Origin of the sequence: Qipengyuania nanhaisediminis (assembly GCF_900115585.1) — a bacterium.
GTDB classification, from domain to species: Bacteria; Pseudomonadota; Alphaproteobacteria; order Sphingomonadales; family Sphingomonadaceae; genus Qipengyuania; species Qipengyuania nanhaisediminis.
In genome coordinates this window covers 55,948-111,438 of record NZ_FOWZ01000001.1, presented here as the reverse complement: position 1 = coordinate 111,438, position 55,491 = coordinate 55,948, and the positions used below count along the sequence as shown (strand labels likewise).

Here is a 55,491-nt window from a genome sequence, read left to right as displayed (position 1 = left end):
CTACGTTTAGTCCTTCGTGGCAGCCTTCAAGGCATGCAAAGCCCGGACACCGAATTCGAGAGAGACATCTCCCGTAAGGGGTACTTCGGGCTTGCGCGCTGTCGGCAATTTCTTTCCCAGGACCGTGTTCCACCCGTTCCACTCTGTAGGGCAGGCTGGGGGCAGTCCTACCTGCGTCCTACAGCGGGAATGGGGGTCTCAGGCTTCGGGCTTGAGGTACTTCTGGAAGCTCTTCCTCAGCTTCATCAGCTTGGGCGGGATGACCGCGAGGCAGTAGGGATTGCGCTGGCCTTCGCCGTCCCAATACTCCTGGTGGTAGTCTTCTGCCGGGTACCATTCGCCGGTCTCGATCGTGGTCACCGCGCTCTGGCCGGCGTGGTCCTCGTTCCAGCGCTGGATCGCCGCTTCGGCCTCTGCGCGCTGGTCGTCATCGAGGGGGAAGATGGCGCTGCGGTACTGGGTGCCGATGTCTCCGCCCTGGCGGTTGAGCTGGGTCGGGTCGTGCGTGCCGAGGAAAACGTCGTAGAGATCAGCGAGCGCAAGCTGTTCGTCGTCGAAGGTGACGCGCACGCCCTCGGCATGGCCGGTCGTGCCGGTGCAGACCTCCTTGTAGGTGGGGTTCGGCTTGTCGCCGCCGATGTATCCGCTTTCGACCTCGCTCACGCCGATCACGTCCTTCATCACCGCTTCGGTGCACCAGAAGCATCCGCCTGCGACAATCGCCTGTTGCTGCGCCATGTAGTCATTCTCCTTGTTGGACTGCGAGATAGGAAGCCTCTCCCCGCTTGTCATCCAGTGCGTGTGCAGGCAGGAGGCGCGGGACAGTTTCAAGGAGAGACATGATGCGTACACTGCTTGCCGCCGCTGCCGCCGCGACCACCCTGGCGATCGCAGCGCCTGCCATTGCCGACGGTCACGGCAAGGGAGAGCACAAGGGTCATCACGCCGGCCACGATATGGCCGAGCATGTGAAAGACACTGCTACCTTCATGAAGCACCACGGCGAGGCCCTGTCGGGTGCCATCCAGCATCCCACCCGCGCCGAAGACAGCCAGCGCGACGCGTATCGCCACCCGGCCGAAACGCTCGCCTTCTTCCACGTCGGCCCGCACATGAAGGTGGGCGAATACGCCCCCGGCGGCGGCTGGTATTCGCGCCTGCTCGGCCATTACCTCGGCGGCGAGGGCGAACTGGTCGGCCTCTATGCCAACCCGCTCAACGCCACCAGCGATGCGGAACGCCAGGACCGCATCCGCGCCGCAGCTGCCGCCTTCGGCGAGGAAGTGGCGGGCTATACCGGGCTTTCCGCAGACAACTTCTCCGGCATGACGCTGGAGACGATCCCGGATGACCAGAAGGGCACCTTCGACCGGATTCTCGTCATTCGCAGCCTCCACGGCATCACCCGCGCCGGCATTGCCGATACCGAGATCCGCGCCATGCGCGAACTGCTCAAGGACAACGGCTATCTCGGCGTGGTCCAGCACCGCGCGAAAGCCGATGCGCCATGGTCCTATGCCAATGGCACCAAGGGGTACTTGCGCCAGCAGGACGTCGTCGATTTCATGCGCCTCAACGGCTTCGACCTCGTCGCCTCGAGCGAGATCAACGCCAACCCCATGGATACTGCCGACCATGAAGGCGGCGTGTGGGAAATGCCCCCGGTCCAGAGCACCAAGCGCGCCGATCTTGCCGACAAGGGCGAAAGCGATCGCATGACGCTCCTGTTCAAGAAGCGTCCCTGAGGCCCGTTATGCGCCAGCTGACCGTCGCCGTCCTCCAGCTTGCCCTTGCCCGCAAGGACGAAAGCGAGAACGTGGCCGCCGTGGCCGCGCTCGTGGAGGAGGCGGCAGGCAAGGGCGCGCAGGTAATCCTGCCGCCCGAGCTGTTTGCCGGCGAGTACTTCTGCCGCGAAGAGGACGAAGCGCTGTTCGCCCGCGCGCGCCCCACGGCGGAGCATCCTTCGGTCCTCGCCATGCAGGAGATGGCGGCGAAGCTGAAGGTGGCGATCCCGACCAGCTATTTCGAGCGCGACGGGCATCACTATTACAACACGCTGGCGATGATCGGGCCCGATGGCGCGATCATGGGGACCTATCGCAAGAGCCACATCCCCGATGGCCCGGGGTATGAGGAAAAGTACTACTTCCGGCCCGGGAACGATGGGTTCAAGGTTTGGGACGTGCCCTGCATTGGCGGTTCTGCCCGGATCGGCGTCGGCATCTGCTGGGACCAGTGGTACCCGGAATGCGCACGCGTGATGGCACTCAAGGGTGCCGAGGTCCTGCTGTACCCAACCGCGATCGGATCGGAACCTTACGACGCCGATCTCGACACCAGCCGCATGTGGCGGCGGGCCATGATCGGCCATGCCGTGTCGAACTGCATGCCCGTCGCCGCAGCGAACCGGATCGGCCACGAAGGGCCCGACGACCGCCAGCAAAGCTTTTACGGACATAGCTTCATCAGCGACGAATGGGGCGACCTGCTTGAGCAGTACGGGCGCGACGAGGACGGTGTCCTTGTGGCCACTCTCGATCTCGATCGCGCTGCTACGCATCGTGCGGGAATGGGTTTCTTCCGCGATCGCAGGCCGCAGCTCTATTCGCGGATTTGCGAGGATATCTGACTTTGGGCGATGGGGGCATCGACCAGGGGCAGCTTGACCGCCTGTTCACCTCCGCGCTCGAAGCGGCGGTCGCCCGGATCGAGAAGGACGGCCATTTCTTCCCCTTGATATTCGAGCTGAGGGCCAGCGGCGTCATCCACAATCTGGCCGTGCTCGACCTCGCGCCCATCGACGGGAAGGAGGGGGTGCAGGATCGCCTCTCCGCCCTGCTGCGTCCGAGGGCGGAAAGCGGGCTGATCCACGCGGCGGCCATCATCACGCACCGCGCCTCCGACAAGTCCTTCTGCGTGCAGATGCGGGCGTCCAACTACAGCCAAGATATCGAGGTGCCGTTCAGCGTCGGTGTAGAAGGACTGATCAAGCGTCGGCGCAGGGTGACGCTTGGCGACTTCTCCGCAAAAGAAGCGGTCAATGCGATTTTCTGACATGGAGGGTCGGGTGCACCGCTATCTCGTTGCGCTCGGGTCGAACATGCGCGTGCCGGGGATAGGCGGACCGCGACGGGTCCTGGGAAATGTCCGCTCCGACTTCGAACGGCGCGGTCTCTTGGTGGAAGGCTTCTCACCCCTCCTGCGCAGCCGGCCGATTGGCCCATCTGATCGCGAATACGCAAATGGTGCGGCCATTGTCGCTGCACAAGAAGGGCCTCGAGAGATGCTCGCCCTGCTCCAGGAAATGGAGCGCGAATACGGCCGCCGGCGCTCAGGCGCGCCGTGGCGCCGGCGGCAGCTGGATATAGATATCATCCTGTGGAGCGGCGGCGAATGGTCGTCTCCGGACCTCGCCATTCCCCATCCACTGTTTCGCGGTCGCGGGTTCGTCCTCCAGCCAGCGGCGGCGATTGCGCCCGATTGGCGCGACCCGGTTACCGGTCTGACGTTGCGCCAGCTTGCGGCGCGCGCGTCTTGAGGGCGCTGGCGGGATTTCCGGAATAGACGGTCCACGCCTCTGCGTCGGCAAACAGAACCCCCCGGGCGGCGAGCACGGATCCCTCGGCCATGGAAACCCGGGGGCCCACGAAAGCCTCGGCTGCGACCCAGCAGGATGACCCGATGTCGATGGGGGCAAGGACCAGTTGGAAGTGCGGGTCCTCAATATCGTGTGTGCCGGCACAAAGGTGTGCCCGCTGCGAAATGATCGCGCCGTCGCCGATCGTGATCCTGCCCTGATTATAGATGATTGTCCCGGGGCCGATCAGGACCGACGACCCGCAGTGGAGGTTTCCCGGCCACCAGATCTGCGCGCTCGCATGGACGCGGCAATCCGGTCCCAGCCTCGCCCCGAAGCACTTCAGCAGGAATGCGCGCCAGCCATGCAGCGGTGGCGGTGTCCAGCGCGCGAGCAACAGCCAGCAGACCGACCATATTGCCCGCAGCACCCGCGAGCCGAGCGAGAAGGATGGCCCTCCGTCACGGCTTCGAGCGGTTCGGGCGTCGAGGGGTTCCAAGCTGCATTTGCTCCATTTGCTTGCCGTCTTGCGGCTAATTTCGCGCTTGGATTGATGACAGGTGAAACCATGCTTGACCACCCGCCATAGCATGCCTAGGTGGCCCTCGTGGTCGGGCCGTTAGCTCAGTCGGTAGAGCAACTGACTTTTAATCAGTAGGTCGCTGGTTCGAACCCAGCACGGCTCACCACCTTTTCCCTTACCTCCGGCAATACTCTCCGAGGGCGCGGACACGGGCCCAGAGGGAATGTCCTTGAGCCAGCCTGGCCGATGGGCTTTGCCTTCCGGCCGCACGCTCTTAAAAGACCCGCATGAAACGTTCGCGGATCTTGCAGGCTGGGGCAGAGGCGCTCGCGGTTGGCGGCATCGCCGATCTCGACCCCAACCAGATCGCCGCAACGGTCGACCTCAAGCCTTCGAGCCTGAGGTATTACTTCAAGAACCGCGAGGCGCTGGCCGAGGCGATATACCTGGAACGGCTGGAGGAAGTCGGCGAGGGTTTCGACAGGGTGCGCGACAGCCGTTCGCTCCAAGAGGCCGTCGAAACCCTGTGCCGGATAGAGATCGATCACTGGGCCCAGGAGAGCGAGGGGCAATCCAGCCGGAAACCGCAGTTCGGTGAGGTTCGGACGCTCAGCAAGGAGCGACGCTCGCGTGTTGGAGCGCGGTTCGAACAAGTGCTGCGCCAGGCTAACGAGCTATTCGCCAGCCACGATGTCGAAATCCCCGACGAGATGCCCTTTCTCCCGGCGCAGATACTGTTGGAAAACCTGTTCTGGATCCCTGCGTGGATCGATCACTTCAGCGAATGGGAATTTCCGAAGGCAGCGAGCGATCTGGCGCGGGTGCTGTGTGACGGCATCGCGCAGGAGGGTGCGTCGTTCGAATGGGAGAGGATAGAAGACGCGGGATCCAATCCCGGATCGGACATCGGGAGAGTCGACGGCTTCCTGCGGACAGCGACCCAACTCGTGTGCGAACGTGGCTACAGGGGTACTTCGATCGACGAGATCGCGGCCCGGCTAGGCCTGACCAAGGGCAGTTTCTATCACCACAATTCGGAAAAGATCGCGCTGGTTCAGCAGTGCTTCGAAGAAAGCTACGAGCGGTTAAGCCACCTGCAGCGCGAGGCCAGCGTGCGCTTTCGCGAACCGCTCGACAGGATAGCGACGGTCGTGGGTTCGATCATTTCCATCCAGATGCGCCAGGAGATGCCCATCATCCGGTCATCGGCCTTGCCGGGCCTTCCGCGCGATCTTCGAATGTCGATCATTGGCAAGGCCGCCCCTCTCGACAGGTGGTTTGTGGCCGAACTGGTTGCAGCGCACAGGCTGGGGCAGGCAACGGATGTCGATCCCTTTATCGCCGCCCAATATCTCGCGGTCGGCGCCAACTCGTCCTACGATCTTGCGCGCCTTTATCGCTGCGAGCCGAACGAGCGGAACATTGCCCTCGTCATGGAGCGCTTATTCGGGGGTTTCGCAATTTAGGTACGGTGGCGTTTTAGCAACGCTGTTTGTCCACCCTGCTTCTTGGCGGTAAATTCTGCTTGTTTTTGATTTTCCCACCCGCAGTATGCTGATGCCGGGGAGAGGCAAATAACAGAAATCGGTTCGGGAGGCGAGAGGACGCCTGTCGATCCCTCGCTCTCCCTTGCGTGGTCAATTTTGCCCGGGGAGAGAATATGAGAAATCGACTGAATGCGACGATCGGCCGGACCGCACTGTGCGTCGGGCTGCTTGCATGTCCTGGCGTCGCCTTCGCTCAGGCCGAAGCGGAGCAGGCGGGCGCTGAAGAGCCGGACACGAATACCATCGTCGTCACAGGCTCCCTTATCCGTGGCACACCCGAAGATGCCGCACTGCCGGTCGATGTTTTCACTGCCGACGATCTCCGCAAGCAGGGCGTCGACAGCCCGCTCGAGTTCATCAAGGATCTCCCGTCGGTCGGTGCCGTTCTCGGCGACTCCAACCAGTTCAGCACCGATGCGCAGGGCTTCCAGGGCGTCGGTTCGATCAACCTTCGCGGACTTGGTGCGACGCGCACGCTGGTCCTCATGAATGGCAAGCGTACCATCCTTACGCCGGGCGCAGGCTTCGTGGATACGCAGCTTATTCCGCTCTTTGCGCTCGAACGCGTGGAAATCCTGAAGGACGGTGCAGGTTCGACCTATGGTTCGGACGCCATCGCCGGGGTGGCCAACTTCATCACGCGCAGCAGGTTCACAGGGGTCGAGCTCCAGGGCGACTACAATTTCGTAGATGGCTCGGATGGCAATTACAGCATGAGCGCGCTCGCCGGCTTCGAGCTCGGCGATGCCAATCTCGTTGTTGGCGCCGGCTGGCAGCATCGCTCCGAACTTGCCACCACCGCACGCGATTACATCAACGTCGGCTACGCTACCAATCCGTCGGCCTATTCCGCAATTTCGACACCCGGCCTGGTTGCGGTTTCCTATTTCGATACCGCCACGGGTAACGTCGATACGCAAACACGGCCTGACCGGGGTTGTAACGACCTCGGCGGCTTCCAGGATGGTGCGCTTTGCCGCTTCACCTAAGTCCCGTTCGACAACATTGTCGAGGACGAAGACCGCTATCAGGTCTTTGCCCAGTTCACGGCACAACTGAGCGATACGGTAACTTTCCAGACCGATGCTCTGTGGGCGAAAAGCGACCTTGAATCGCTCAATTACTCGCCAGCCTTTCCTCCTACCCAGGGGCCCAACGGTTCGGGGTTCCAGTCGGCGTTTACCACTTCGCCGTCGAACCCCGGAGTTTCGGCCTTTCTCGATCAGGTCGGTCTCCCACAATCCTCTCCGACCAACCCGATCGTGAGGGTGACGAACGTGCTGTTCCGCCCGTTCGGCTACCTGGGTAACCCGCTCGATGCCGATCCCGAGCGCGGAGCAGGGACCGGCGGCGCCAAGAACGAAGCGTGGCGCATCACCGGCGGTTTCGATTTCGAGCTTGGCAACGACCTGGTCTTCGAAATCGACGGAACCTTCTGGGAATCCAAGCGCGAGGCATTCGCGCCCGGGATCATCGGTTCGCGTCTCCAGGCAGCCCTCAATGGGTTCGGTGGAGAGAACTGCACGGGTAAGACACCGGGCGCAAACGGTTGCGTATACTTCAACCCTTTCGTGAACGCCGGTCCCAGCAATCCTGCGCTCGGCATCAGTAACCCATTCTATGTGCCCGGCGCCGAAAACTCCGAAGATCTTGTCCGCTGGCTGCAGGTACGCAACGGCACGGTCGAAGAGGAAATCCAGGTCGTCTTCGACGCGGTCCTTTCGGGACCCACCGGTGTCGAACTCGGCGGCGGACCGCTGGCGTTCGCGGTAGGTGCGCAGTATCGTAAGAACGACTATCGCACCGATCCGATCAACGACGAATCCAATCTCGACATCAATCCCTGCTTCATCGAAGGCGACCAGAGCTGCGTCGGCACGACGACCGAAGGTGTTGGCCCGTTCATCTTCCTCGGCGGCTTCCGTCCGGCACGGCTTTCGCAGGACGTCTATGCGCTCTTCGCGGAGGTCAATGCACCGGTTACGGATCGTCTCGAACTGGCAGGGGCAATCCGCTTCGAGGACTATGGCAGCCCCATCGGGTCGACGATCAACCCGAAGGGCTCTATCCGCTTCGAAGCCACCGACTGGCTGACGCTGCGCGGATCGATCGGTACCACTTTCCGTGGGCCTCTGGCGATCAACGTTGCACCGAACTCGGTCACCCAGCTGCAGGGCTTCACTGCGGCGGGCGGCAACTACAAGTCGCTCGACGTGTTCGGCAACCCGACCGACCTGGGTCCGGAAACGGCACTGACCTATAACGCAGGCGTCATCTTTAACGTGCCGTTGGGTGCGGCGAACATGACGTTCAGTGCCGACTACTGGGCGATCAACCTCAAGGACCGGATCACCACCACTCCCGGTGATGCCATCGCAAGCCTTGTGGCCAACGGCCAGACCACCGGAAACGCCCCGGTGAACTGCTCCAGCCCGCTCGCCGGCCTGATCACATTCAGCAACAATGTCTGTGTACAGGGCACGACGACCGGTCTCGACATCAGCCGTGTTCGCACCGACTTCGTGAACGGTCCGGACGTCGATATCTCCGGTCTCGACTTCGCTCTGAATGTCGATGTGCCGTTCGGCGAGGCAATGTTCTCCTTCGGCGGCAATGCGGTCTACAATCTGGGCTACGAATTCGACGATTTCGAAGTCCAGGGCATCGTGGTGCAGGAATCCTACGATGCGGTCGGTTTCGGAAACTACTTCCGCGACCCGAACACCGTGCCGGAATGGCGTGCCAACGGATATGCGAACCTGAATTGGGACATGCTCAACGTTCGCTACTCCGTCACCCATATCGACGGGGTGGTCGACGACCGCTGCATCAACCGCGATCCGTGCTTCCAGACATCGCAGGGCCCGACCGATTTCGGTATCGAAAGCGGTTCGTACACGCAGCATGATATCGCCGTGACGCTGCAACTCGACCTGGCAGGTGCTGAAGTCGAGCTGCAGGGCGCGATCGAGAACTTCACCGATGCGGAGCCTGCCGAAGCGCAGCTGCCGCTGGGTTACAACCCGTTCATCGGTAACGCGATCGGTCGCAATTACCGGATCGGGCTTCGCACCCGCTTCTAAGCCGTGCTTCAAGGGCGGGGCGGGCCAAGGTCCGTCCCGCCCTGATTATTTTCAGGACATTTGATGACTACAGCACAAGCTCCCGCCCAAGGCGTGGACACCGTGAGCCCGCGTGCGCGGCGGGTCACGCTTATCCTCCTGACCGTCACCTATTTCTTCAGCTATATGGACCGGCAGATCCTCGCCATCCTGCTGGAGGATATCAAGGCGGACTTGCTGCTGAACGATACCCAGCTGGGCCTGCTGTCCGGCCTGGCTTTTGCCTTGTTCTATGCTACCCTCGGCATCCCGGTCGCAGCGCTTGCGGACCGGATGAACCGGGTCAACATCATCTCCATCGCGCTGGCCTTGTGGAGCGGTATGACCGCCGCCTGCGGCCTGGCGCAGAACTTTGTGCACCTGCTGCTTGCGCGCATCGGGGTGGGGATCGGCGAGGCGGGCTCTTCCCCGCCCAGCCATTCGATTATCGCAGACCTCTATCCGGCGGAAAAGCGCGCACTCGCTCTGTCGATCTATTCCTTGGGCGTGACCTTGGGGGCTGCTGCCGGCCAGATATTCGGCGGCAACCTGACGTACTTCTTCGACTGGCGTGTCGCCTTCATCGCCATCGGCTTGCCCGGCGTTATCCTTGCCGTCATCGTCAAGCTCTTCGCGACCGAGCCGATGCGCCGCGCCGAGCCGGGTGCTGTCGAGGAGACGCAAACCCCCTCAATCAGAGCGGGCTTCCGGTCAATCTTCGGCAATCCAGCAGCCGTCTGGCTGGTCGCAGGCGTCACGATAACCTCGATGATCGGCTATGCGCTGACCGGCTGGACCCCGGCCTACTTGATCCGGTCATTCGGTCTCAATACCCTTCAGGTCGGCAATATCGTTGCGCCCTTGCTCGCGATCGCAGGGGTTGCGAGCGGCCTTGGCAGCGGCTGGCTCGCCAATCGCCTGTCGGAGAAATACGGGCTGAAGGCACAGCCGCTGATGGTCGCCGCACTCAAAACCATCGCCCTGCCGTTCCTGATCTGGTTCTACGTCGCTGACAGCGCGCCGCTTGCGGTAGGCGTCTACTTCATCGCGGTCCTGTTTCAGTCCTGCTATCTCGGCCCGACTTTCGCGCTGATCCAGACGCTCGCGCCGCTGCGCATGCGCGCCGTCTGGGCTGCGATCACGCTTCTCGTCATCAACCTCATCGGGCTAGGCCTGGGACCGACCATGGTGGGCGTCCTCTCGGACTATTTCGCGCCCGAATACGGTCAGGAATCACTACGCCAGGCGCTGTTCGTCATCGCTTGCGCGACCCCAGTCGCCATCTTCTGCTACTGGCGCGCCGCCAAATGCCTGGAGAAGCAGTTAGCTCATCGGCCCGCGGCGGAAGCCGGGGCCACAAGCGCCTGATCGTCGTCAGCGCGCGTTTTCGGCATCCAGTTCGCTTCTGCGATCGATATCGACGAGCATATCGGGGGCCGCCGGCTCCACCATATTGACGTCGGGACCCGCCAGGATGCGCGCCCCGCGGTAGCCGTCGAGTTCGCGTAATTGTGCGAAAGACGCCCTGTCGAAGGCAGCGGGGCACCCAGCCTTGCCGTCGGACTGTCGGGTGAAGAGCGGTCCGCTTGCTTGAGCGAGCGTGCGCAGGTGCGACGCTGTAACCCTGGGCATATCCGCAAGGGCAATCACCACGCGTTCGTGTGCCTGTGCTGCCGCAACCCCGGCCGCGATCGAGGTTCCCATGCCTCGCACTGCCTCGGCATTTACCACCCGATTCCACCGGGTGCCCGGCTCGATCGAATTGCGCGGCGCCATCACGATATAGAGATGCTGAAAGCCTGCTTTTTCGGCAGCCGTTGCAGCCCACGTCCACAGCGGTTTGCCCTTATAGTCCGCTACAAGCTTGTCGCCGCCAAACCTCTCGCTGCGCCCGGCGGCGAGAAGGATCAGCGCGATGCCGGGATCAAGCGGTGTCATGCAATCTTTCGTACTCTGACACGACTTCGGCGAGCGCGGAAAGAGCGAGAGCCTGCGGCGTCTTGCAGGACGGGATGAGCCCCAGTGGGCTGCGAATGCGAGCGATCGCTTCTTCCGTTAGACCTCTTCGCGCCAAACCGAGAGTTCGTGCGATGCGGGCGTTTTCGCCCCCTTGCGCGCCGATATAGAAGGCCTCTGACGAAAGCACCTGTTCGAGGAGGGGCAATTCCCATTCGTGATCGTGGAACAGGAAAAGGCAGGCCGTCCAGCGATCGGGCCTGAAGTCCTTTGCCTCTTTCCCGAGACTGAGAACCGACTTGTCATATGCCATGACGTCCATCCCGAGTGCCATCGCCAAGGCCGAGAGATATTCCAGCTCGGGCCCTTCACCGAAGGCGGCAATGCGTAGGGAAGGCAGGTAGCGGCGCTCGGCAAGGAGCTCGTTATCAGGCAAAGTCATGCTCACCGGAATACGGCGATCGAGCTTCGTCATGGCCTCGCGGCAAGCAGCGCGCGCGGGGTTCGGATCAAGAAGGATGTCGAGGCCGCCGCCGCATGGCAGGCGGAAGTCGATGGTTTTGGACCCGGCTCCGTAGCGGATGAGCGCAGGTTTCGAGATTTCGCGGATGTCGGCGGCAAGCTGCGCTTCGAGGCATCCGTCCGACAGGCTACCGATGGTCGAACCGTCGGGCAGGACCGCCAGTTGCGCGCCTATCCTGCGGGAAAAACTCCCCTCGATCCCGACGATGGTGCAAAGGCCAACGCCCGCTTCGCACGCTGCGGCCAGCGCCGCATGATCGGCGCTGCAGGGGGCAATCGCGGCCAGCTGGTCGAGCATCAGTCCGGCATCGCCGCGAGAACCCGATCGGGCGTCATCGGGTAATCGAAGATGCGCGCGCCGCAGGCGTTGTAGATCGCATTCGCAATCGCGGCTGCACCGCCGCACATGCCGAGTTCGCCAATGCCTTTCGCCTGGATCGGGCTGGCCGCCGGATCGCGCTCTTCCACGAGTACGACTTCGAGATCGGGTACGTCGCGATGGACCGGCACGTGATATTCGGCGAGGTCGCAGTTCACAAGGTGCCCGTCGCGCGGATCAAATTCCAGCGCTTCGGTCAGGGCCACACCGATGCTCCAGGTAATTCCGCCAAGGCACTGCGAGCGGGCGGTCTTGTGGTTGAGCACACGGCCGAACCCGAAGGCACCCAGCATCCGGTCGACGCGGGTTTCGCCCGTGAAACGGTTCACCCTGACCTGCGCAAAGAACGCGCCGAAGCCCGAGGCGGTGAAATCGTCTTTGATGTCGCCCGGCTCGTAATGCCCTTCGCGGGACAAGTCGTTGCCATCGAGTAGCGAGACCAGGCTTTCTCCCGAGGCGGCTTTCCCGTCCTTCAATTCGAGTTCGGTTTCACCGACACCGAGGCGCTGGCCCAGTTCTTCGCGGACCGCCTTGCACGCGATGTAGACCGCCGATCCGATGGAAGCCGCACCCCAGCTGCCGCCAGATCCGGGCCCGCGCGGATTCTTCGTATCGCCCAATTCGACCAGCACTTGCGCAGGTTCGAGGCCCAGCATTTCACCGGCAAGCTGGGCGAGGATCGTGTAGGTCCCCGTACCGATATCGGTCATGTCAGTTTCGACGACGGCACTGCCGTCGGCTTTCAGCGTGACGCGTGACTTGGCCTCGGCGATATTGTGGACGCGCGCGGCGCTCGCCATGCCGGTGCCTACCCACCACTCGCCCTCGCACGTGTGGCGCGGACTGCGGGGGCCGCTGTCCCAACCGAACGCGTCGGCCCCCTGCCTGAGGCATTCGGCCAGCTTGTGCGACGAGAAGGGCAGGCCCTCTTCCGGGTCCTCTTCGGGAATGTTCTTCAGGCGCAGTTCGACCGGATCGATACCCGCTTTCTCGGCCAGTACATCCATGGCCCCTTCGAGCGCGGGCATGCCGACCGCCTCGCCCGGGGCTCGGACCGATCCCGCGGTCATGCGGTGAATCCGCGCGACTTCGAGCATCAGGTCACGGTTCTCGCCGCCGTAAAGGAAGTGCGAGGATTGCAGGACCGGCTCTGCAAAAGTTTCTCCGGGCAAGTTGGAGACGAGTGCGTGATGGCCGAAGCCGATCAGCTTGCCGTTCTCATCGGCCGCAAGCCGAAGATGCTGTGTCGTTTCCGAACGGCGCATCACGCACTGGAACACCTGTTGCCGGGACATGACGACCCGGACCGGCCGCCCGACCTCCTTGGACGCAATGGCAGCTGCGACCACGTCTTCGCTGACGCCAAGTTTCGACCCGAAACCGCCGCCGACGAAGCGGGAGACGAGACGGACGTTTTCTTCTTCCATCCCGAGCGCATCAGCCAGCTCGCTGATATTGTAATTCAGCATCTGTAGCGAAGCGTAGACGGTCAGTTTGTCGCCGTCCCATTGCGCGATGGAAGCGTGCGGTTCCATCGCCGCCGAGGCATGCCCCTTGGTCGTGTAGGTAACGTCCACCGAATGGGCGGCAGTCGCCATGGCGTGGTCGAGGTCGCCCTGCCTAACGGTTTCATCCTCCTGCTCTTCCGCTTCGACAGCTTGGGGATCGAGCGGGGCGCTGGGATCTTCGCGATAGTTGATAGGCAGATGTTTCGCCGCATCGCGAGCCTGTTCGAAGGTTTCCGCCACGACCAGGGCTATGGGCTGGCCCCAGTAACAGACTGTGCCCGGTTCCTGCTGCGGCGCCTCGTCGGCCGTGCCCTGCGCGGCGCGGGTGGTCATCGCGGGATCGTCGATCACGGCAAGCACACCCGGCATCGAAAGTACCGCGTCCTTGTCGATCGAAACGACCTTGCCACGCGTTATCGTGGAGGTGACGAGGACGCCTTCGGCGCAGTCGGCTATCGGGTATTCGGCGGAATAGGGGGCGGTGCCGGTCACCTTGGCCATGCCTTCGACGCGGCGGATAGACTTGCCGAGTACGCCTTGCTTCATTCCGTCGAGGCGGTTGCTGTCGTCCGGTGTGTCTTGCTTGAAATGTACGGTCATGCCGCGGCCTCCGTCGCATTCTGCAGGACGGCGTGCAGCGTTCGCCGCGCCAGCGGTATCTTGAAGTCGTTCTCGCCGAACCCGCGCGCATCTTCGAGAAGGATATCGGCGGCCTTGTCGAACAAGTCGTCGGAAGGGACCTTGCCCATCAGGGCCTCGCCGATGCGGGGATCTTGCCATGGCTTATGCGCCAGCCCGCCGAAAGCGAGATCGGCGCGGGTGAACTTGCCATCCTCGATCTCGACTACGGCAGCTACCGACACGAGCGCAAAGGCATAAGAGGACCGTTCGCGCACCTTGCGATAGATCTGGGTGCCGCCGACAGGTGCGGGCAGGGTCACTGCCGTGATGAGCTCTCCCTCTTCCAGCACGTTTTCGCGCCACGGCGTGTCACCGGGAAGGCAATGGAAATCGCGAACCGGCACCGTGCGTGTATCGCCGCCCGACTTGGCAATCTCGACCTGCGCATCGAGCGCGCTGAGGGCGACCGCCATGTCCCCGGGATAGGTTGCGATGCATTGATCGCTCGTCCCGAGCACCGCGTGCAACTTTGCAATACCGTCGATCGCGCCGCAGCCGCTTCCCGGTTCGCGCTTGTTGCAGGGCTGGTCGATGTTCGTGAAGTAGAAGCAGCGCGTGCGCTGGCACAAATTGCCGCCGGTGGTGGCCTTGTTGCGCAATTGCTGGGTTGCCCCGGCCAGGATCGCGCGTGCCAGAACCGGGTAGTCGGAGCGGACCCGCGGGTGAACGGCGGTTTCCGTATTGGACGCCAGGGCGCCAATCGAGAGGCCGCCGTCGTCAGTGTCCTCGATCCCGCCAAAGCCGATGCGACTGATGTCGGCGAGCGTTTCTGGCGTTTCGACCTGCAGTTTCATGAGGTCGAGCAGGTTGGTCCCGCCTGCTATGGCAAGGGCGGTGTCGTCATGCGTCAGCTGCGCGGCGTCGCCCAGCGTCCTCGCCCGGCTGTAGGAAAACGGTCTCATGCGCTCTCCTCCGCCACTTCGCTTATGGCCGCCACGATGTTGGCATAGGCGCCGCAGCGGCACAGATTGCCGCTCATCCGTTCGCGGATTTCCTCGCCGGTAGCTGCCATTTCGCCTTCGAGGCTTTCACTCGCATCGCTCGGCCAGTTGTTAGCGATTTCCTGAAGCATGGCCGTTGCCGAACAGATCTGCCCGGGCGTGCAATAACCGCACTGGAACCCGTCATGTTCGAGGAAAGCTTTCTGGAGCGCCGATGGATTGTCGGGCGTGCCCAGGCCTTCGATCGTCGTGACCTCGTCACCGTCATGCATGGCTGCCAGCGTCAGGCAGCTGTTGATCCGGATGCCGTTGACGATGACCGTGCAGGCGCCGCACTGGCCATGGTCGCATCCCTTCTTGGTGCCGGTAAGGCCGAGATCGTGGCGGAGGAAATCGAGCAGCGAGGTTCGCGGATCTGACGGCAGGGTGTGCTGCTGGCCGTTGACGGAAATAGTATCGGTCACAATTGCCTCCTTTGCCTTCCCAACTATCGGGAAGCCGAGGGTGTCCGATGACCGCGAAAAAAGTTTGCAGGAGCGGCCCGAAGGAGGACAGACGCCGCTAGGCGCCAGCGCCGCTCCGGTTCAGGCAGCGCTTGCGATCATGACCCTTGCGCTGTCATCGAACGCGACATCGGCAAGCGTGTCGGCAAGCGCGCTCTGGCCAGGTTCGATCCAGCTGTCGCCGATTGTGACCGACCCGGACAGGGGCATGACCTGAACGGTGCCGGTAAAGCGGGACGCAATCTCCTGTGAAGGCTGCCCGATGACCTGCGCGAGGGTGAATCGGGGACCATCGACGAGCATCAGCTCGCGATCCGCGGGGACCGTTCGTGCCAGATCCTCACGGTATGGGAGCCCCTTGGCGACTTTCAGGCCTTCGGAGAGATGCAGTTCGCGCGGGCGCCCGTAATCATAGAGACGATAGGTAATGTCGGTGTTCTCCTGCACCTCCAGCAAGGTCAGTCCCGCACCGATTGCGTGCACCGTGCCTGCCGGGATGTAAAAGAAATCGCCGCTGCTCACCTCACGCCAGTGAAGCAGGTCTTCGATCGTGCCATCGAGCGCCGCAGCACGCATCTCGTCTTCGGACACTTCGCGCACGAAGCCCATGGCCAGTTTCGCTCCGGGCTCGGCATCGAGGATGAGCCAGCATTCCTCCTTGCCCCGTCCGGTCGGGCTGGCTTCGGCGGGCGGATGAACCTGAACCGACAGCTTCTCGCTGGTGAAAAGGTATTTCACGAGGAGACCGTCCATCGATGTGGCGGGCTCGAACCAGATTTCGCCAATGCGCTTGGATTGGTCGTTCAAGGCAAAAGGCGCGGGGAGGCTGTCCATGCCCCACACTTTCTCGACGGTCTTGATCGGCAATTGGCCCGAACTCATTGGTTCGCAGCCCCATCCAGCTTGCCGACCTCCTGCGCGTGATCGCGATTGAGGACGAGTATCTCGTCACCGTCGACGACCACGATGGCATTGTCGAAACCGAGCAGCGAAATGCGCGGTCCGTCGGTATCGATCATCACGGACTTTGCCGATTTGACCTCGGCAGGACCGGAGAGGACATTCTCGCCGCCACCTTGGGCTGCGCGCGCCTCGAACAGCGCATTCCAGTCGCCGATGTCGGACCAGCCCATGTCGGCTGCAACGACCGCAGCCTGTGCCGTGTTCTCCATCACGGCGTAGTCGACGCTTTCGCCAGCGATGGCCCCGAATTGGCCTGCGTCGGGATCGAAGCGCTCGTCCGTCCAGCTGCCACCTTCCACAGAGGCTGCGACCGCCTCAGCCATCTCAGGCCGGTGCTTTGCCAGCTCGCCCAGGAATGCGCCTGCCTGAAACGCGAAGATGCCGCCGTTCCAGACGTAGTCGCCCGATGCGAGGAATTCGCGTGCGCGATCAAGGTCGGGTTTTTCCACGAACCGTTCGATCCGGTGACCGTCGCCCAATGCGTCACCGAGCTTGATGTAGCCGTAACCCGTTGCAGGTCGATCGGGCGCGATGCCGAAGCTGACGAGGTTGCCATCAGCAGCCAGCGATGCGGCTTTCTTGGCACCGGCAAGGAAGGCCGCTTCATTGGCGATGTGATGGTCGCTGGGGCATACGAGCATGATGGCCTCGCGCGGCAGGAGGCTGGCGGCGAGGGCGATGGCCGGAGCGGTATTCTTCGCCGCCGGTTCGACGATAAGCCCGTGCTGTCCCGCCTGCTCGGTGATGAAACGCGTATGCGCTTCGCCCGCTACGATCGTGGGCTGCGCGAAAAATGCAGTATCCGAGACACGATCCAGTGCCTGCTGGAACAGCGTGCGCTCGCCGAGCAGAGGGAGGAAGGGCTTCGGGTGGCTGCGGCGGCTGCGCGGCCACAAGCGCGTGCCGCTCCCGCCGCTGAGAATGATGGGATTGATCATCGACATGATTGCGCGGCGACTAGCAGCGCATCATCGGCAAGTCATCGTTTACTTGCCTTCGATTGCACGCATTCGTTACGGCAATGAAGATGTTTTCTCCCAAGCTTTCCATCTTCGCTCGCCTGCCTATGCCTGGAGAGGTGAAGACGCGCCTCATTCCCGGATTGGGGACTGAAGGGGCTGCGCGGGTCTATGCGCGCTTGCTTGCTCACACGGTGCAGGTTGCAAAGGACAGCGGCCTCGATTTCGAACTACGGGTCACCGGCGGCGAGATCGCGGCCTTCCACGATCTTTTCGGAGCCGACACCGCAGTGGTCGACCAGGGGGAAGGCGACCTGGGCGATAAAATGGCCGCTGTCGAAGGGCCTGCGCTGCTGATCGGCAGCGATTGCCCCGGCATCAGCGTGCCCTTGTTGCAGGCGGCGGCCGGAGCGCTCGAGGATCGCAGCGTGGTCCTGGGGCCGGCGAACGATGGTGGCTATTACCTCATCGGTTTTCGCGAACGGATGCCGTTCCTCTTCGACAATGTGGAATGGTCCACCCCCAAGGTCCTGCCCGAAACACTCGTACGGCTGGCGGCGCGCGGTATCGGACCGGCGATCCTTCCCGAACTGGCCGATATCGATACCGCCGAAGACCTGGCGGCGTGGCCGGAATACGAATGAGTACCACGCTTCTCGTGCCGGTGCTTGACGAGGCCAAGGCCCTCCCGGCGCTGGTCGCCCGTTTCGCCGAACTCGAGCCGCGTCCGGCCGAAATCCTGCTCGTCGATGGCGGTAGCGCCGACGAGACGGTGCAGATCGCGAAAGACGCGGGATGGCGTATCCTTTCCGCTGGACGGGGGCGCGCCAGGCAGATCAACGCCGGCGTCGAAGCGGCGAAATCCGAGAACGTATGTGTCGTCCACGCCGATACCTTGCCGCCGCGCGATATGGTCGAGGTTATCGAGAACACCTTGGCAGCTCGCCGCATTGCCCTTGCCAGTTTCACACCGGTCATTCGCGGACCGGAGAAAACCCGCTGGGGCACGACGGTGCATAATTGGGCCAAGACCTGGTACGCGCCCCTGCTCACGCGGCCGCATCGTTTCTTCCAGGGCGTACGCTTGCTGTTCGGCGATCACGCGATGTTTTTCCGGCGAGCCGACTTTTTGACCATCGGGGGCTGCACGCCCGGCGATGCGGTGATGGAAGAGGCCGATCTCTGCGTGAAGTTCGCGCGCCTCGGCAAGGTGCGCATGGTGCCGCGAAAACTCTATACCTCGGACCGGCGCATAGCCGAGTGGGGCGCGCTCAAGGCGAACTGGATCTACTTCAAGGTCGGGATGCTGTGGGCATTCGGCCTGCGTTCGCGCATGGCGAAACACTATCCCGACGTGCGTTAGTCCGAGGTCAGGAAGCCTACTTCGATACAGTGCTCGATGAGGCGGCGGATATAGGCGCGGCCGGTCTGCGGGCATTGCATGCCGAGGATCTCGCGCACATTCGCATCGTCGAAATGGGGGTCGCGCTTGAAGTAGCTGGCGTAGAGGCCGGCTACCCGCTTGAACAAGCGCCTCTCCAAAGCAGGCAGACTGGCCGGGTCGAATGCGCTGGGCTCGACCAGTTGGGGCTCGTGAAATTGCACGAAATCGCCAATCGCGCCGGTGAAATCCGTGACCGGCAGGGGCTGGGCGGAAACGAGATGGAAGGTCCTGCCTGCGGCCTGCTCCATCGCATGCGCCAGAGCCACTATGCCAGCAGCGACATGATCGATCGGCACGAAGTCGAGCGTTGCGCCAGCGCTCGCGGGCATGTGCTTCACCCGCCCTTCCGCGATCAGCTTGAATGCGGCGTAGGTGGTGTCGAAATGGCGGATCGCGCCGCTCTCGTGCGCGCCGACCACGATCGACGGACGGGCGATCGCCCAGCGCAGGTCGGAAGCGCGCACGAGCCGCTCTCCGGCAGCTTTGCTCGCTTCGTATCCGTTGGCGAAACCGGCCTCCGGCAAGGGGTCGCTTTCCAGAATTGCGCCGTCACGCCTGCCGCAAACATAGGCGGTCGAGACGTGGAGGAAGTCCATTGAGCCCTGCCGGGCAAGCGCCAGCGCGTGCTTCGTTCCATCCACATTGACGGCGGCATAGTGCGCCTCGTCGAGGTCGAAGCGCACCGTTGCCGCGCAATGCACCAAGAGGTCATGGCTGGCGGCCAATCGAGCAAACTCGCTCTCTTCCCATCCGAAGCGGGGCCGGGAGACGTCGCCAGCAATCGTCGCAATTTCGACCGGCGAGCCATCGTTTGCGCGAATGTCGCGATTGCGATGTACCAGCCCTATGACCTCGTGGCCCTCACGCGCCAATCGCGCGCAGATCTCGCCGCCGAGAAGGCCGGCCGCGCCTGTGACCAGCACTCTCATGTGCCGCGCTTTCGCAAGATGTAACCGATGGGAATTTTCCGCCGAATGGGAGGGTTATTGCGAGAAAGTTCGCATCTTGATCAAATTCGGTTACGGGACAAGCAATGAAATTTACACACGACGTTATCGTAATCGGAGGCGGCGCTGCCGGTTTGACGGCAGCCGGAGGATGTGCGCTGTTCGGTCTCGAGGTGGCGTTGATCGAAGGCCGCAAGATGGGCGGCGAATGTCTCAACGACGGCTGCGTGCCGTCCAAGGCCCTGATCACTGCCGCAAAGCGCGCTGCCGAGGCGCGCGAAAGCGAACGCTACGGCGTTACGCTCGCCGCGCCCAAGGTCGATTGGCGCGGGGTACAGCAGCATATCCGCGATGCCATCGCCGCGATCGAGCCGCATGACAGCGAAGAACGCTTCGAGGAAATGGGCTGCGAAGTCATCCGCGACTGGGCGCGCGTCACGGGGGCGCAAACCGTCGAGGTCGCCGGGCGCACGCTGAGTGCACCGCGGATCGTCATCGCTACCGGCTCCAAGCCTGCCGTGCCGCCCATCGATGGCGTCGACAGCGTCCCCTACCTCACCAATGAGAATATCTTCGAGATCGAGGAATTGCCCGAGCATCTCGTTATCGTTGGTGGCGGCGTCATCGGGATGGAGATGGCGCAGGCTTTCCGGCGCCTTGGCAGCGCGGTAACCGTAGTCGAGCCGGGCGAACTGATGGGCCGTGACGACCGCGACAGCGTCGCTATCGTGCGAGAAACCATGGAAGGCGAGGGCGTGCGCTTCGTCAAAGGGCTTGCTTCGGCCGTCACCGGTTCTGCCGGTGCGGTGGAACTGACGGTCGGTGACGAAACGATCGCCGGTTCGCACCTCCTGATCGCCACCGGACGCACCGCGAACTGCACGGGCTTTGGCCTGGAAGATATCGGTGTCGAGATGGGCAAGGGCGGGATCGTCACCGACGATCGCCGCCGCACTTCCGTGAAAGGCATCTATGCGATTGGCGATTGCCGCGACGGTCCCCGGCTGACGCACGTGTCGGGCTATGAAGGCTCCAACGTGGCGCTCGAAATCACACTCGGCGTGCCAACAAAGGTCGATTACACTGCGCTTCCCTGGTGCACCTATACCGAACCCGAAGTGGCCCAGATCGGTCTCACCGAAAGCGAAGCGCGCGCAAAGCATGGCGATGCGATCCGCGTTGTAACCGAGAGCTTCCACGACAACGAACGCGCCCTCACCGAAGGCAATGACACGGGCCAGGTGAAGGTCATGTTCAAGGGCAAGAAGGTGGTCGGCGCCAGCCTTGTGGGCAAGAATGTGGGCGAATTGCTGCTGCCGTTCAGCCAGACGATCACCGGCAAGAGCAGTACCTTTGCGCTCGGTTCCGCGATCATTGCCTATCCCACCCGGAGCGAGATTACAAAGGCCACCGCGTTCCAGGCGTGGGAGCCGACCGTGTTCGGCCCGGTCCCGAAGAAATGGGCCGGTTTCCTCGCCTCCATGCGGCGCCGACTGGGATGAGCAAGCAGGCAAGGATGCGCAATGCGCCGGCCGGGCCGTCGCCATTTGCGGTGGCGGGCGACCTCTTGCCGGCGGAAAAGTTTTCCGATCCGCAATGGACGGCAAAGGGCGAGCCGCGCGCCAGCGTCCCGCTCACGAAGCTGGACACGCTGTGGCTCAACACCGGGACGCTGTGCAATCTCGCCTGCGCAACCTGCTATATCGAGAGCAGCCCGACCAATGATGCGCTGATCTACCTCGCCGCGAGCGACGCTGCCCGCTTCCTCGACGAAGCGGAGGCGATGGGCACGCGCGAGATCGGGTTCACCGGCGGCGAGCCCTTCATGAACCCCGACTTCCCGACCATGCTGGAAGACAGCCTCGCCCGCGGTTTCGAGGTGCTGATCCTCACCAATGCGATGCGGCCGATGCGGCGTCATGAGGCGCTGTTGCTGAAGCTGCGACAGGCTTATGGCGAAAAGCTGACCTTGCGCGTCAGTCTCGACCACCACTCGCGGACCGTTCACGAGGGAGAGCGCGGGGCAAACAGCTGGGCGCCGGCGATGGCCGGGCTGGAATGGCTATCGGCACACGGATTCTCGATCGCTGTCGCGGGGCGCTTGCTGCCTCTTGAAGGCGAACAGGACGCGCGCACTGCCTACGCCCGATTGTTCGAGGCCGAAGGGATAGGCATCGACGCATATGATCCGGCACGGCTGGTCCTCTTTCCCGAGATGGATGCAGGCAAGGACATCGCTGAGATCACGACGGCGTGCTGGGACATTCTCGGGAAATCGCCGTCAGACATCATGTGCGCCACCAGCCGCATGGTCGTGCACCGGAAAGGCGAAGACGCGCCGCAGGTGGCGGCCTGTACGCTGATCCCGCACCATCCGGAGTTCCTGCTCGGCGGGACGCTGGCAGAAGCGTCCTGCGACGTGGCGCTCAACCATCCCCATTGCGCGCGCTTTTGCGTGCTCGGCGGAGCGAGTTGCTCTGCCTAGGAGCCAAATTGTCGCAGGGCCGTTGAGGGACCATGTTCTTCGATGACAAATGGCTCGATATCGCCGCGCGCGGTTCCATCCTCACTGCACTTGCCCTGGTCTGGATCGTCCTGCTGATCCGCATTGTCGGATTGCGGTCGCTGTCCAAGATGACCAATTTCGACTTCGTGATGACGGTTGCGCTTGGTTCGCTGCTGGCCAGCGCGAGCCAGGTCACCGAGTGGGGCGCCTATGTGCAGATCCTCGTCGGGGTGGCGATGCTGTTCATCGTGCAGGTCGCTGCGGCTCTCCTGCGACGGCAGTCTGAAAGCATCGAGGCTGCGATCCAGAATTGCCCCGTCTACCTGATGCGGGATGGAGTGATCGACGAGAAAGCTCTCGCCAAGACGCGCGTGGCGCATAGCGACCTGATCGCGAAATTGCGCGAGGCCAATGTCATGCATTTCGACGAGGTTCGCGCAGTCGTGCTGGAGGCGACCGGCGACGTGTCGGTCCTTCACGGCGAAGCGCTCGATGAGCGCCTCACCCAGGATGTAGAGGAAGCCTAGAGCGTCTTCTTGTCGAGGTATTTCGCCAGCGCCACGCCGCCTGTGATCAGGAACGGCACGAGGACAATGCTGAGCGCGACCTTGGCGAGCACCTGTCCGATCAGGAGCGGAGTGATGTCGAACTGGCCGTAGAAGGCTAGGGTCACGAAGATCACCGAATCGATGGCCTGGCTCAGCGCCGAAGCGATGGCGCCGCGCGCCATGAGACCAAGCGTGTTCGCTTCCCCGCTTCCACGCAGGCGCGAGAAGATCCACACGTTCAGCAATAGCGAGACGATATAGGCTGCAGGGCCCGCAGCCATGATGCGCGGCGTTTGCGCTAGCACAGTGTTGAACGCGTCGAGATCGGTGCTGCGATATTCGAGCATTTCAGGCGATGCCGGAAGCGACAGTACCAGGAAGATCAGCGCCGCCGACACAGCCAGCGGCAGGAATCCCCACCACACCAGCCTGCGCGCCAGTTTCTCTCCGTAAAGTTGGGCGATCGTGCTCGAAATCACGACCAGACCAAGGAATGCGAAGATACCCGATTCGACCGCCAGCTGCGTCGGCCACAGCTGCACCTGCTTGAAGGCGAGGACGCCCGCGATAACGGTCAGGCCGCCATACAGCACGAGGAATACGAACAGGCCCAGCGGCATGGCTGCTGCGGCAAGGCGGGTTTCATTAGCCGGGTGGTCGGTCATGTCTGGATTGGGGCCGATCTTTACAAACTGGTGACAGCCGAAGCTGGCGGAGCGCGCGAAAATTGACTAAGCGGAGCCGCCGCGCAAGGTAGCGGCTAATTTCATCCGCAACTAGTCGCATCGCGAAGGGGTCCGCAATGCCGCCTTTCCTTATCAATGCTATCGGTATCCTCGCGATACTTTTCATCGCCTTCCTGCTTTCGACCGGCAAGCGGCGCATCAAGCTGCGCGTCGTCGGGGCCGCCTTCGCGCTCCAGGCGCTGATGGCGCTACTGGTCCTGCGCACGCCCTGGGGTGTCGAAGCGATCCAGGCGATGTCCAACGGCGTCATTGCCCTGCTCGATTATTCGAAGGCCGGTATCACCGCGATCTTCGGTCCGATGGATGCGAACCCTTTCACCAATACCTTCGTGATTGCCGCTCTGCCGGTCATCATCTTCTTCGCAGCGCTCGTCTCGATCCTCTATCACTGGGGCATCATGCAGCGCCTGGTCCGCTGGGTCGGCGGCGCGATCGGCTGGATCACCGGCATCAGCAAGGTCGAAGCACTCGGCAGCGCGGCCAACATCTTCGTCGGCCAGTCCGAAAGCCCGCTGGTCGTGCGTCCCTATCTCGCGTCGCTGACGCCCAGCCGCCTGTTCACGCTGATGAGCGTCGGCATGGCCGGTGTCGCAGGCACGATCCTGGCGGCCTATGCCAGCTTCATCGGTGCCGAGGCCGTACCGTTCCTTCTCGCGGCTGCCTTCATGTCCGCGCCGGGCGGCATCCTGATGGCCAAGATCATCATGCCCGACGACGAAAGCGATCTTGCAAAAGACGCGGCTGAACTGGCCGAAGTGAAACTGCCCGATGCACGCATCAGCGCCGAAGGCCCTGCCGCGCTCACCGAAAGCGGCCGCCCGCACGAGGTCGAGGTGGCAGAGACCTTCGAGGAAGGTCACAAGCCGGCCAACGTCATCGAAGCTGCCGCGCAGGGCACCCAGACCGGTGTGAAGCTGGCGGTGGCCGTCGGTGCGATGGTCATGGTCTTCGTGGCGCTGGTTGCGCTGGCCAATGGCATCCTCGGCGGTATCGGCGGCTGGTTCGGTTATCCCGACATCAGCTTCCAGCAATTGCTCGGCTTCGTTTTTGCGCCGGTCATGTACCTCATCGGTATTCCATGGGAGCAGGCCGGTGCTGCAGGCGGACTGTTCGGTACCAAGATCGTGCTCAACGAATTCGTCGCCTTCATCGAGCTTGGCGCAATGGATGCCGCAACCCTGACCGACCGCAGCCGCGCCATCGTGACTTTCGCGCTGTGCGGTTTCGCCAATTTCAGCTCCATCGCGATCCAGATGGCGGTGACGGGCGGCCTTGCGCCAAATCAAAGACCCGTCATTGCAAAGCTCGGTATCCGCGCGCTTGCCGCTGGTAGCCTTGCCAATCTGATGAGCGCAGCACTGGCGGGACTCTTCCTGCCGTATTAAGGGCCGCATTCATTATGACCGACTCGAACACCGACATTGCGGTTGTGTCCCTGGCACAGCCGCTCGCATCCATTGCCGACGAACTTGGCCGCAGCTTCCAGGAATACGGCTTCGCCGTCGTCCGCGATCATGGCATTCCTCAGGACCTGATCGACCGGGCCGAAGAACTGTCGAAGCAGTTCTTTGCCCTGCCCGACGACGTGAAGAAGGCCTATCACATCCCGGGCGGCGGCGGTGCGCGCGGCTACACGCCCTTCGGCACGGAAAAGGCCAAGGACGCGAATGTCCACGACCTGAAGGAATTCTGGCACGTCGGACGCGAACTGCCCGAAGGCCATCCGCTCTCGCAATTCATGGCCGACAATGTCTGGCCCAGCGAAGTGGACGGTTTCCGCCAGACCTTCAGTGAACTCTACTCCGCATTCGAAGAAGCGGGCGGCCGCGTCCTCGAAGCGATCGCATTGCATCTCGGCCTGCCGCAGGATTTCTTTGCGGCGACCGTGGAAGACGGCAACTCGGTAATGCGCCTGCTGCGCTATCCGCCGCTCGAAGGCAAAGAGGCGGAAGGCGCCATTCGCGCGGCGGCCCATGGTGACATCAACACCATCACGCTCCTCCTCGGGGCGGAAGAGGCCGGTCTCGAATTGCTGACCAAGCAGGACGAATGGAAGGCCGTCGACGTCCCCGAAGGCGCGCTGGTCATCAATGTCGGCGACATGCTCGACCGGCTGACCAACGGCAAGCTGCGCTCGACGACGCACCGAGTGGTAAACCCGCGCGGCGAAGCTGCGTACCGGGCACGCTATTCGATGCCTTTCTTCCTGCATTTTCGTCCCGACTATACGATCGAGACGCTGGAAAGCTGCATCGATCCGGAGAATCCGGATGCACACCCCGAACCGATATCAAGCCACGATTTCCTCATGCAGCGCCTGCGCGAGATCAATCTGGCCTGATTGCTGCGTTGCAGCAATACCGGTCTCGGAATCTGCGCCCTTGCGGCTACAAACACAAAAAATCGGTGGTGATGCAATTTTGCAACGCCGCTAAATGGCTGTTTTTCGGCGTTTTAAACCGAAGTGTTGCCATGGTGAATCAGGGGTGTGGGTGGCTGTCTTGACTCTGTCATAAAACCACCGCTTTGCGGAAACATGCACGGCCTAGCGGGGCTGCGCTTCCAACAAAGCAAATTCACACCCGAAGAGACGAAGGGGTCTTCTCGATGAAGTTCAAGTATCTCCTGGCTGCCAGCGCAGTCAGCCTTACCGCCGGTGCCGCCATGGTCGCCGCTCCGGCAGCCGCACAGCAGATCACTTCGGCGATCCAGGGCACCGTGCAAGACGAAAATGGTGCTCCGCTTGCCGGCGCAGAAGTGATCGTCACCGATACGCGTACCGGTGCAAGCCGCACCGTGACCACCGGCCCTGCCGGCGGCTTCGCTGCATCCAACCTCACCGTTGGTGGTCCCTACACCGTTGCGGTCGCGGCTCCTGGCTTCGAAGGCCAGACCCTGAACGACGTCAACACCAGCCTCCAGGGCGCGACCGATCTGACCTTCACGCTGACCAGCGGTTCGGGCGTAATCGTTGTCACCGGCGCACGCGTTGCGACGACGCAGATCGCTACCGGCCCGGGCCAGAGCTTCGGTCTCGAAGTTCTCGAATCGGCTCCGACGTTCGACCGCGATATTCGCGATATCATCCGTATCGACCCGCGCGTCAGCCTCGACCGCGACGATAGCGGTTCGGGCGTGGACCGTATTTCCTGCCTCGGCGGCAACGATCGTTCGAATGCCTTCACCATCGACGGCATCAACCAGGGCGACGTTTACGGCCTGAACGACACCGGCTTCGCATCGCGCAGCTCTGCACCCATTCCGTATGATGCGATCCGCGAAACGCAGGTCGCTTTCGCGCCCTTCGATGTCGACTACGGCAACTTCACCGGCTGTGCGATCAATGCGGTTACCAAGTCGGGTTCGAACGAATACCACTTCGGCGGCTTTTTCGAATATTCGGACCAGGATCTGCGCGGCGACCAGGCGGATGGCGTAGTTGCTGGTAACATCGAGCCTCTCAAGCGCTGGGGCGGCTACGTCAGCGGACCGATCATCAAGGATCGCCTCTTCGTTTTCGCCGCTTACGAGCATCAGGAAGCCGGTTTCCCGCAGGAGTATGGCCCTGCAGGTGGCGGTTTCGGCGATGAAATCGGCGCGGTTTCCGTCGAGCAGTTCAACGAAATCTCGGACGTTCTGAGCTCGGTATACGGTATCGAAACCGGACCTATTGTCTATGTCCGTCCTTACGAAAACGATCGTTATTTCGTTCGTGCCGACTTGCAGATCACTGATGATCACCGTTTCGAGGCGACCTACCAGAACCTGCAGGAATCGACCCTGGGTCCGGACGACTTCAGCCAGTTCGGCAGCTTCCGCGGCTCCGTCGTTGGTGCCAACACGTTTAACGAGAGTGGCACCGAGTCCGAGTATTACTCGGGACGCCTCTACTCGCAGTGGAGCGACGCGTTCTCGACCGAGTTGCGCTACTCGCGTTCGGAAATTCAGGATCTCCAGGGTCCGCTCGGCGGCGGCGAGGCACAAGATGCCAACCCGATCCCGCGCATTGTCGTAGGTATCGACAATGGCGCCGCTGCGGGCGCCGATCAGTATGGTGCTGTGCAGGCCGGTCCGGGCTTCTCGCGCTCGGCGAACGACCTGCAGACCAAGATCGACCAGTTCCGTGCTGCCGCCACCCTTGAAGCCGGCGTGCACCGCTTCAAGGCAGGTGTGGAATGGAACCACGCGAACCTGTTCAACCTGTTCGTCCAGAATGCTACGGGACAGCTGGTTTTCCAGAACATCGACGATCTGCGTGAGGGTATCCTGTCCAATGGCGACAGCACTTTCACCAACCCTGAAAACGTCGCGACCGGCGAAGCCGTCGGTGCATACGGCGCGTTCTCGGCTACGGGCGATGTGCGTGACGCCGCTGCAGCTTTCTCGCGCGACATTTATTCGGCTTTCCTTCAGGACGAATGGATGGTCAGCGACCGTCTGGACGTGACCCTTGGTCTCCGTGTCGACTGGTATGATGGCGATGCACCGGCCCTGAACCCGAACTTCGTCGATCGTTATGGCTTCGGCAACAACACCGGCTTCAGCGCGCTGGATCCCATTGTTATGCCGCGCGCATCCTTCGCTTACGACCTTGGCGATTTCGCAACATTCTCGCGTGCGGAACTGCGTGGCGGCGTCGGCATCTTCTCCGGCGGCGATCCGCTGGTCTGGTTCGGCAACGCTTTCCAGGGCGACGGCCGTGGCTTCGCTCAGGGCGACACAACCGACGATCTGTGCCCCGCCGGTCCGATCGACGTGGTCCAGAACGGTAGCTTTACCGGTGTCCCGCAGTGTTTCCGTGACGCAGCGATCGCGAGCGCAGCCGCCGGTCTCGGCGATACCCAGTCGATCGACCCGGATATCGAGGTTCCGAGTGTTGTTCGTGCAAACCTCGGTTTCTCGAGTGCGCTGGACTTCGCCCCGTCGGGCTTCTTCAGCAACTGGTCGCTCAATCTCGACTATATCTACTCGCGCTATCGTAATCCGTATACGATCGTCGATCTCTCGCAGATTCCCGACATCGATGAGGGGCTGAACGGTTTCGCAATTGATGGCCGCCCGATCTATGCTGCTATCGAACCGACGCGTAGCGGATGTGATGCCGTACTGGTCGACACCTATCCGCCGACCTACACGGGTGTCACGGGCGACTGTTTCGGCACGCGCCGCGACAACGAGCTCATGCTCACGAACTCGGCCGGTTACGACAGCCAGATCGTTTCGGCGATCCTCGCCAAACGCTTTAATGGTGGCCTGTTCACCGACGGCGGTTCGGTCAATTTCAGCCTGGGTTATGCATTCACCGACGCCAACGATCGTCGCAACATGTATAACTCGACTGCCGGTTCGAACTACGACCGCACGGCCGCATTCGATCGCCAGGCTCCGGCCGAATCGCGTGGTTTCTTCGCCAGCAAGCACAACATCACGGCGCGCACATCCTTCCGTGAAGAGTTCTTCGACGATCTGACCACCCGTCTGGGCGTCACTTTCGTGGCGCGTTCGGGCCGTCCCTACTCGATCACCTTCTCGGGCAGCGGCGACTTCAACGACTCGACTTCGGGTAACGATAACGTCCTTGCCTATATCCCGAGCGGGATCAGCGATCCGAATGTTTCGCCGCTGTCGGACGCGGACGCAGTCGCCGAATTCAACGAATGGGCGCTGTCTCAGGATTGCGTCGCGGACTATGTCGGTTCGTCGATCGCTCGTAACACCTGCGAAAACGAGTGGTATTACGACATGGATGTTTCGTTCAGCCAGGAAATCCCGGGTCCGGGTCGTCTCTTCGGCCGCGACGATCGCCTGACGCTCTTCGCTTCGATGGATAACTTCCTGAACTTCCTCGACAGCGACTGGAACATTCAGCGTCGTCGTAACTTCTCGGGTCTGCAGGATGTCGCGGGCACCGACGGTGTGGACGATCAGGGTCGCTACATCATCACGAGCTTCCGCGGAGCCGATGCGATTGCAGACGATGCCTTCGTAAACGTCAGCTCGTCGCTGTGGCGCCTGAAGATCGGCGTCAGCTACGACTTCTAAGTCGGGGCGACCCGCTTGAAACAGGAAAGGGCGGTCCTTCGGGGCCGCCCTTTTCGTTTGCGCCGGGCCTCTCGCGCCGGGTGCTGCGCTTACGCTGCCTCGAGCAGTTCTTCGGCCAATTTCCTCCGTACGACCGGTTCGACGCCGGAACGCAGCGCCCGTTCGAGGGCGGCGGCTTTCTCGCCCAGGGCCTCTTCTCCGAACATTCCGGCTGTGCCCGCCAGCTTATGGACGGTTCGTGCCAGCTCTTCGATATGCACGCCCTCCAGGACGTCCTGTTCGACTGCCGCAGTGACAGCGGCAAGCGCTTCGGACCGCCGGGCATTCCATCGCTCCAGCAGTTCGCTCGACGGTTTGCGCGCCGGGCTTGCTGAAGGCGGGGGCGGCAGAGTCCCCGTATTGTCCGGCACGATCCGCACCGGTAGCCATCTTGCCAGCACGGCCGTCAGTTCCTCAAACACAAGGGGTTTCGCGAGGTGCCCTTGCATGCCTGCCTCCTGCGCAGCTGCGATGTCCTCGGGAAATGCATTGGCGGTGAGCGCGATGATGGGCAGCTGGCTCAATCCCACGCCATGGCTGCGAATGGTGCGCGTGGCCGTGTAGCCATCGCAACCCGGCATCTGGATATCCATCAGGACGAGATCGAACGGCGCTTCGCTTTCCGCCGCATCAAGCGCCATCTTCACGGCTTCGGAGCCGTCATAAGCCACGGTTACCCGCTGCCCCAATTGTTCCAGCATGGCGGTCACCAGCATCCGGTTCACGTCATGGTCTTCCGCCACCAGAACGCTCGCCGATGGCGGCGGAGCAAGCCGGTTGCCCGCGCGCCGCTCTTCCATGGCGGGATCGTCCAGATCCTGATCGACTTCCTGAAGCGGAATACGCAAGGTAAAGCGCGAGCCCACGCCAGGCATTGATTCGACTGTCAGGCTGCCACCAAGCAATTCGGCCAGCTTACGCGAGATCGAAAGGCCGAGCCCAGTCCCTCCGAAGCGCCGTGTCGTGCTTGCTTCTTCCTGGATAAAGGGATCGAAAATCCCGTCGAGACGCTTCGGGTCAATGCCAATTCCGCTATCTTCGACCGAGATTGCCAGTCGAGGACCTTCCTGCAGCACGCTGACCGTCACGGCACCGGTCTCGGTGAATTTCACGGCATTCCCGATCAGGTTGAGCAGCACCTGTCGCAGGCGAAGAGGATCGCTCTGAATATGGGCCGGAATATCTTCCGGGCACGATGCGCCCAGTTTGATCCCCTTGCGTTCCGCGCCTGCCATATGAAGCCGCACACAATCCTCGACTAGGCGGGGCAGGTCGAAAGTCTCGTAATTGATGACAAGCTGGCCGGATTCGATCTTCGAGATATCGAGGATGTCGTTGAGCAACATCATCATGGATCGTCCCGACCGGGCGATGAGGTCGGCATAGCGCGCCGCTTCCGGATCCAGCTCCATGCGCGCGAGCAGGTCGGCAAAACCGAGCACCCCGTTCATCGGTGTGCGGATTTCGTGGCTCATATTGGCGAGGAACTGGGCCTTGGCGCGGGCGGCGTTTTCCGCATGCCGGGTGGCGCGTTTAAGCTTTCTCTCGAGTTCGACCCTTTCGGTGACGTCACGGGCCGATACGACGATGCCCTCCCGCTCTCCCGTGGCGTGATCGAATGCGAGTGCGCAGTCGGCTTCGATATAGACCGGTGATCCATCCTCGCTGTCGAGAAACCGGCGATAGGTGAAGCGTTCACTCTTGCTCTTGCCGGACAACAGCCTTTCCTCGACCCCTGCGACTTCCTCGCGAGCTTCGGGGTGAACCCTCTCGCCCGTCGTCATGCCGACGAATTCCTCCGGCGCGGCGCCGAGAACGCGGCTGACGGACGGCGAGGCATAGGTGCAGACCCCGTGCAAATCGTATCGCAGGATCGCATCCGTGATATTCTGTGCCAGCAGGGCGAGATGCTTGCGGCTGTTGATGAACTCTTCCGTCAATCGCTCCCTCGTCGACAGCACTGCTGCCACCGGGAAACCGACCAGGACGGAAGATGCGAGGAAGGCCTCGAGCACGATCAGCTGCGAATGGAGGGGCATGGGCAGCAGGTTGATCGGTCCGTAGCCCATCTGTGTTGCGATCACCGCGATCGTCGCCACCTTGAACACCGAGAACGCCGTACCGAGCGCGCCGAGGCGGAAGGCATGGGAGATGATGATCGGCGGGACGAGGAAGAGCAGCGGGTAGGACGTCTGCAGGAACACGATCAGCGTAACCGATGTGCCCAGGGCAGTGAGCGTGGCCCATTCCAGTGCCTCTTTGCGTGTCGGAAGGCGCGGATTGGAAATGGCATCCCACAGCACAAGGACGGCAGGCGCGATGATGACCATCGAAAGGGCATCGGCAGCTGCCCACTGCATGACGCCGGAAAACGACGCATTGCCTGCACCTGCCAGCACGAGCGATGCGACTGTCGCTGAAACGAGCGGGGCGACAAGGCCGGCCCCAAGGACGAAGACGACAAGGTCGCGCGTGTCCTCCATCGTCGGACGAGAGGACGCGAACTTGCGGACGAGCCATAAGGCGATGATGATTTCCGTAATGTTCGCGCTCGACAGGATGAGCGCTGTCGAAAGCGTGTCTCCGACGAAAAGGTTCGCCGTGACATTTCCGGCAAGAAACGCGGCAAGAAGTATGCGTTCGTTGCGGAATTTCATTCGCAGCAGGATCGATGCCGCCAGCGCATTGGGCAACCAGACAACCGCGATCCGGCCATCCCCGCGGGTCAATTCGATGCTGACGAAGGCGAGTGTGGCAAATGCGAGAAAACCGAAGATGCAGGCGATCAGGGTCGTGCCATCGGGCCGGAAGCGGCCCTTGTACAATGCGATTGGCGATGGAAGGCTTGCGATAGCAGCATCTCCTCGTAGGTTCGGCATTGAACCTTCAGGGCCGTGGAACGCGGCCACCCTATTCCCCGTTGAGAGGCAATGAGCGAGACGCAATCCCGGTTCAGCACGCAAAAGAGACGGCCCAACGGCTGGGTAATCCTGCTTATATTGCTGATTCACATAGGAATCTTCTACGCACTGATACGTAGTCTGGCGCCCGGGGTGGTCGCCACTGTGGAACGCGAAGTCGTTTCTGCCTTCACCGTCACGGTCACCGCTCCGCCCGAAGAGACGCCCGAGGTCGAACCTCAGCCGGACGAAGGTGCGCAAGGCGATCCGGGGCGTGAGGCAGTGCCCCAACCGGTTACGGCCCCGACGCCCAGGCAACAGGTTCGCGAAGATCGGCCTGTGCCGCGCGCTTCGTCGACCGGTACTGCGACCGATTCAGGGGCAACCGATAACGGCACCGGCACGGGCGCTGCGGGAAGCGGTCTCGGCACGGGTGCCGGCCGCGGCGGCGGCGGGCAGGGGGGCGTAGCGGCGACGAAGCCGGTCCTTGTGCGGGCTATCACAGATGCCAGCGCTTTCCCCATTCCGCCCGGCGGGAGGGAGGCGCGGATCGGCAAGTCGGTCATAGTCAGATTGCGGGTGTCGGCAGAGGGACGTGCCACGAGTTGCTCGGTCTACCGGCCCAGCCCGTTTCCCGAGACCGATTCGAAGGTGTGCGAACTGGCGCTGCAGCAGCTGCGCTTCGAACCTGCGCGAAATGCAGAGGGCCAGCCTGTCGCGGCGCCCTTCTATTACCAGCAGAGGTTCTTCAACTAGGCCGGGTCAGCTGGCGGATAGGTCGGACAGCAGCTGTTCGAGCTCTTTCTTGCCATAGGGCTTGGTCAACAGCCCTCGCGCGCCCAGCTCTTCGACGCGGTCCTTCATCTCGCCATAGCCGGTCGCCATCCAGAACGGAGTTCCGCGTCCGGCCAGCTCCTTGGCGATTGCCTCGCTGTTCTCGCCGCCCAGATTGTAGTCGAGGATAGCAGCTTCGAAATCGTTCTTCGCCAGCGCCTCCATTGCGCCTGCGACCGAACTTTCCACGCGCACCTGCGCCACGCCCAATTCCTTGAGACAATCCTCGGCATCGAGGGCGATGATCATGCTGTCTTCGACCAGCAGCACGCTGCCGGGTGCAGGCTTGGTGTCGCTGTCTGTTTCGGAGTTTGGAACACCATCAGCTTCGCTGTCCGCAGGGGAGGTCGCGGCCTGCTCAGCCTCGTCCCACTCGACGAAACGGTCGGGGACCCGGAAACTCGCTTCGACGCCGCTAAGCTTGTAATCCACCCGTGCCTCGCCGCCCAATTCGTGCGGGATCGAGCGCTCGATGATGGTGGATCCGAAGCCGCGCCGGGACGGGGGCCTTACCGGCGGACCCTGGCTTTCCGTCCAGTCGATTACGAGCGAATCGTCGTAGTCGCGCCGGGTTGTGATTTCGAGCAAGCCCGTGCTGTCGCTCAAGGACCCGTATTTGGCCGAGTTCGTGAACATCTCGTGGATGACGAGGGCGAGCACCGTGTAGGCTTCGGGGTTGACTTGGGCTTCCGGTCCGGTCACCCGCAGGCGGTCGGTCTTCCCGGCGAGGTATGCCTTCGCCTCGCTGTCGATCAATTCGCCAAGCGGCGCCGACGACCAGTTGCCCTTGGTGATGTTGTCATGTGCGAGCGCCAGCGCGGAAACCCTGCCGCCGACGATTTCGGTGAAGGTCTCGATGTCACGCGCGTCCCCGCGCGACTGGTTGATCAGGCCGCGGATCAGGTTGAGGATGTTGCGCACGCGGTGGTTCAATTCCGCGATCAGCAATTCCTGATGCGCTTGCGCCTTGCGTCGTTCTTCCAGGTCCTTGTCGGTCAGGCGCAGGATGATTTCCAGCAGGCTTACGCGCAGCTGGTCGGCCATTTGGAGCTCGCCATCGGTCCACGGGCTGCTCTTGCCCTCGACCGTTTCCTGCCACGCCTCGAAACTCTTGCGCGGGGTGAGGCGTGCACCGTTCGGGCCCATTTCGACCGGCTTGTCGGGGTTGCCCGCCCAGGTGACGACCTGGTCGAGGCTTGACCGCCACAAGACGAGATAATCGCGGGGCGAGCGCGAAACCGGGATGATCAGGGCACCGACAGCGCGGTCCGAAAACCGCTCGGCGCGGGGAAAGCGCGCGGGTAATTCGTCCACCGCCAGCACCCGGCTGGTCGCTGCCGCATTGAGGGATTTGACGAGCGCCCGGAATTCTTCCTCGTTCGGTCCCTTGCCGTTAAGCTTGTAGATATCGTCGACGAAGATGCTGATCCCGTCGTGCGGGATGATCTGCCCAATGACCGGATCGAGGGTCGGCAGGCTTTGCAACAGGCTTTGCCCGGCGACGATATCGCGCATCAGCCGGTCGTGAACCTCGCGCCCGCGGTCGCGGAGCTTCGAATGCTTCTTGTTGAGCGCCCGCTCGATCAGCAGCGAGACTATCTCGGAATAGAGTTCGGCCGCAGTGCGCTGGGAATAGGGCAGGAACTTGGGCGAGTAGTGATGGCAGGCAAACAGACCCCAGAGCTTTCCGCCAATCACGATCGAGATCGAGAGCGAAGCTTCGACGCCCATGTTGCGCAGATACTCGATGTGGATCGGCGAGACAGCGCGCAAGGTGCTCATCGATAAGTCGAGCGGCGCACCTTCTGCGGTTATCCCAGGTTCGATCGCGACCGGCTCGTCGTTCACGTCACTGATGATGCGAAAGCGATTGCGCACGTAGAGTTCGCGCGCCTGTGCCGGAATGTCCGACTTGGGATAGCGGAGCCCGTGGAATTTCTCGAGATCGCCGCGCGCCGATTCTGCCACAACCTCGCCCGAAAGATCGCCGTGAAAGCGGTAGATCATGACGCGGTCCATATGCAGCGTCGTGCGTACCTGTCGGGCGGCCTCTTCCAGCAAGGTGTCGAGGTCGGTCAGCTTTTCGAGGCGCTGCATGGCAGGGCGCAGGAGGCCAAGCTGGCGGCTGATATCGCCCTGCTTGTGCCGCTCGATCTCGATGATCGAATAGGGGCCGGAGCAATGGAGGGCGCAATCGAACAGTGTGCCGTCGCCGCGCAGGTCCAGCCCGAACAAGCGTTCGATTTGGTCATCGTCGATGAGACCGCTCACCGCGCTGCGCAATTGATCGACTGCCGGGCCGGCAAGCACATTGGAGAGCCTGCTGCCGATCTCGATCTCCTCATCGAGTCCGAGCATTTTTTCCAGGTTCGTCGATCGCTGGGAGACCAGCCAATCGGTGTTGACCGCAACCAGCGCGCCGAAACTCTGGATTCGCCCGAGCTGGTGGATCGGCTCCCGATCGCAATTGGTCAGATCGACCTGGTAGTCGGGAGCGCTCATGCGGCTTCTTTCAGTTCGGATCGGGCGAGCACGTCCAGAAATACGGTGAAGGCGAGCGTTGCGCCGTCGATCATCTGGTCTTGCTCAAATCTGTCGAACTCGCCCGCTAGCACCGGAAGGAGGGTTCGGAAATAGGTTGGCATGCGAGAGTCGGCGAGAAAGGCATTTGCATGGTCCAAACCGTGCTTTCGGCGCTGCGCCAGCATCGCGCGATTTCCCATTGAAGACCCCGAAACGACCCACGCCGCGCCCAGTGCAGCGGCGGGCGAGGTGAACGAGGCGTTGCCGGGAATGCGGATCGGTTTATGGCCAAGCGAGGCAAGATCGCGATCCAGCAGTTCGAGTTGTGAGGGAGGTACATCGATGTGATCGGGCTTCTGCTCGGCAAAGCCGGCGTCGAGCAATTCGCGACCGGCGTATTGAATTGTCAGGAATCGCGCGAAGGATGCGTCGTTGCCGACAGGCATGGAGCCCATTGCGGCGTCCAATTGGTCGTGCAACGTGGCCGTGGCCGCGCGTAGTCTTTGTCTCAAGTCCGCTCCCCCTACGGCCGCATTCGGGCGCCGGAGCGGTCCGGCTTTCAAACGCGAATGGGCCGCCAGAATAGCGGTCCCCAGCAACAAGCGATTGAAAGCGAACGGGGTTCCCGCCGCAAATCAAATTTTCTGAACGTCAGGTTTTTGGCGCGCTCAACAGCTTTTCGCCCTTGGAGCGGATGGCGCTTTCGATCATCGGTTTCACGAAGCTCAGCGCCATCGGCAGGTCGACTTCGAAAACCACCTGCTTGTCCTCGATCAGGACCCGCGAATTCAGCGATTGACCCATGGTGACGACATTCACCGCCATGGTGTCTTCGTTCGGCCACGACACGTCGACTTCCGCCATGCCGCCAGGCACGACATCGGCGATTTCATGGCTGCGGCTGGAGAGGCGGTGGCGCACTTCTTCCTTGGGAAGATCGTGGGAAATCGGGACGCGCATCAGCTCTTGTGCTCCAGTTGCGGGCTGGTCTCGGCACCTTCGCCGAACTTGTATTCGAGGAACCGGTGCTTGATCGCCAAATCGTCGAGCGAACCTTCGGCCAGCTGGCGCGTGATCGAATCGATTTCGCCGCTGATCTTGGACAGGCTGCCCGTCAGCTGTTCGTCTGGCGTCGCCCCGGCGCGCTTTTCAGTGCGGAGATGCGCCGGGATCTTGCGATAGCTGTCGACCATCTCGGGAAGCTGTTCACCCACCAGGCTGCGGATTTCCCGGGCCTTGGGGTGGTTCTGGTCGAGGCCCTCGAGCTGGAAGCCGAGATTATCGAGCTGCACCCCGATCTGGTCGACCAGATTGACGGCCGGCGGGGGCAGGGCGGGTCGCTGCGCTTCGAGCCATAGCTCGGTGCGGCTCACCATTTGCTTCACATCGCCCCGGTTGATGTCGGACCGCTTGGGGACCTTCACCTTGGGGTAGTTCGAAAAGACCGCCGCAGCGACGACGACCGCAAGCGCGATCGCCATCACGCCGACGAAACCGATCCCGTCGAGCACCAGCCCCGCGATCGATCCTGCAACGAGGATCGTGAAAACGGCGCCAACGAAATAGGTAATCCGTTTCGTCCAGTTCTTGCGGCGCACCCGGGCCGATCCTTCACCGATCGACACGGCGCGGCGATGGCGGCCACCTTCACGATTATCGCGCACGAGTGCCCTGCCTTCGGAAAGGATACGGTCGGAATCTCGGCTTAAGTCGCTCAAGGCTGTTCCCTTATCCCTCGATGCTCAACAGGTCGCTGGTCGCCACCTGCTTCTGCGCCTGGGCCTGGCCTTCGGCGCGGGCGATATAGCCCTTCGATTTTTCGACCTCTTCGCCAAGCAGCGTGACCGTCTGCTTCATGGAATCGAGCGCGCGAATCTTGAATTCGTCGACCTCGTCCATGGTGTCGTAGATGTTCTGGAAGGCGCGCTGCAGCGTCTCCAGCGGGATGGTGCTGGCGGCGGCCTGTTCGTGAATCTTGCCGGTCTGGTCGCGCAGCATGGTGCTGGTGCTGTCGATGATGCCGGCGGTCGTGTCGTTGAGTGCGGTGATCTGGCCGAGCACGAGGCGCTGGTTGGTCATTGCCTCGGCAACGGTGACTGCCGTGCGCAGAGCGCCCACGGTCGTGGTGCTGGCGCGGTCGACGCCCTTCACCAGCTCGACGTTGTTCTTCTTCACGAGGTCGAGGGCGAGATAGCCCTGCACGCTCACGGCCATCTGGGTGAGCAGATCCTGCGTACGCTGGCGGACATAGAATAGCGCGGTTTCGCGCACGGCCTTGGCCTTGGCCGGATCGGTCGCGTCGAGTTCGGCGGCCTTTTCCTCCAGCTTGCCGTCCAGCGTGTTGGAGATGTGGATCATCTGTTCCAGATTGCCCATCGCCTCCCACAGTTTCTGGCGTTCGACGTCGATCGCGGCATTGTCCATGATCAGCTCGTCCTTGCCGCTGGCAAGGTTCGAAAGGATCGACTGGATGTGCGTCTGCGCGCTCTGGTAGCTGCGGAAGTAGTTGGTCAGCTTGTTGCCGAAGGGAATGATGCCGAGGATCTTGCGCGTGCCCGAAAGCTTGCCGCGCTTGCCCGGATCGAGGTCTTCCACGACGCGGCGCAGTTCGGCGAGGTTCGCGCCGACGCCTTCGTCCTTGTCCATCGCGCGGACCGGACGGTCGAGGAAGCGGTTCGACATGCCTGCCGCCGCCATGATTTCCTTGCGGCCCATGTTGGTGAGCTGGTCGACCTTCTTGCCGAATTCCGGCGAATTGGCGTCCTGCGCGATCAGATCGTCGACGAAGCCGTCGACCTTGCTTTCCAGCTTGCTCTTCACCTCTTCGGAGACGGGGACGAGGCCGGCAGCCTTTTCGGGCGCAACGGCTGGTACCGGATCGGGCGGCGTCAGGTCGAATTCCGGCGGCGCCATCGTGGCGGTAGCGGCGGGCTTCGCAGCGGGCGTGGCAGCGGCTGCCTGGGGCTTTTCGTCACTCATGAATTTACGCAGACCTCCCGGAAGATTACTCTTCTCTGTATTAGGTCTCTATAACACGAGTTTCAAGGTGCCATCACGCGATGGCAGCTACAAACCCTCATGTTGACAGTAATAAGGCTTCAGGCGGCCAGTTCGAGCGGCTGGATTTCGCCCGACAGGTAAAGCCTTTTCGCCTTGGCGCGGCTGAGCTTGCCCGAACTGGTGCGCGGCAGCGTACGCGGCGGCACGAGTTCGACCACGCAGCTCATGCCGGTGACGCCGCGGACCTTGTCGGCGATCTGGTCGCGCAGCTTGATCCGTTCTTCGGGTTCCGAAACGCGGCAATGTACCAGCACGGCAGGAGCTTCTTCGCCATTATCGGTATCGACCGAGAAGGCGGCGATGTCGCCGTGGTTGAAGCCGGGCAGCTGCTCGACCGCCCATTCGATATCCTGCGGCCAGAGGTTCTTGCCGTTGATGATGATCATGTCCTTCGCGCGGCCCACGATGAACAGATAGCCATCGGCCTGATAGCCCATGTCGCCCGTGTCCAGCCAGCCGTCGACCAGGCATTCCTCGGTCGCTTCCTCGTTGCGGAAATAGGAGTGCATGACGCTGGTGCCGCGGCACCAGACCTTGCCGATCTGGTGGTCGGCCTTGGCCGCGCCCTTCTCGTCGCGGATCTCGACTTCCATGCCCGGCAGCGCCTTGCCGCAATTGACGATCGCCCGGTAGCGCGCTGGGCTGTTCAGATTGCGCGGACGGCCGGAGAGGCGTTCTTCCTCGACCAGTTCGACGCGTATACCTTCGCCCGGCGGCATGACGGTGACCGCCAGCGTCGCTTCGGCCAGGCCATAGCTCGGCGTAAAGGCGCTGGCCTTGAAGCCGGCCTCAGCAAAGGCGTTGACGAAGCTTTGCATCACGTCGGGGCGGATCATGTCGGCGCCATTGCCGGCAGTGCGCCAGCGCGACAGGTCGAAGCGCTCGTCCACATGGCTCTGGCTGGAGATGCGGCGCGCACAGATGTCATAGCCGAAGGTCGGCGAATAACTGAGCGTATTGCCCTTGTTCCGGCTGATCAGGTCGAGCCATGCCAGCGGGCGACGCGCGAAATGTTCGGTCTTGAGATAATCGACCGATGCCTGGTTCGCGATGGGCGAGAGCAGGCACCCGACGAGGCCCATGTCGTGATACCACGGCAGCCAGCTCACCACGCGGTCGTTTTCGCCAAGGTCCACGCCGGTCGAGTGGCCGAAGAGGTTGTGCAGCAGCGCCTCGTGCGTGACGGCGACACCGGTCGGGAAACGCGTCGAACCGCTGGAATACTGGAGGTAGCAAATGTCCTCCGGCTGCGCTTCGGGCAGGTCGCATTCTGGATCGGGGCGCTTCGCGAATTCCTGCCAGCTTTCCCCGTCGCAGCCCTGCCGGTCGGCAGCAGCCTTGGCCATTTCCGCGATTTCTTCGGGATAGATCAGGATATTGGGATCGCTGCTCTGCAGCTGGACTGAAAGCTGGTCGATATAACCTTCCTTGCCGCCGAAGCCGGTCGGCAGGGGCAGGGGAACCGGCCAGGCGCCGACATAGGTGCAGGCGCAGAACAGCGCGGCGAATTCGGGGCAGGTTTCCGCAACCAGCGCTACGCGGTCTTCCTTGCCGATGCCGTAAGCGGCCAGCTGGCGCGCGAATTTGAGCGCATCCTCGCGCATTTCGCTGAAGGGATAGGGGCGCACGAGGTCGCCGCGCATATCATGGAAATTGAGTCCCTTTTCGCTACGGGCAGCGTAATCCACCGCCTCGTTGAAGGTGGCGAAATCGGCCCTGCGCCGTGGCAGGTCGCAATCATTTGGCGTCGGCGTCAATGCGGCGTCGGTCATTGGTTTTCGCGATTCCCGTGAAATAACAGAGCCTTGCGGCATCCCTCATGATCCCTATGCGCCACGATCACTGCCGCAACGCTATATCGAGCTTTCCCATTCGGTAAGGACTGTGGCACGAATATGGCCGATGGTTGATCGTAACGCAACACAGCGCCGAACTCGTCGCAAGCCCAAGCCGCTCGACCGCACGCGACTGCGCGACCTGGCGCTGGCCTATGTGGCGCGCTTTGCGACCAGTGCGGGCAAGCTGGAAAGCTACCTCAAGCGCAAGCTGCGCGAACGTGGGTGGGAGGACGAAGGCGATCCCGGTATCGATGCTCTCGTCGCCGATTTCGCGGACAAGGGCTATGTCGACGATCGCGGGTACGGGAAAATGAAGGCGGGCGGCCTGCTGTCACGCGGATATGGCGCGCGGCGGGTCGACGAAACGCTTCGGGCGGCGGGTATCGACGAAGGACTGCGAAGCGAACTTGCGCCGGGCGAACGCGAAGCGCGCGAGGCGGCGCTCGCACTGGCCCGGCGCAGGCGTTTCGGGCCTTTCTCCACGCCTCCCGAAGACGAGACGGGCGAAATGCGTCATAAACGGAATGAAAAGCAGCTTGCAGCGATGGTTAGGGCGGGGCACACCTTCGCCCACGCTCAGGCCATCCTTTCCGCTGCCGACGAAGCGGCGCTGGAAGAATGGCTTGAAGAAGCCGATCTGTGGGATTGATGGAATGAAGTTCGAAATTGCTTTGCCGGTACTGCGCAGCGGCGCGATATGCCTTGCGCTTGCCATGGCCGCCTGTGCGCCTGCCGGGACCGCCGAGGAACCGGCCAGTGCCGCGTCTCAGCAGGCAGAGGCGGTGCACCCGATCTCGGGCTTGCAGGTCATCCCGGTTACCGTGCGCAGCGGCGACACGGTCCACACCTTCCGCACCGAACTCGCCCAGTCGCGCGAGGCGCAGGCGCAGGGGCTGATGTTCCGCACCGAACTGGCGGACGACGAGGCGATGATTTTCCCTAGCGAGCCGCAAACCGCGCGCAGCTTCTGGATGAAGAACACGCCGCTCCCGCTCGACATCATCTTCATCGGGACCGACGGACGCATCCTCAATATCGCCGCCATGACCGAGCCTTATTCGCTCGAATCGGTCTATTCGGTGGGCGTCACCAGCGGGGTGCTGGAGATTCGCGGCGGCCTTGCCGAAGAGCTTGGCATCGAGCCCGGCGACCTGGTCGAATGGTGAGGGCGAAATACACCACGCATGCGCTTGGCGCGCGCGCGGGAATCAGCTAGGCGCGCGAATTATGAATCCTCTCGCAAAGATCTTCACCTGGTGGAACGGTGCCACCATCGGCACAATGCTGTGGTCCTCGCGCAATGGCGAACACGTCGGCACCGACGCGCAGGGTAACAAGTATTACCGCTCCAAGAAAAAGGGCGAAGGCCAGCGCGAACGCCGCTGGGTGATCTACGAGGGCGCCAACGACGCCAGCCGCGTGCCTGCCGAATGGCATGGCTGGCTGCACGGATCGGGCGACGATGTGCCTGAAAGTTTCCTTCCCGCACCGCGCATCTGGGAAGCCGACTACACGCCGAACGCTACGGGCACCGGCAATGCCTATCGCCCGCAGGGCGCACTGGAGCGTGGTGGCAAGCGTGCGCGCGCAGTCGGCGATTACGAAGCCTGGTCTCCGGACGCCTGATAATGGCCCGCACCGGCCTGCTTCTTGGCGCTGCTCTGGTGCTTGGCGCCTGCTCGCAGGACCCGCCCGAGCCGGAAGCGGTCAGCACCGAAATTCCTGAAGAATTGCAGCGTGTCGAACTGCCCGAAGTCGCCGCTGCGGAAGCGGGGATAGGCACTCCGCTGGAAGAGCGCGTGGCAACCATCGGCCTGCTCAACAAACGCAACAATGAAACGCAGGACCTCGAAATGCGTCCGGGCGAACAGAAGCGCGTGGGCGATGTGATCATCAGCCTCGCTTCGTGCGAGCGGACCGCTCCGTGGGAAATGCCGCAGGAAACGGGCGCCTTCGTTCAGGTCCTTGTGCGCGAACGTGGCAGCCAGAACGAATTTAACCGCGTCTTCTCCGGCTGGCTGTTCAAGAATTCGCCCAGCCTCAACGTGGTCGAGCACCCGATCTATGACGTCTGGGTCAAGGGCTGCGCGATGGAGTTTCCGGGCGAGGAGTGAGCGTTCGCCGCAGCGATGCGCTGCGGGATCGAGCCTGCCGGCTCTCCGCGCGCTGCCCTCAGCAATTGCAGGTAATCCGATTGCGGCATGGCCACCGCGCCCAGTGAGGCGAGGTGGTCGGTCATGAACTGGCAGTCGAGCAGGCGGTAGCCTGCCTCCCGCATTGCGGCGACGAGCCACGCCAGCGCCACCTTGCTGGCATTGTCGGCGCGGCTGAACATGCTCTCCCCGCAAAACACACGATCGAAGGCGACGCCATAGAGCCCGCCCACGAGCTCGCCCTCGCGCCATACCTCTACCGAATGAGCGTGGCCGGCCTTGTGCAAGGCGATGTAGCTTTCCTCGATCTGGTGGCTGATCCAGCTTTCCGCATGTTCTTCGCGCGGTTCGGCGCAAGCCGCGATGATCGCGGCGAAGTCGGTATCGCAGGTAACGCGAAATCTGTTCTGGCGCAGGATCTTGCGCAGGCTGGACGACATGCGAAAGCCGTCCAGCGGGATCACGGCCCGCTCGCGCGGCTCGACCCAGTAGACTTCGCGATCATCCCGGTGATCGGCCATCGGGAATACGCCGCTGCGATAGGCATGCAGCAGCAGATCGACGGGAATCGTTTCTGGGACGGGGGCGTGCATGGTGCGCAGTTCCTAACAGTTTGCGCAGATATGCGATACGCATCTTGCCAGCGGGGCGCGTTGCGACTAATGCGCCGGCTCGGCTGCAGGGGTGTAGCTCAGCTGGTAGAGCATCGGTCTCCAAAACCGAGGGCCACGGGTTCGAATCCTGTCACCCCTGCCATTCCCTCCCGGGAAGGCCATTTCCTCTTCAATGGCTTGTCGATGATGTCTCCTCGCACTATCGCGCGGGTCATGACAGAAGAAGAAAAGCAAAAGCGCGATCTCGCCGATCGCAAATTCTATCCGGCACAGCAGGAAGCCCAGTTCGAAAAGAAGGGCCTCGAAAAGCACACGCCGCAGACCGAACATCCCTCCTACAAGCTGGCATTCCAGGACAAGGACTTCCTCCTGCGCGAGGAACTGCGCCCGGTTCGTTTCCAGCTCGAACTCCTCAAGCCCGAGATGATTCTCGACGAAGCCGGTGTCGGCTCGACGCTGGTCATGTACGGCAGCGCGCGCATTCCCCCTCCCGAAGCGGCGGAGGCGGCACTGGAAGGCGCCAAGGACCTGCCCGAAGACGAGCGCAAGGTCGTCGAAAGCCTCGTCGCCAAGAGCAAGTATTACGCCGAAGCCATGAAGCTGGCGAAGATGGCTACCGAAAAGTCGATCATCGAAGACGGCAAGCGCCAGTTCGTCGTGTGTTCGGGCGGCGGTCCCTCGATCATGGAAGCTGCCAATCGCGGCGCCAGCGAAGCGGGCGGTGAATCGATCGGCCTCAACATCATCCTGCCGCACGAGCAGGCTCCTAACTCCTATGTGACGCCCTACCTTTCGCTCAACTTCCATTATTTCGCCCTGCGCAAGATGCACTTCCTGCTGCGCGCGCGTGCGGTGGCGGTGTTCCCGGGCGGCTTCGGTACGTTCGACGAATTCTTCGAACTGCTGACGCTGATCCAGACTGGCAAGATGAAACCGATGCCGATCCTGCTGTTCGGCGAGGATTTCTGGAAGCGCGTCATCAATTTCGAGGCGATTGCCGAAGAAGGCACGATTTCGAAGAAGGACCTCGACCTGTTCCGCTGGTGCGAAACGGCCGAGGACGCCTGGCAGCACATCAGCAATTTCTACGGCCTCTAAGGCCTGCCAACCGGAAGGCTCAGCCCAGCTTGCGTACCGCCTGGTGCCCGAGCGGGCCTGAGCCTTCGCCGAATTCGGGCGCATTCTCGATCGCTGCGTAGACGAACCCGCGCGCCAGCCTGATCGCGTGGGTGGTCGGCTGGCCATAGGCGAGGAACGTCGCCAGCGCGGCCGACAGCGTGCAGCCGGTTCCGTGCGTATGGCGTGTGTCGATGCGATGATGGCCGAAGCTGGCGATCTTGCCGGTGGAGGAAACCGCGCGGTCGAGCACCTCGTCACCTTCGCCATGCCCGCCTTTTGCCAGCACTACGGTATCGTGCTTTTCCGCCAGTTCGCGCGCGGCATCGAAGACGTCTTCGTCCGCAATGCTCTCGCGTCCGGTCAACGCTCCCAGTTCGGGCAGGTTGGGAGTGACGATGGTGGCGATTTCCATCAGGGCTCCGAACGCGCCTATAGTGGCCTCGCTCGCCAGCTCGGAGCCGCTGGTCGCGACCATGACCGGGTCGAAGACGATCGGTCCGGCAAAAGTGTCCAGCCGTTCCGCCAGTTGCATTGCAATCTGCGGTGATCCCAGCATCCCGATCTTGATCGCATCGGCCCCGATGTCGCCAAGACAGCTCTCGACCTGGTCCATCACAAGTTCGGGGTGCATGACCTCGACACCCTGCACGCCGCGCGTGTTCTGGGCCGTGACCGCGGTGATCGCGCTCATCGCATAGCCGCCGAGCATGGTGATGGTCTTGATATCTGCCTGGATACCGGCACCGCCCGAACTGTCCGACCCGGCGATGGTTAGGATGCGGGGAGGGGCGCCGCTCATCCCTTGTGCTTTCGCACGGTGCTTGCGGGGTATTTCTCGAGCAGCTTTGCCGACCGTGTGGGCCGGTCCATCAACTCGCCTCCGCAATTGGGGCACAGATCGTCGAGTTCATCCGCGCATTCGGTGCAGAAGGTGCATTCGAAGCTGCAGATAAAGCTGCCTGGCTTGTCTGCCGGCGTATCCGCGCCGCAGCGCTCGCAATCGGGGCGCATCTCCAGCATCAGGCGGCATCCTTCACGGCATCGCAGATCCGGTCGACGACGCGTTCGACCTGCGCGGCATCATCACCTTCGGCCATGACCCGGATTACGGGTTCGGTGCCGGAAGGCCGGATTACGAGGCGTCCGGTCCCTTCGAGTTCCTTCTCCGCTTCCGCAATGACTGCTTTCACGCTCTCCGCCTCAAGCGGTTTGCCGCCCGAATAGCGTACATTCTTGAGAAGCTGGGGCACGGGGTCGAAGACGTGCAGCAACTCGCTGGCCGGCTTGCCCGATCGCACGAGGCTGGCAAGAACGCGCAGCGCTGCAACCGTGCCGTCGCCAGTGGTCGCGTGGTCGAGAAGGATCATGTGGCCGGACTGCTCGCCGCCGATATTGAAGCCGCCTTGCTTCATTTTCTCGAGGACATAGCGATCACCGACCTTGGCGCGCTCCAGCGTCAGGCCCTGGCCTTGCAGATAGCGCTCCAGGCCGAGATTGCTCATCACAGTAGCCACCACGCCGCCGCCCGTCAGGTCGCCGCGCGCATGAAGCCGGGATGCGATCAGACCCATGATCTGGTCCCCGTCCACCGCGCGTCCCTTCTCGTCGATCACGATCAGTCGGTCGGCATCGCCATCGAGCGCAATCCCGATATCGGCACCTTCCTCGACCACGCGGGCCTTGATCGCATCGAGCGAGGTCGAGCCGACATCGCGGTTGATATTGGTGCCATCCGGCTCGACGCCCATGGCGATGACATCCGCACCCAGTTCCCAGATCGCCGATGGCGCGACCTGATAGGCAGCCCCGTTGGCGCAATCGACCACGACTTTCAGCCCGTCGAAACGGATGTCGCTGGCCACCGATTGCTTGATCGCGTGGATATAGCGGCCGCGCGCGTCGTCGATCCGGCGAGCCCTGCCGATGCGGTCGGCCTGGACGAGCAGCGGCTCCTGCTCGAGCAGCAGTTCGATCGACGCTTCGGCCTCGTCGGAAAGCTTGAACCCGTCGGGGCCGAACAGCTTGATGCCATTGTCTTCGTACGGATTGTGGCTGGCCGAAATCATGACGCCGAGGTCGGCGCGCATTTCGCGGGTGAGCAGGGCGATGGCCGGAGTGGGGAGGGGGCCGGTCATGATCACGTCCATGCCCACGCTGGTGAACCCTGCCACCAGCGCGCTTTCCATCATGTAGCCGGACAGCCGCGTATCCTTGCCGATGACGACCCGGTGCCGGTGACCGCCGCGCAGGAAGTGCGTTCCCGCGGCCTGGCCGACCCGCATGGCAGTGGCGGCGGTCATCACACCCTCGTTCGTGCGTCCGCGAATGCCGTCGGTGCCGAAGAATTTGCGTGACATTTCTCTATGCGCTCCCTTGTCTGTGACCGCCTCTTGGCCGTGATTGATGCGGAATAAAAGCCATGGCGCCATTTTTCCAAGCCGCTATGCAACCTCGTGCCTGCCCATGCGTTGTCAGGGCAAACCGAAAGTTCAACACGAATACCGAAAAGGGGATCCATTCATGGCATTTCAGCTGATCGACCTGCCTTACGACGACACCGCGCTGGAGCCGGCCGTGTCCGCCAAGACGCTGTCCTACCACCACGGCAAGCATCATCAGGCCTATATCGACAAGACCAATGCCGCGATCGAAGGCACCGATCTTGCGGACAAGAGCCTTGAAGAAGTCATCGCCGCAGCGCGTGACAGCAACCAGGGCCTGTTCAACAATTCCGCACAGAGCTGGAACCACGGTTTTTACTGGCACTCGATGGCTCCGTCGGAAACGTCGATTTCCGATGAGCTCAAGAGCATGATCGAAGCGTCCTTCGGTTCGGTCGACGAACTCAAGTCCAAGCTCAAGGATCGCGGCGCAGGTCACTTCGCCAGCGGCTGGGTCTGGCTCGCCGAAAAGAACGGCAAGCTGTCCATCGAAGAAACCCATGACGGCGACACGCTCGCCGATCACGAGGGCGTAAACCCGCTGCTCGTCATCGACCTGTGGGAGCACGCCTATTACCTCGACCACCAGAATGCGCGTCCGGCCTATCTCGACGCGGTCAGCGGCAAGCTGAACTGGAGCTTCGCCCACGACAACCTGTCGCGCGGCTCCACCTGGACCTACCCCTCGTAAGTCCGGCAAGATACAGGGAAGGCCCGCTGCACTCCGGTGCGGCGGGCTTTTTCGTGTCAGGTAGAGGGTTGCTCGTCGCTCTCGTCGTTGAAGACGCTGGCGGTGAACAGGGGCTCGCCGAAGATGAAGCCGACCAAGTTCGGCCTGCCGATATGGTCGAACAAGGCGGTCAGCATCAGCAGGATCGGCACTGAAAGCAACGCCCCGAACGCGCCCCAGATCCAGGTGAAATAGGACAGGGCGATCAGGATCATGACCGGGTTCATGGTGAACCGCGCGCCGAGGATGGAGGGCGTGATGGCATTGGCCTCGATCGTGTGGAGACCAAGATAGGCGAGGGCAGGGACAAGGCCCAGCAGGACCGTGTCCGCCGTCCCGATCCCGAATAGCGCGAGCAGGCCGACCATCAGCGTCGGGCCGATATAGGGCAGGAAGTTGAGAATGGCGGCAAGTCCGCCCCACATGATCGGGGCATCGACGCCGAGCGCCCATGCGCCAAGCGCCACGATCACGCCGACCAGCGCGTTGATCCAGCCGACAGTGAGAATGTAAGCGGCCACCCGGTCCTGCACTTCGCGCAGCACACGCGCCGCCTTGATGCTGGTCCCGAAGCTCGTCCTCCCGAACAGCAGTTTCTGGCGCAGCCGAATGCGCGATTCGATCATGAAGAACGCCATGAGGAGGGTCAGGATCACCTCGATCACCACCGTCGGCGTGGCGAAGGCGATCTCTTCGAGGAAGCTGGGCGTAGCGAGGACGACTTCGCGCGGCTGTCCTTCGCGGGTCATCAGGTCGGCCAGCTGGTCATTGACCTGGGCGACCCACGAAAAACGCTCCTGCAATTCTCCGAAGCGTTCGCCGACACGTTGCACCAGTGCCGGCAATTCGTCGAAAAGCGTGATTGCAGGCTGCAGGATCAGTGCGAGCGCGAGGAGCAGGATCGCAAAGAAGACCAGCAGCGAAACCAGCGAGGCGAGCGCATTGGGCAGACCCCAGCCATTGAGCTTGTCCGCCAGCGGAGACAGGATGACAGTCAGGATCACCGCGGTGACCACGGGTAGGAAAACGATCGCCCCGATCGACAGAACGAAGGGCAGGGCGAGGAACAGGCCCACGCCAAGCAACAGCACCAGGGCCGAAATCAGCCGCAGTTCCTGCTGCGCGAACGCGTTGCGCTGACCCGGCCGGCGAACCGGGGGCGGCGTTGGCGGTGCAGGCTCTTGGTCGGTCATGTCTGGCCTATGTGCCGTGCAGCGGTCGGCGGGACAAGCGCGGTACTACCCGTCAGTTGCGTGACGCCATGCCCTGGCCGGCGGCGACTTCGTCGAGCTCTTCCAGGATTGCGCGATGGGCGGTGTCGTCGTCGATCGAGCGCTTTGGGATCGATCCGTCTGCGAGCATCGAGTTGAGCGTTGCACGCGCACGGCCGACACGGCTCTTGATGGTGCCGACGGCGCAGCCGCAGATATTCGCTGCCTCTTCGTAGGAGAAGCCGCCCGCGCCGACGAGCAGCAGGGCTTCGCGCCGCTCCGGCGGCAGCGTCAGCAGGGCACGGTGCATGTCCGAAAGGTGGATCGGCTCCTCCTGTCCCGCAGGTGCGGTCAGCACGCGCTCGGCAACCGTCTCGTCGTATTCGCCGCGGAAGCGATTGCGGCGCATGTCGGTCAGATAGGCATTGCGCAGGATCACGAAGGTCCACGCCCGCATGCTTGTGCCGGGCTGGAAGCGTTCCTGCGCAGCCCAAGCCTTGAGCAGCGTTTCCTGCACCAGATCGTCGGCCATATCGGCACGGCCGCAAAGGCCGCGCGCAAAGGCGCGAAGGTGCGGGACGACCTCGGTCAATTCGCGTTTGAAGTCGGCTTTTTCGGAAGCCGTCCGCTTCTCACTTCCCATCAGTCCTTCGAGTCCAATTTCGACAGGAGGTCCTTGAATGTATCAGGAAGCGGCTCGTCCACAACGGAGTCGTAAAGCTGGCGCAAGCCATTGGCCCACTCGGGCTGGCTTTCCTTCTTACTTGTCGACGTCCGGTCGTTACCCTTGGGCAGCTTTCCTTCGGAAGGTGCAGGAGAAGTCATCTTGCTAAAAATACGTCCTTGTCCTCGCGACGGGAGTGCCCGGTAGGTTCGGCCATGTCGCTGGTTACAATCCCTCTAGTGCACCCGTAACGTCGCAGGAGGAATCGGGTTCCACACCGGACGATATAAATATGCCACCCCGGCCAATCGTCCGGAACCAACCCTTTCCCGAAGGATATTAGGGGGCAGACCGCAATACGAGACGGGGCTTAGAGGTGGTTGAGGACAAACTCATGCGCAAGAAGGTGCGCCAGCGCTGGCTGGTCGACTACCCGCGCGCCGTGCCTCTCGCCATTTTCGCTCTCGTTGCCGCAGTCACAGCGCTAAGTGTGTTCGCGATCGAAAGCGGACAGCGCATTCGCGAAGAGGCCGACCTGAACCGGAAAGCACAGGCAATGGCCTTTGCGATCGAACGGCGGGGCTACTCCAACTCCGCATTCCTCAGGGCAGCAGGCGCCCTGTTCGGTTCGCAGGAGCAGGTCAACGCGGAGACTTTCAGGCAGTTCGTGGCCGAACTCAGGCTCGATTCCGATTATCGCGGCGCTGAGGGGATTGGCTGGGCTCCGGCAATCGGAGCCGGGGAAATAGCAGCAACCGAAGCCATACTGAACGAAGGCAAGCTGTATTCGGTCAGGATCACGCCAAGCGCCATCAGTGAACCGCGAGAGCAGCTGGTCCCGGTCATGTTCCTGCAGCCCGATACCTTGCGCAACAGGCGGGCAATCGGTTTCGACATGTATTCCGAACCGGTACGCCGCAAGGCGCTGGACGAGGCGACGCGGACCGGGCGGCCGACGGCTACCGGGCGCGTAACCCTCATGCAGGAGGGCGGTGAAGAGCGGCCGGGCTTCCTCATCTACATGCCGGTTTTCGAGGGCGGTATCAGTAACCGCAGCCTGAAAGGCTTCGTCTACAGCCCTTTCAACGCGGAGCAGTTTCTGACCTCGGCTGCAGAACTGGTGTCGATCGAGGAAACGCCGATCAGATTGTTCGACGTAGGCGACGAGGGCCGGTTCCTTATCGCGGAGCGCGAGGGCTGGGTCGCCGATCGCCCGTTCGTCGAGCGCGAAGTCGACCTCGCAGGGCGGGAAATGCGGGTCGTCGTCCAGGCAGTCCGCGACAATACGCTGTCGCCGCTTTCGATGATCACCCTGCTGTTCGGTCTAGCCGTCGCCAGCCTGCTGCTGATCGTCGCGCGTCTCCTGACCCAGCAGGCGCAGGAAGACAGCAAGTCTCTTGAATGGTTTGCCGAACAGAATTCGATCCGCAATTCGCTGACGCGTGAGCTTAATCACCGCGTGAAAAATACCCTCGCCAATGTGCTCTCCATCGTTTCGCTGACGCGCCGCCGGGCAGACGATCTGGATGAATTTGCCGAAGGGATCGACCAGAGAATCCGGGCTTTGTCGGCTACGCACGACCTGCTCACCCAGTCCGAATGGGGGACCACTCCGATCCGGTCGGTGATCGAGGTAGAGCTTGCCCCCTATGCCAACGACCAGGATCACGAGCTGGTGATCGAGGGTCCGGAAGTCGAGCTTGCGCCCAATGATGCGCTCTCGCTCGGCCTGGCGCTTCACGAGTTGGCGACCAATGCCGCCAAGTATGGCGCGCTGAGTACGAGCGGTGGGAAGGTCGCGATTGTCTGGACGCTCATCAGCGAGAACCTTGCCAGGATAGACTGGTCCGAAAGTGGCGGGCCGCGCGTCACCGAGCCGACCAAGCGCGGCTTCGGCACGGACCTGATCGAGAAGATCGTCGCACACGAATTGCGCCACCCGGTGGAACTGGATTTCCTGCCGACGGGCGTGCGCTGCAAATTGCTGGTGCCGGTCCGCGAGCCGAGCGAGTTCGCGCTGCGGAGCCCGCCCGTCCAACTCGAAAAGGAATAGGTTCGACCAGCGGTCCTGCCGCCGGTGGTCCTTGCTGCAACAGCGCACAAAAACGCCGCCGGGACGATGGTCCGGGCGGCGCTCTTGTTTGACGTTTGGTCCTGTCAGCCGAGCGGGCGGCTGGATCCGAAGAACAGGGCCTGGCTGATGGCAGCACGCACCGTCTGTTCCTGGAACGGCTTGGTCACCAGATACGTCGGTTCGGGACGATCGCCTGTCAGCAGGCGCTCGGGATAAGCCGTGATGAAGATCACCGGCACGCTGTCGATCGCCAGGATGTCGTCGACCGCATCGAGGCCCGACGAACCGTCGGCCAGCTGGATATCGGCGAGGACCAGGCCAGGCGTCTTCTGGGCGACAACTTCCTGGGCTTGCGTACGGGTGGCGGCAGTGCCGCACACTTCGTGGCCCAGCGACGTGACGAGATCTTCCAGCTGCATCGAGATGAGCGGTTCGTCCTCGATAATGAGGACGCTGGTCGAACTTTCGCGATCGATTTCGCTGACCGCTTCCTGCACCAGGCTTTCGATCTCGGAAGGTTCTACTTCCATGATCTCGCTGGCCTGTTCGACGGAGAAATCTTCCAGCGTCGTAAGCAGCAGGGCCTGCCGGTTGAGCGGTGTGATCGATTTGAGTCGATCCTGCGCCGCACCTTCGTGATCGTCGCCCGAAGGCTCCTGAACATCGAGGTAGGCGCTCGACCAGACCTTGTTGAATGCGCGATAGAGGGGGACGCGGCCACCCTCCAGCGACGCCTTCAGGTCGTCGTCGGCCAGAGCGGCCTCCAAGGTTGCGCGTACGAACGCGTCACCGGTTGCCTGAGATCCGGTAAGTGCCCGCGCATAACGGCGCAGGTAAGGCAGGTTTTTCGCGATTTGGTCACCAAGCGACATATAACCCCTTCCGTGGTTTGCGCGCATTGAACGCGCCGCCAAGAGAACGGTTCCTAGTTCCAGCCGGGAAATCATGATGTTTGACAAATGTTTCAATCGAAGCGACGAAGTGGCCCTTCATGAGGGTTAATGAGGGGGGTGCGAGTGTTCGAGATTGCTGAACCCTATGCGTGTCAGGAGTGCCCGCTCCAGGACTGTCCCGGACTGCGCCCGCTCGACGATGCACAGCTGGCATATATGCAGTCGGTCAAGGAAGCTGAATTCAGCTGCGAGCGCGGCGACATAGTTCTCAAGGAAGGCGATGAGACCGACCACCTGTTCACCGTCCTGGACGGAGTGGCCATTCGCTATCTCGAACTGGAAGATGGCCGGCGCCAGATCATCAACTTCATGTTCCCAGGCGATCTCATCGGCCTGCAGGGCGCTTTCGACGAACCGCTGAGCCATTCGGTCGAGGCGGTCTTGCCACTGCGCCTGTGCCGTTTCCGCCGTTCCGACTTCGTGCACCTTATCAAGGAGCACCCGCGGCTCGGCTTCGACATTACCTGGCTGGCGGCCAAGGAAGAGAATGCGCTGGAGGGCCATATCGTATCGCTTGGCCAGCGCAGCGCGCGCGAGCGGGTCGTCTACCTCGCTGCATGGCTGCTCGACCGTGCGCTTGCCACCGGCATCGCGCGCGAAGGCAACAAGCTGTCCATGGCCATCACCCAGTCCCAGATCGCGGACATGCTGGGCCTGTCGCTGGTGCACACGAACCGTACGATCAAGTCGCTTGACCGCGACGGGCTGGTCGAATGGAGCTCCCGCGAAATCTGCGTCCCGGACATGGCCGAGGCGGCGAAATTCGCCAGTTTCGAGCGGTCCGAAAAGGCGCATCGACCCTTCGTCTGAAACCGCGGAAGAAAAAAATGCAAAAAATTTTGATGGGCGGGGAACCCCATTCCCGTCGAGACATTTCTACTATGTCACCGCCGAGACCCCCCTCCCGTCCAAGCGGCTGGTGATACGATCCCGAAAGGCCTTCGCTCCAAGAGAGCGGAGGCCTTTTTTCTTGGCGGTCTCTAACCGACAAAAAACAGGCAGGTCTGACCTGCCGCTAGTTCTTGGTCGATTAACGGGAAGAAGTCAGCCGGGGCGCAAGGCGCCGCGCAGGCGCGAAATCATGCCGCGCTTTTCCGGCTGGCACAGCACGTCGACCAATACGGCCGGATCGTAGGGCTTTTCGAGAACGCTGCCCATTTCGGCGATGTGTTCGGGAATGTCCTTGGGCTGGCCGGTCGAGAAGATGATTCGGGGGCTGTCGGGACCCAGTGCCCTCACAAGCTCCGCTATGGCCCAGCCGTCGTCGCGGTCGGCGAGGTGCACGTCGAGGACGATCGCGTCGGGCTGCTTGCGGCGCAGAGCCTCGAGCGCCGTGTCGGTCGTCGAACAGATTTCCACCTGTTTGACCCCCGCAGCCTCGAGCGCGTCTTCAAGCATCACGCCAAGAATGGCCTCGTCTTCCACGACAAGGACATGTTCTGGCATTTTGCAGGTAGATGATGGCGCGCGTGCGATGATGTTCGGTCCCGGTTGTTAGGCCCGTGAATTCGGCGCCTATTCTCGAAAGGACGAAGCGGCCAACCGGTTCCCACCGGCAACACAATCAGGCGCATAGTTGCCCCGGCGCAACGATTTCGGGACTACAGTGCCTTTTCGTAGACCACGTATTCGCGGTTCACCCGGCTGTCGATTGCATCGGCGATCGCCTTCATCCCTTGGTTGTCGTCGAGAATCCACCCGATCTCGCCGCGGCGGGCCTTGTATTTGGTCGCGGCCACATCGCGGATTTCGCTGATCATCATGAAGGCAAGCTGGCTGGCGAGGCGCGAATTGTGCAGTTCCTTGAGGACCCCCATCAGCGGCACGCGCATATCGGCCTGCTTGGGCTTCTTGAGCCAGCGCAGCAGCTTGAACCAGCCGAACGGCAGCAGCTTGCCGCCGATTTCCTTCAGCGGGCGATTGATGTCCGGGAAGGTGAGCATGAATGCGACCGGCTTGCCGTCCAGTTCGGCGACCATGTTGAGGTCTTCATGGATGATCGGCTTCAGCTTCTTGCCCGCATGGGCGATCTCGGCCTCGGTGAAGGGGATGAAGCCCCAGTTGTTCGACCAGGCATCGTTGAGGATATGGAGGATCGTCTCGACTTCCTCGTCCCACTTCGACTTGTCGACCTTGCGCACCTGGATGCGCTCGTTGCGTTCGCCCGATTTGACGATGCGGCGGATCAGGGGCGGGAATTCCTGCTGCACATCGAGATCGTAGGTGAGGAGGCGCTTCGCTTCGCTAAATCCCGCCTGTTCGATCCACTGCGCATAATGCGCCGGATGGTGTCCCATCATGATCATCGGCGGGTGGTCCTGGCCGGTCACGAGCAGCCCCGGTTCTTCCCAGATCGACAGGGAAATCGGGCCCAGCACACGCGTCATCCCGCGTGAGCGCAGCCATTCCTCGGCCCTGGCCAGAAGGGCGCTGGCCACGGCCTCGTCCTCGGCATCGAAATAGCCGAACAGGCCGGTCCCGGGTCCCATGCCCTGTTCGCGTGGCAGCTCGAGAGCAAGATGGTCGATATGTGCCGAAATCCGTCCGACGGGCTTTCCGTCTCGGCGGGCAATGAAAAGCTGGACGTCGGCATGCTCGAAAAACGGGTTTTTCGCTGGATTGACCAGTTCCAGCTGCTCGGAGCGTAGTTGCGGGACGAAATGCGGCTCCCGCGCGGCAAATTCCCGCCCCAGGTCGACAAAGGCAGCGCGGCCTTTCTTGTCATTTGCCTCTACGATCACGATATTCTGGTCAGCCACGCAGCACTTCCCTTGTTCAGCCGGGGTTAGCCCTGCGTATGGCACATGATCTTTGTCAAGGAATCGCGCGCGGTCGATCACTATGATCGAGACCCGAGGCTGTCATTTTTCGCGCCGATCCACTAAGGCTCCCCCCCAGGAAACGACCATGAACGCTGAACAGACAATTCCTGCTGCAAATCCTGC

The 55,491-nt window shown here is 62.3% G+C and carries 54 protein-coding genes and 2 tRNA genes (1 of these 56 only partly in view); 28 read left to right on the top strand and 28 right to left on the bottom strand.

All coding sequences use genetic code 11. The features are described 5' to 3' along the window. Nucleotides 1-198: 198 nt before the first annotated feature. The gene (gene msrA / locus BM173_RS00600) at nt 199-738 is read right to left on the bottom strand and encodes a peptide-methionine (S)-S-oxide reductase MsrA (RefSeq protein WP_090476356.1); all 540 of its coding nucleotides are present in this window, start codon (nt 736-738) and stop codon (nt 199-201) included. Nucleotides 739-839: 101 nt separating this feature from the next. On the opposite strand from msrA, the gene BM173_RS00595 reads away from it, so the two are divergent. Genes BM173_RS00595 through folK form a run of 4 tightly spaced genes read left to right on the top strand, consistent with a single transcriptional unit; the run spans nt 840 to nt 3,538 of the window. Continuing rightward, complete coding sequence (locus tag BM173_RS00595; protein WP_245755711.1) at nt 840-1,745, top strand: class I SAM-dependent methyltransferase; 906 nt, start codon at nt 840-842, stop codon at nt 1,743-1,745. An 8-nt stretch (nt 1,746-1,753) separates the two neighbouring features. Beyond that, a complete protein-coding gene (gene aguB / locus BM173_RS00590; RefSeq protein WP_090476354.1) occupies nt 1,754-2,629 on the top strand; it encodes an N-carbamoylputrescine amidase in 876 nt (291 codons plus the stop codon). Nucleotides 2,630-2,631: 2 nt separating this feature from the next. Further along, a complete protein-coding gene (locus BM173_RS00585; protein WP_090476353.1) occupies nt 2,632-3,054 on the top strand; it encodes a hypothetical protein in 423 nt (140 codons plus the stop codon). A gap of 13 nt (nt 3,055-3,067) precedes the next feature. Beyond that, complete coding sequence (gene folK, locus BM173_RS00580) at nt 3,068-3,538, top strand: 2-amino-4-hydroxy-6-hydroxymethyldihydropteridine diphosphokinase (RefSeq protein WP_245755710.1); 471 nt, start codon at nt 3,068-3,070, stop codon at nt 3,536-3,538. Here the strand turns inward: folK and BM173_RS00575 are convergent. Then, nucleotides 3,495-4,076: an LbetaH domain-containing protein gene (locus BM173_RS00575; RefSeq protein WP_090478260.1), complete on the bottom strand. Its 582-nt coding sequence runs from the start codon at nt 4,074-4,076 to the stop codon at nt 3,495-3,497. The genes folK and BM173_RS00575 overlap by 44 nt on opposite strands. Nucleotides 4,077-4,190: 114 nt before the next feature. On the opposite strand from BM173_RS00575, the gene BM173_RS00570 reads away from it, so the two are divergent. From BM173_RS00570 to BM173_RS00555, 5 genes are all read left to right on the top strand, one after another. Next, nucleotides 4,191-4,266, top strand: a tRNA-Lys gene (locus tag BM173_RS00570). Nucleotides 4,267-4,387: 121 nt separating this feature from the next. Continuing rightward, nucleotides 4,388-5,566 (top strand): TetR/AcrR family transcriptional regulator, encoded by a 1,179-nt coding sequence (locus BM173_RS00565; RefSeq protein WP_090476350.1) that lies wholly within the window; start codon nt 4,388-4,390, stop codon nt 5,564-5,566. Between the two features lie 194 nt (nt 5,567-5,760). Further along, nucleotides 5,761-6,636: a TonB-dependent receptor plug domain-containing protein gene (locus BM173_RS14715; protein ID WP_245755709.1), complete on the top strand. Its 876-nt coding sequence runs from the start codon at nt 5,761-5,763 to the stop codon at nt 6,634-6,636. 288 nt (nt 6,637-6,924) lie between these two features. Continuing rightward, entirely contained in the window at nt 6,925-8,730 is a 1,806-nt protein-coding gene (locus BM173_RS14710; protein ID WP_245755708.1) for a TonB-dependent receptor domain-containing protein, read from the top strand. Between the two features lie 63 nt (nt 8,731-8,793). Next, a complete protein-coding gene (locus tag BM173_RS00555) occupies nt 8,794-10,116 on the top strand; it encodes a spinster family MFS transporter (protein ID WP_090476348.1) in 1,323 nt (440 codons plus the stop codon). A 6-nt stretch (nt 10,117-10,122) separates the two neighbouring features. Here the strand turns inward: BM173_RS00555 and BM173_RS00550 are convergent, their stop codons facing one another. The 7 genes from BM173_RS00550 to BM173_RS00520 form a co-directional block, all read right to left on the bottom strand. Beyond that, a complete protein-coding gene (locus tag BM173_RS00550; RefSeq protein ID WP_090476346.1) occupies nt 10,123-10,686 on the bottom strand; it encodes a nucleotidyltransferase family protein in 564 nt (187 codons plus the stop codon). Then, complete coding sequence (locus BM173_RS00545) at nt 10,673-11,524, bottom strand: XdhC family protein (RefSeq protein WP_090476345.1); 852 nt, start codon at nt 11,522-11,524, stop codon at nt 10,673-10,675. Before BM173_RS00545 ends, BM173_RS00550 begins: the two co-directional genes overlap by 14 nt. After that, complete coding sequence (locus BM173_RS00540; RefSeq protein WP_090476343.1) at nt 11,524-13,713, bottom strand: xanthine dehydrogenase family protein molybdopterin-binding subunit; 2,190 nt, start codon at nt 13,711-13,713, stop codon at nt 11,524-11,526. The genes BM173_RS00545 and BM173_RS00540 overlap by 1 nt, the downstream gene beginning before the upstream one ends. Further along, on the bottom strand, nt 13,710-14,696 hold the full coding sequence (locus BM173_RS00535) for an FAD binding domain-containing protein (RefSeq protein ID WP_090476341.1): 987 nt from the start codon (nt 14,694-14,696) through the stop codon (nt 13,710-13,712). The genes BM173_RS00540 and BM173_RS00535 overlap by 4 nt, the downstream gene beginning before the upstream one ends. Beyond that, nucleotides 14,693-15,199, bottom strand: a complete 507-nt coding sequence (locus BM173_RS00530) for a 2Fe-2S iron-sulfur cluster-binding protein (RefSeq protein ID WP_090476340.1) — start codon at nt 15,197-15,199, stop codon at nt 14,693-14,695. Before BM173_RS00530 ends, BM173_RS00535 begins: the two co-directional genes overlap by 4 nt. 120 nt (nt 15,200-15,319) lie before the next feature. Beyond that, on the bottom strand, nt 15,320-16,120 hold the full coding sequence (locus BM173_RS00525) for a class I mannose-6-phosphate isomerase (RefSeq protein ID WP_090476338.1): 801 nt from the start codon (nt 16,118-16,120) through the stop codon (nt 15,320-15,322). Next, the gene (locus tag BM173_RS00520) at nt 16,117-17,145 is read right to left on the bottom strand and encodes a mannose-1-phosphate guanylyltransferase (protein ID WP_090476336.1); all 1,029 of its coding nucleotides are present in this window, start codon (nt 17,143-17,145) and stop codon (nt 16,117-16,119) included. Before BM173_RS00520 ends, BM173_RS00525 begins: the two co-directional genes overlap by 4 nt. Nucleotides 17,146-17,228: 83 nt before the next feature. Between BM173_RS00520 and BM173_RS00515 the strand changes: the two genes are divergently transcribed. Beyond that, the gene (locus BM173_RS00515) at nt 17,229-17,804 is read left to right on the top strand and encodes a TIGR04282 family arsenosugar biosynthesis glycosyltransferase (RefSeq protein ID WP_090478257.1); all 576 of its coding nucleotides are present in this window, start codon (nt 17,229-17,231) and stop codon (nt 17,802-17,804) included. Further along, nucleotides 17,801-18,523, top strand: a complete 723-nt coding sequence (locus BM173_RS00510) for a glycosyltransferase (RefSeq protein WP_090476334.1) — start codon at nt 17,801-17,803, stop codon at nt 18,521-18,523. The genes BM173_RS00515 and BM173_RS00510 overlap by 4 nt, the downstream gene beginning before the upstream one ends. On the opposite strand, the gene BM173_RS00505 is transcribed toward BM173_RS00510, so the two are convergent. Next, nucleotides 18,520-19,533: an SDR family oxidoreductase gene (locus BM173_RS00505; RefSeq protein ID WP_090476332.1), complete on the bottom strand. Its 1,014-nt coding sequence runs from the start codon at nt 19,531-19,533 to the stop codon at nt 18,520-18,522. The two genes, BM173_RS00510 and BM173_RS00505, sit on opposite strands and share 4 nt — an antisense overlap. A gap of 104 nt (nt 19,534-19,637) precedes the next feature. Between BM173_RS00505 and BM173_RS00500 the strand changes: the two genes are divergently transcribed. From BM173_RS00500 to BM173_RS00490, 3 genes are read left to right on the top strand one after another with little or no spacing between them, the layout of a single operon-like run. Then, nucleotides 19,638-21,053 (top strand): dihydrolipoyl dehydrogenase family protein, encoded by a 1,416-nt coding sequence (locus BM173_RS00500; protein WP_090476330.1) that lies wholly within the window; start codon nt 19,638-19,640, stop codon nt 21,051-21,053. Continuing rightward, nucleotides 21,050-22,036, top strand: a complete 987-nt coding sequence (locus tag BM173_RS00495) for a radical SAM protein (RefSeq protein WP_090476328.1) — start codon at nt 21,050-21,052, stop codon at nt 22,034-22,036. The genes BM173_RS00500 and BM173_RS00495 overlap by 4 nt, the downstream gene beginning before the upstream one ends. 32 nt (nt 22,037-22,068) lie before the next feature. Then, on the top strand, nt 22,069-22,584 hold the full coding sequence (locus tag BM173_RS00490; protein WP_090476326.1) for a DUF421 domain-containing protein: 516 nt from the start codon (nt 22,069-22,071) through the stop codon (nt 22,582-22,584). Here BM173_RS00490 and BM173_RS00485 read toward each other — a convergent pair. Further along, the gene (locus BM173_RS00485; RefSeq protein WP_090476324.1) at nt 22,581-23,270 is read right to left on the bottom strand and encodes a queuosine precursor transporter; all 690 of its coding nucleotides are present in this window, start codon (nt 23,268-23,270) and stop codon (nt 22,581-22,583) included. The genes BM173_RS00490 and BM173_RS00485 overlap by 4 nt on opposite strands. A gap of 137 nt (nt 23,271-23,407) precedes the next feature. Here BM173_RS00485 and BM173_RS00480 point away from each other — a divergent pair, with 137 nt between their 5' ends. The 3 genes from BM173_RS00480 to BM173_RS00470 all read left to right on the top strand — a co-directional run bounded on the left by BM173_RS00480 (nt 23,408) and on the right by BM173_RS00470 (nt 29,393). After that, entirely contained in the window at nt 23,408-24,736 is a 1,329-nt protein-coding gene (locus BM173_RS00480; RefSeq protein ID WP_090476322.1) for a NupC/NupG family nucleoside CNT transporter, read from the top strand. Nucleotides 24,737-24,750: 14 nt separating this feature from the next. Next, nucleotides 24,751-25,692, top strand: a complete 942-nt coding sequence (locus BM173_RS00475) for an isopenicillin N synthase family dioxygenase (RefSeq protein ID WP_090476321.1) — start codon at nt 24,751-24,753, stop codon at nt 25,690-25,692. 266 nt (nt 25,693-25,958) lie between these two features. Beyond that, on the top strand, nt 25,959-29,393 hold the full coding sequence (locus tag BM173_RS00470; protein WP_090476319.1) for a TonB-dependent receptor: 3,435 nt from the start codon (nt 25,959-25,961) through the stop codon (nt 29,391-29,393). Nucleotides 29,394-29,482: 89 nt separating this feature from the next. Here the strand turns inward: BM173_RS00470 and BM173_RS00465 are convergent, their stop codons facing one another. Beyond that, complete coding sequence (locus BM173_RS00465) at nt 29,483-32,257, bottom strand: hybrid sensor histidine kinase/response regulator (RefSeq protein ID WP_177201764.1); 2,775 nt, start codon at nt 32,255-32,257, stop codon at nt 29,483-29,485. Between the two features lie 105 nt (nt 32,258-32,362). Here BM173_RS00465 and BM173_RS00460 point away from each other — a divergent pair, with 105 nt between their 5' ends. Continuing rightward, entirely contained in the window at nt 32,363-33,088 is a 726-nt protein-coding gene (locus BM173_RS00460; RefSeq protein ID WP_090476315.1) for an energy transducer TonB, read from the top strand. Nucleotides 33,089-33,094: 6 nt separating this feature from the next. Here the strand turns inward: BM173_RS00460 and BM173_RS00455 are convergent, their stop codons facing one another. The 6 genes from BM173_RS00455 to BM173_RS00430 form a co-directional block, all read right to left on the bottom strand. Further along, entirely contained in the window at nt 33,095-35,668 is a 2,574-nt protein-coding gene (locus tag BM173_RS00455; RefSeq protein ID WP_090476313.1) for an HWE histidine kinase domain-containing protein, read from the bottom strand. Next, entirely contained in the window at nt 35,665-36,135 is a 471-nt protein-coding gene (locus BM173_RS00450) for a heme oxygenase-like domain-containing protein (protein WP_143089539.1), read from the bottom strand. The genes BM173_RS00455 and BM173_RS00450 overlap by 4 nt, the downstream gene beginning before the upstream one ends. A 205-nt stretch (nt 36,136-36,340) precedes the next feature. Beyond that, entirely contained in the window at nt 36,341-36,649 is a 309-nt protein-coding gene (locus BM173_RS00445) for a polyhydroxyalkanoic acid system family protein (RefSeq protein WP_090476309.1), read from the bottom strand. After that, nucleotides 36,649-37,407 (bottom strand): hypothetical protein, encoded by a 759-nt coding sequence (locus BM173_RS00440; RefSeq protein ID WP_090476306.1) that lies wholly within the window; start codon nt 37,405-37,407, stop codon nt 36,649-36,651. The genes BM173_RS00445 and BM173_RS00440 overlap by 1 nt, the downstream gene beginning before the upstream one ends. Before the next feature lie 10 nt (nt 37,408-37,417). Continuing rightward, nucleotides 37,418-38,668 carry a toxic anion resistance protein gene (locus BM173_RS00435; RefSeq protein WP_425438788.1) on the bottom strand — a complete coding sequence of 417 codons (1,251 nt, stop codon included), beginning with the start codon at nt 38,666-38,668 and terminating at the stop codon, nt 37,418-37,420. 119 nt (nt 38,669-38,787) lie between these two features. Continuing rightward, nucleotides 38,788-40,521, bottom strand: a complete 1,734-nt coding sequence (locus BM173_RS00430; protein ID WP_090476304.1) for a fatty acyl-AMP ligase — start codon at nt 40,519-40,521, stop codon at nt 38,788-38,790. A gap of 130 nt (nt 40,522-40,651) precedes the next feature. On the opposite strand from BM173_RS00430, the gene BM173_RS00425 reads away from it, so the two are divergent. From BM173_RS00425 to BM173_RS00410, 4 genes are all read left to right on the top strand, one after another. Continuing rightward, nucleotides 40,652-41,236: a regulatory protein RecX gene (locus BM173_RS00425; RefSeq protein WP_090476302.1), complete on the top strand. Its 585-nt coding sequence runs from the start codon at nt 40,652-40,654 to the stop codon at nt 41,234-41,236. 4 nt (nt 41,237-41,240) lie between these two features. Then, on the top strand, nt 41,241-41,753 hold the full coding sequence (locus BM173_RS00420; protein WP_090476300.1) for a DUF192 domain-containing protein: 513 nt from the start codon (nt 41,241-41,243) through the stop codon (nt 41,751-41,753). A 61-nt stretch (nt 41,754-41,814) separates the two neighbouring features. Then, nucleotides 41,815-42,213 carry an NADH:ubiquinone oxidoreductase subunit NDUFA12 gene (locus BM173_RS00415; protein ID WP_090476298.1) on the top strand — a complete coding sequence of 133 codons (399 nt, stop codon included), beginning with the start codon at nt 41,815-41,817 and terminating at the stop codon, nt 42,211-42,213. 2 nt (nt 42,214-42,215) lie between these two features. Further along, nucleotides 42,216-42,701 (top strand): DUF2155 domain-containing protein, encoded by a 486-nt coding sequence (locus BM173_RS00410; RefSeq protein ID WP_090476296.1) that lies wholly within the window; start codon nt 42,216-42,218, stop codon nt 42,699-42,701. Here BM173_RS00410 and aat read toward each other — a convergent pair. Then, a complete protein-coding gene (gene aat / locus BM173_RS00405; protein ID WP_090476293.1) occupies nt 42,650-43,333 on the bottom strand; it encodes a leucyl/phenylalanyl-tRNA--protein transferase in 684 nt (227 codons plus the stop codon). The genes BM173_RS00410 and aat overlap by 52 nt on opposite strands. 87 nt (nt 43,334-43,420) lie before the next feature. Here aat and BM173_RS00400 point away from each other — a divergent pair. Together BM173_RS00400 and BM173_RS00395 are read left to right on the top strand one after the other, a co-directional pair. After that, a tRNA-Trp gene (locus tag BM173_RS00400) sits at nt 43,421-43,496 on the top strand. 71 nt (nt 43,497-43,567) lie between these two features. Next, entirely contained in the window at nt 43,568-44,452 is an 885-nt protein-coding gene (locus tag BM173_RS00395; RefSeq protein ID WP_177201763.1) for an LOG family protein, read from the top strand. Nucleotides 44,453-44,471: 19 nt separating this feature from the next. Here BM173_RS00395 and thiD read toward each other — a convergent pair whose 3' ends face one another. Genes thiD through glmM form a run of 3 tightly spaced genes read right to left on the bottom strand, consistent with a single transcriptional unit; the run spans nt 44,472 to nt 46,830 of the window. Further along, nucleotides 44,472-45,272, bottom strand: coding sequence for a bifunctional hydroxymethylpyrimidine kinase/phosphomethylpyrimidine kinase (thiD, locus tag BM173_RS00390; protein ID WP_090476289.1), 801 nt, complete (start codon nt 45,270-45,272; stop codon nt 44,472-44,474). Then, nucleotides 45,269-45,493: a DUF1272 domain-containing protein gene (locus tag BM173_RS00385; RefSeq protein WP_090476287.1), complete on the bottom strand. Its 225-nt coding sequence runs from the start codon at nt 45,491-45,493 to the stop codon at nt 45,269-45,271. The genes thiD and BM173_RS00385 overlap by 4 nt, the downstream gene beginning before the upstream one ends. Beyond that, nucleotides 45,493-46,830, bottom strand: coding sequence for a phosphoglucosamine mutase (gene glmM, locus BM173_RS00380; RefSeq protein WP_090478252.1), 1,338 nt, complete (start codon nt 46,828-46,830; stop codon nt 45,493-45,495). The genes BM173_RS00385 and glmM overlap by 1 nt, the downstream gene beginning before the upstream one ends. Nucleotides 46,831-46,993: 163 nt before the next feature. Between glmM and BM173_RS00375 the strand changes: the two genes are divergently transcribed. Continuing rightward, complete coding sequence (locus BM173_RS00375; protein ID WP_090476284.1) at nt 46,994-47,605, top strand: superoxide dismutase; 612 nt, start codon at nt 46,994-46,996, stop codon at nt 47,603-47,605. Nucleotides 47,606-47,661: 56 nt separating this feature from the next. Here the strand turns inward: BM173_RS00375 and BM173_RS00370 are convergent, their stop codons facing one another. From BM173_RS00370 to BM173_RS00360, 3 genes are read right to left on the bottom strand one after another with little or no spacing between them, the layout of a single operon-like run. Continuing rightward, nucleotides 47,662-48,837: an AI-2E family transporter gene (locus tag BM173_RS00370; protein WP_090476283.1), complete on the bottom strand. Its 1,176-nt coding sequence runs from the start codon at nt 48,835-48,837 to the stop codon at nt 47,662-47,664. 52 nt (nt 48,838-48,889) lie between these two features. Next, complete coding sequence (locus BM173_RS00365) at nt 48,890-49,498, bottom strand: sigma-70 family RNA polymerase sigma factor (protein WP_090476281.1); 609 nt, start codon at nt 49,496-49,498, stop codon at nt 48,890-48,892. Next, nucleotides 49,498-49,680: a NepR family anti-sigma factor gene (locus BM173_RS00360; protein WP_090476279.1), complete on the bottom strand. Its 183-nt coding sequence runs from the start codon at nt 49,678-49,680 to the stop codon at nt 49,498-49,500. The genes BM173_RS00365 and BM173_RS00360 overlap by 1 nt, the downstream gene beginning before the upstream one ends. Nucleotides 49,681-49,895: 215 nt before the next feature. Here BM173_RS00360 and BM173_RS00355 point away from each other — a divergent pair, with 215 nt between their 5' ends. Then, on the top strand, nt 49,896-51,572 hold the full coding sequence (locus tag BM173_RS00355; RefSeq protein WP_281247515.1) for a CHASE domain-containing protein: 1,677 nt from the start codon (nt 49,896-49,898) through the stop codon (nt 51,570-51,572). A gap of 104 nt (nt 51,573-51,676) precedes the next feature. Here the strand turns inward: BM173_RS00355 and BM173_RS00350 are convergent, their stop codons facing one another. After that, a complete protein-coding gene (locus BM173_RS00350; RefSeq protein ID WP_090476277.1) occupies nt 51,677-52,465 on the bottom strand; it encodes a response regulator in 789 nt (262 codons plus the stop codon). A gap of 144 nt (nt 52,466-52,609) precedes the next feature. On the opposite strand from BM173_RS00350, the gene BM173_RS00345 reads away from it, so the two are divergent. Next, entirely contained in the window at nt 52,610-53,356 is a 747-nt protein-coding gene (locus BM173_RS00345) for a Crp/Fnr family transcriptional regulator (RefSeq protein WP_177201762.1), read from the top strand. 234 nt (nt 53,357-53,590) lie between these two features. On the opposite strand, the gene BM173_RS00340 is transcribed toward BM173_RS00345, so the two are convergent. Together BM173_RS00340 and BM173_RS00335 are read right to left on the bottom strand one after the other, a co-directional pair. Continuing rightward, complete coding sequence (locus BM173_RS00340) at nt 53,591-53,992, bottom strand: response regulator (protein ID WP_090476272.1); 402 nt, start codon at nt 53,990-53,992, stop codon at nt 53,591-53,593. A 155-nt stretch (nt 53,993-54,147) separates the two neighbouring features. Continuing rightward, a complete protein-coding gene (locus BM173_RS00335; RefSeq protein ID WP_090476270.1) occupies nt 54,148-55,305 on the bottom strand; it encodes a GNAT family N-acetyltransferase in 1,158 nt (385 codons plus the stop codon). Nucleotides 55,306-55,453: 148 nt separating this feature from the next. On the opposite strand from BM173_RS00335, the gene BM173_RS00330 reads away from it, so the two are divergent. Beyond that, a protein-coding gene (locus tag BM173_RS00330; RefSeq protein ID WP_090476268.1) for a fatty acid desaturase family protein crosses the window boundary here: on the top strand, nt 55,454-55,491 show its 5' portion. It continues 1,057 nt past the right edge of the window; only the first 38 of its 1,095 coding nucleotides appear in the window; the start codon lies at nt 55,454-55,456; the stop codon falls past the right edge of the window.

What these genes read in the sequence shown, in the direction of transcription:
- msrA (WP_090476356.1), bottom strand. Translation starts at nt 738, where the DNA reads ATGGCGCAGCAACAGGCGATTGTCGCAGGCGGATGCTTCTGGTGCACC.
- BM173_RS00595 (WP_245755711.1), top strand. Translation starts at nt 840, where the DNA reads ATGATGCGTACACTGCTTGCCGCCGCTGCCGCCGCGACCACCCTGGCG.
- aguB (WP_090476354.1), top strand. Translation starts at nt 1,754, where the DNA reads ATGCGCCAGCTGACCGTCGCCGTCCTCCAGCTTGCCCTTGCCCGCAAG.
- BM173_RS00565 (WP_090476350.1), top strand. Translation starts at nt 4,388, where the DNA reads ATGAAACGTTCGCGGATCTTGCAGGCTGGGGCAGAGGCGCTCGCGGTT.
- BM173_RS14715 (WP_245755709.1), top strand. Translation starts at nt 5,761, where the DNA reads ATGAGAAATCGACTGAATGCGACGATCGGCCGGACCGCACTGTGCGTC.
- BM173_RS00555 (WP_090476348.1), top strand. Translation starts at nt 8,794, where the DNA reads ATGACTACAGCACAAGCTCCCGCCCAAGGCGTGGACACCGTGAGCCCG.
- BM173_RS00550 (WP_090476346.1), bottom strand. Translation starts at nt 10,686, where the DNA reads ATGACACCGCTTGATCCCGGCATCGCGCTGATCCTTCTCGCCGCCGGG.
- BM173_RS00545 (WP_090476345.1), bottom strand. Translation starts at nt 11,524, where the DNA reads ATGCTCGACCAGCTGGCCGCGATTGCCCCCTGCAGCGCCGATCATGCG.
- BM173_RS00540 (WP_090476343.1), bottom strand. Translation starts at nt 13,713, where the DNA reads ATGACCGTACATTTCAAGCAAGACACACCGGACGACAGCAACCGCCTC.
- BM173_RS00535 (WP_090476341.1), bottom strand. Translation starts at nt 14,696, where the DNA reads ATGAGACCGTTTTCCTACAGCCGGGCGAGGACGCTGGGCGACGCCGCG.
- BM173_RS00525 (WP_090476338.1), bottom strand. Translation starts at nt 16,120, where the DNA reads ATGAGTTCGGGCCAATTGCCGATCAAGACCGTCGAGAAAGTGTGGGGC.
- BM173_RS00520 (WP_090476336.1), bottom strand. Translation starts at nt 17,145, where the DNA reads ATGTCGATGATCAATCCCATCATTCTCAGCGGCGGGAGCGGCACGCGC.
- BM173_RS00515 (WP_090478257.1), top strand. Translation starts at nt 17,229, where the DNA reads ATGTTTTCTCCCAAGCTTTCCATCTTCGCTCGCCTGCCTATGCCTGGA.
- BM173_RS00510 (WP_090476334.1), top strand. Translation starts at nt 17,801, where the DNA reads ATGAGTACCACGCTTCTCGTGCCGGTGCTTGACGAGGCCAAGGCCCTC.
- BM173_RS00505 (WP_090476332.1), bottom strand. Translation starts at nt 19,533, where the DNA reads ATGAGAGTGCTGGTCACAGGCGCGGCCGGCCTTCTCGGCGGCGAGATC.
- BM173_RS00500 (WP_090476330.1), top strand. Translation starts at nt 19,638, where the DNA reads ATGAAATTTACACACGACGTTATCGTAATCGGAGGCGGCGCTGCCGGT.
- BM173_RS00495 (WP_090476328.1), top strand. Translation starts at nt 21,050, where the DNA reads ATGAGCAAGCAGGCAAGGATGCGCAATGCGCCGGCCGGGCCGTCGCCA.
- BM173_RS00490 (WP_090476326.1), top strand. Translation starts at nt 22,069, where the DNA reads ATGTTCTTCGATGACAAATGGCTCGATATCGCCGCGCGCGGTTCCATC.
- BM173_RS00485 (WP_090476324.1), bottom strand. Translation starts at nt 23,270, where the DNA reads ATGACCGACCACCCGGCTAATGAAACCCGCCTTGCCGCAGCAGCCATG.
- BM173_RS00480 (WP_090476322.1), top strand. Translation starts at nt 23,408, where the DNA reads ATGCCGCCTTTCCTTATCAATGCTATCGGTATCCTCGCGATACTTTTC.
- BM173_RS00475 (WP_090476321.1), top strand. Translation starts at nt 24,751, where the DNA reads ATGACCGACTCGAACACCGACATTGCGGTTGTGTCCCTGGCACAGCCG.
- BM173_RS00470 (WP_090476319.1), top strand. Translation starts at nt 25,959, where the DNA reads ATGAAGTTCAAGTATCTCCTGGCTGCCAGCGCAGTCAGCCTTACCGCC.
- BM173_RS00460 (WP_090476315.1), top strand. Translation starts at nt 32,363, where the DNA reads ATGAGCGAGACGCAATCCCGGTTCAGCACGCAAAAGAGACGGCCCAAC.
- BM173_RS00455 (WP_090476313.1), bottom strand. Translation starts at nt 35,668, where the DNA reads ATGAGCGCTCCCGACTACCAGGTCGATCTGACCAATTGCGATCGGGAG.
- BM173_RS00450 (WP_143089539.1), bottom strand. Translation starts at nt 36,135, where the DNA reads ATGCCTGTCGGCAACGACGCATCCTTCGCGCGATTCCTGACAATTCAA.
- BM173_RS00445 (WP_090476309.1), bottom strand. Translation starts at nt 36,649, where the DNA reads ATGCGCGTCCCGATTTCCCACGATCTTCCCAAGGAAGAAGTGCGCCAC.
- BM173_RS00435 (WP_425438788.1), bottom strand. Translation starts at nt 38,668, where the DNA reads ATGAGTGACGAAAAGCCCCAGGCAGCCGCTGCCACGCCCGCTGCGAAG.
- BM173_RS00430 (WP_090476304.1), bottom strand. Translation starts at nt 40,521, where the DNA reads ATGACCGACGCCGCATTGACGCCGACGCCAAATGATTGCGACCTGCCA.
- BM173_RS00425 (WP_090476302.1), top strand. Translation starts at nt 40,652, where the DNA reads ATGGTTGATCGTAACGCAACACAGCGCCGAACTCGTCGCAAGCCCAAG.
- BM173_RS00420 (WP_090476300.1), top strand. Translation starts at nt 41,241, where the DNA reads ATGAAGTTCGAAATTGCTTTGCCGGTACTGCGCAGCGGCGCGATATGC.
- BM173_RS00415 (WP_090476298.1), top strand. Translation starts at nt 41,815, where the DNA reads ATGAATCCTCTCGCAAAGATCTTCACCTGGTGGAACGGTGCCACCATC.
- BM173_RS00410 (WP_090476296.1), top strand. Translation starts at nt 42,216, where the DNA reads ATGGCCCGCACCGGCCTGCTTCTTGGCGCTGCTCTGGTGCTTGGCGCC.
- aat (WP_090476293.1), bottom strand. Translation starts at nt 43,333, where the DNA reads ATGCACGCCCCCGTCCCAGAAACGATTCCCGTCGATCTGCTGCTGCAT.
- BM173_RS00395 (WP_177201763.1), top strand. Translation starts at nt 43,568, where the DNA reads ATGACAGAAGAAGAAAAGCAAAAGCGCGATCTCGCCGATCGCAAATTC.
- thiD (WP_090476289.1), bottom strand. Translation starts at nt 45,272, where the DNA reads ATGAGCGGCGCCCCTCCCCGCATCCTAACCATCGCCGGGTCGGACAGT.
- BM173_RS00385 (WP_090476287.1), bottom strand. Translation starts at nt 45,493, where the DNA reads ATGCTGGAGATGCGCCCCGATTGCGAGCGCTGCGGCGCGGATACGCCG.
- glmM (WP_090478252.1), bottom strand. Translation starts at nt 46,830, where the DNA reads ATGTCACGCAAATTCTTCGGCACCGACGGCATTCGCGGACGCACGAAC.
- BM173_RS00375 (WP_090476284.1), top strand. Translation starts at nt 46,994, where the DNA reads ATGGCATTTCAGCTGATCGACCTGCCTTACGACGACACCGCGCTGGAG.
- BM173_RS00370 (WP_090476283.1), bottom strand. Translation starts at nt 48,837, where the DNA reads ATGACCGACCAAGAGCCTGCACCGCCAACGCCGCCCCCGGTTCGCCGG.
- BM173_RS00365 (WP_090476281.1), bottom strand. Translation starts at nt 49,498, where the DNA reads ATGGGAAGTGAGAAGCGGACGGCTTCCGAAAAAGCCGACTTCAAACGC.
- BM173_RS00360 (WP_090476279.1), bottom strand. Translation starts at nt 49,680, where the DNA reads ATGACTTCTCCTGCACCTTCCGAAGGAAAGCTGCCCAAGGGTAACGAC.
- BM173_RS00350 (WP_090476277.1), bottom strand. Translation starts at nt 52,465, where the DNA reads ATGTCGCTTGGTGACCAAATCGCGAAAAACCTGCCTTACCTGCGCCGT.
- BM173_RS00340 (WP_090476272.1), bottom strand. Translation starts at nt 53,992, where the DNA reads ATGCCAGAACATGTCCTTGTCGTGGAAGACGAGGCCATTCTTGGCGTG.